The following is a 57,671-nucleotide window of genomic DNA, read 5'->3' on the forward strand; positions in this document are numbered from 1 at the left end:
ACCGGATTCCCTCCATTTACAGAAAAGGGAATAGTATTCTTCGTTGCTTACGTTTTTCATCCTGCAACATTATACAGTCAGGAGGCCTTTAGCAATATGGGGTTGATCGGATGGATACTTTTTAGCAAAATACTGGAATCGAGAACAATTGGAGATTATTAGGAATAGGCTTAACTGAAATCTTTATAATTGAGATAAAAAATTTGGTCCTTCAGGGGGTAGTTTGGGTTTTGATTATTATTACAAGTTAGCGTTTGCAGGATTAATAAAAGACGGGACCTCTGAATTGCTAGACGAAGCGAAGGGATTAATCCCTGAAGGAAGTAGCTGGGCAGATATTAATAAAATTATTGAAAATGAGGCAACAGGAAACTATGAATCTAATGGGGAAAAATGTAAATAGCTTAAACCTTGGTTTTGTAATTCTTTCCTTATTATACTTTGTTTCACAACATTCGTTCGCTCAAGAGGAATTTGGAATTAGCCAGGAAAAATATGAGATTATTTCTGGTGTATGGCCAGATTCAAATGTTAAAAATATAAAACTTAACGAGAAGACTCTCGGATATGAAGTTTGGATGGATTAGGTTTGGGGAGACGAATTTTCCACTACAATTGGGGTTGGGTTTTGCCTCTTTGAAGATCAAAATTTAGCTAAAGCTTTTAAAGACTTAAGGATTCCAGTGAAAAATCTCGAAATTAAAAAGTTCTCAAAGAACCTTATTGATGATAGATTTGACCTAAAAAGACGTCCAAAAATTGACAAGGTACTAACCCTTTCAGAACCGATAATTTTGGGAGATTTTGCTTTCTTGTTTTTTAGGTCGAAAAAGGATAAAGGTCTTTACGTTCAAAAGAAAAATTCAGAAGGAAATTGGGATCCTGAATGTGGGGTTACCCTCTATGGAGAACTACATTGATAAATAATCATGATTTAAAGCCATCTTAGAAAATGAGATGACTTTTCTTAACTAGTGATTAAGATATTTGTATCCAAAAAAGGGGATTCAAAAACCACCATGGGCGACTTCGTTCTAGGCATGACCGTATCCCTATACAATTGGGATAAAAAGCATGGTGCTACAGGAGGTAATTTACCCTTTGATTATTACTATAAGATGGCCTTTGGAGGTTTGATAAATCCAGCTAATCCAAATGAGCTAATTTACGAGGCTAAACCTTTGATTCCATCTGGTAGTAGCTGGTCAGAAATCAATCAAATCTTGAATAGAGAAGCAAATGGAACGAATCAAGCCAATGGGACAAAGTGTAATTAATAAAATAGCTATCGGAGCATTGATCATGATACCTTTCTTTACAGAGGCCCAAACTAAAAAGGAGCTGACGAAGGAACAATACAAAGTGATCGAAGACTCATTTAAGAATTCCGGAAAAGAATCAACAAAAATCTTCTATCAGACCATTGATTATAAATCTTGGGTTCATTTATTATATGGAGATTATTATAGGGAGAAAAGAGGAATAGGACTTTGCTCGATTGAAGATCCCCAATTGGAAAGATCCATCGATCAACTTAGTGATCATGTAATGAATATCCAAGTCAAAGATCTAAATCCAAAGAAGCTAAGTAAACGATTTATTCTAATTAAGGATTTCAAGTACGATTCTTATTTGTCGGTTACAGAGCCTATAATTGTCGGAAACTATTCCTTCATGTTATTTAAATATCGATACTCTGAGAGTCTTCGAATTCAAAAAAGAAATCAGAATGGGGATTGGGAGTATGAATGCTCGATTCCACTCTATGTTGTCTTTATCGATTAAAAATAGTTCATTAGCCATCTCACAAAATGAGATGGCTAATTTTTCTTCTTCTGGTAGCAGCTGGTCAGAAATTATTGATAATGGCGCAAAATGAAATTATCAAGTCTATGGTGAAAAGTGTGATTAAAATTAGGTTGGAAATAGGAGTATTCTTCCTCCTTGGGTTATACGCTATTCCTGCCTTAGCTCAAGAGTCAAAGAACTTTGAAAAATTAAGCGATGAGCAGTATGAATTGTTAAACATTCTTTATTCCGACAAAGAAAAGGATAGACTACGACTCTACTATAAAACTATTGGGGATCCATCTTGGATCGATCTTTTACTCGAATATAAATGGGAAGAAGGCATATTGTTTTGCTCTTTCAAAAATTCTGAACTGCCGGCTGAATTGGACGAGCTTCCTGTGCTCAGCGCCCTGCTGTCCACGAAAGTCTTAAATAGAATGAAGCTTTCTTCTAAGGTTAAGTTTCGAAAAAAAAGAAAAGATGAGAGTACCCAATATATCTCTGAGCCTTTAATTAATAAGAACTATGCATTTATTTTAGTTAGAAAACCTAAATCTGAATCAGTATATATCTATTATCGAGATCCTAAAAAAGGGTGGATAAGAGAATGCATCGTTCCTATTTCTGCTGTAATTGAGTGTTATTTCGGATAAGCTCCATAAATCTGAACTAGGCTTACAAAAAATTGCCAATAATGAGAGCTAAACTACTAATTATACTTTTGTATTCTTTCTCCCTTTTCTCCTGTAAAGAAAAAGAAGATAGAATTTTATCCACCCTTTATTTAAATTCTTTGAGTGGAGGAAATAAAGGTGATACTCTCTTGATTATATTGGATGCCAAAAGCGAATTCACCCAAAACCGAATTGAGATTATTTCAAATGAAAAATATATTTATTACAGGAGAGAGTTTGATGAAGACCCCAACCTTATTGTAAATATGGGGAGTTATCCTGATTTAGGAAAATTGAATATTAAAATCAAATCTTTAAACAATTACGATGTGCTTTATGATTCACTTATACCTTTCGAAAAGTGGTTCTATCTAGATTATGAAAAATATTTCCTTATCGAAAAAGAGAATCTTGTTAAGGCAAATCGAGAAGGTCTTGATTCGCTTGTATTCTTGGAAATAGCAATGAATTCACACGGAATAATTTAGTACCCCCCTCTGGGTTGAATGTAGCGTTTGTGCTAGGCGTGATTTGTAATTACGCCTTCCTATCAATTAGAATTCGCAATTCAGATTTGATTATGAGACTATAAGTTTAGACCTTAAACTAATTGAATCCCGACAGCTGTACGGGATGGTAAGGATATATGGGTGGAATTATAAATCCCACCCAGTTAATAGCAATGATTTGACTTCGCCGAGCGGAGCGAACCATCGCAGGAGATGTGCGCTACCGATTTGTGATCGATATGGCTTCGCTAAAGAAGTAAGTTATTGAAAAAACAAAAAAAGCCAGTCTAAAGTAATTTGGACTGGCTTTTTCAATTTCTAAAATTGATTATTACACTCCCTCAAACAACCCACCCAATCCCAAATTTGGCTTAATTTTCAGGTGCTTGTAAGCTTGCTCAGTAGCCATTCGCCCTCTGGCGGTTCGCTTGAGATAGCCCTCTTGAATCAGGAAGGGTTCGTAAACCTCCTCAATCGTCTCTGCTTCCTCACCACAAGCCGTGGCAATGGTACTTAAGCCAACCGGTCCGCCTTTGAATTTTTCGATGATCGTGAGCAAGATTCGATTATCCATTTCATCCAAGCCGTTCACATCCACATCGAGGGCATTCAGGGCAAACTGTGCTATATCCAAGGTGATCGTTCCATTTCCTTTTACTTCCGCAAAGTCCCGGGTTCTCCGCAAAAGCATATTCGCTATTCGTGGCGTACCACGACTTCGGCGGGCGATTTCATAGGAAGCTACTTCATCTATGGGCGTTTGCAGGATTCCTGCAGATCGAGTTACGATATCTGTCAATAATTTCGCATCGTAATATTCGAGTCGAGAATTGATCCCAAATCGGGCACGAAGTGGAGAGGTCAATAGTCCAGAGCGGGTTGTCGCTCCGATCAGGGTGAATGGACTTAAGGAAATCTGCACCGAACGGGCATTTGGACCGGAATCCAGCATGATATCTATTCGGAAATCCTCCATCGCAGAATACAGGTATTCCTCCACAATAGGATTCAGCCGGTGAATCTCATCTATAAAAAGTACATCGCCTTCTTCCAGATTGGTGAGTAAACCTGCAAGATCAGAGGGTTTATCCAATACTGGACCTGAAGTGATTTTCAAGCCAGAACCCAATTCATTTGCAATAATATGGCTCAGAGTAGTTTTTCCCAAGCCTGGAGGCCCATGCAGCAATACGTGATCCAGAGGCTCATTTCGATTTTTGGCTGCAAGCACAAATACCCTCAGATTCTCCACAATTTTAAATTGGCCGGTAAAATCCTCAAAACTCAAGGGCCTCAATGCCTTTTCAAAATCCCGATCTCTTGGACTTAAGCTTTCTTCGTCTCCACTTAGGTAATCTTCTCTCATGATGAACAAATATAGAAAATTAGACTTGCCCTAGATAGTGAATTTCATAAACCCACATTTTGTCCAAAGCGGAAAATAAGCCTTAAATTCGCATTAAATCTCTTGACCTATGGCCTCCAACGCGCAGAAAAATACGATATACTCTCTTGTACTTCTTGTTCTGGTAGTAAGTGTTTATTTCTGGAGGTCTAAGACAAGCTCTCAAGAAACAGAGATCCTGGAAATTTCAAGTCCCGGAAAAGTTACTTTTTCTGGTCAAACAATGGGCACGACTTATTCGCTGACTTACCTTACCGAATCGGGCAAAAACCTACAATCGTCCGTTGATTCCCTGTTGGTGGTTTTCAATAATAGTCTTTCCACTTACATTCCGGATTCCGAGATTTCCCAGTTCAACAGTGCGGATAGCTTACTTTTCAAATTACCCTATTTACCTCAGGTGCTCAATGCATCTAAAAAAGTATTCCAAAACACTAATGGAGCTTTTGACCCGACTATTGGACCTTTGGTGAATGTTTGGGGTTTTGGCCCTGGAGGTCCTGAACTAAAAGACAGTACGGACATCAGTTTACTATTGGATGCAGTAGGTTTTGACAAAATCCAATTTGATGAAAAACTAGTACGAAAGACCAAGCCAGGTATGTATCTGGATTTTTCGGCTATCGCCAAAGGTCAGGGTGTGGATGCCATCGCAGACTTTCTAAACAAAAAGGGAATAGAAAATTATTTAGTGGAAATCGGCGGAGAACTAGTCGCAAAAGGAGTAAATGAAAAAGGAGAGCTTTGGAAAGTCGGGATTAATCGGCCAGATGAAAGTGCTAATGCTTCTGATCTTTATAGCATTATTGCCTTAGAGGATCGGGGAATGGCCACTTCTGGAAATTATCGTAATTACTATGTCAGAGATTCCGTCAAAATCTCTCATACCATCAATCCTGCAACGGGCTATCCTGTAAATCACAGCTTGCTCAGTGCTACTGTTTTGGCAAAAGACTGTATGACTGCAGATGCTTATGCGACGGCTATGATGGTCATGGGACTCGACCGTGCTATTCAGCTTGACTCGACCTTAAGTGAAATTGAAGTTTTCTTGATTTATGATGATGGTAAGGGAGGCTATGGCACTTTTGCCAGCGAAACCCTCAAGCCATTCTTATCTTTCATTCAGGAATAGTAATATAAATGCAACATTATTGAATTTTATTACCTTTGCCTGAGTTATACCTCCAAGCTTTTCTGAAAGACAGCAGAAAGCCTTCTAAGACATGGGAATAAACTTTCTTCTTCTTTTCTTCACAGCAATTGGCGCAGGATCATTAGTTTTTTTCGCGCCAAAATTCAAAGAGAAGTATTTCAAATTGATCTTGGTTTTCGCAGGATCTTATTTATTCTCTATCACTGTACTACACCTTTTACCTGAACTCTTTTCCAGCGGATTTGACGGAGGAAAGATGGGTTTATTTATCCTAATCGGCTTTTTGCTTCAGCAGATTCTTGAGTTTCTTTCCAGCGGAATCGAACATGGGCATATCCATAATCATCATGGGGAAAGCAAAAGTGGGGTAATCACGGTGATGCTGGGACTGTTTATTCATGCATTTTTAGAAGGCACTTTACTGTCTCATGGTAATTTGGTCGGGGTTGATTCCGCGGGTCATTTGCATAGTGGAAAATCAGTTTTGATAGGAATTATCATGCATAAAGGTCCCGCAGCTTTTGCGCTTGCTGCTGTCCTGAGCAGTTCGCTATCGAGAAAATGGACTTTGATTTTATTAACACTATTTGCCTTGGCGTCGCCACTGGGCATGTTTTCGAGTGCATTTCTCTTCGAGAATGGGATTCTTCAAAAAGAAGGAATCGGGATGCTCTATGGTTTGGTCGTAGGTGGTTTTCTCCATATTTCCACTACCATATTTTTTGAAAGTAGTCCTCATCACACCTTCCACTGGAACAAATTACTGGTAAGCTTCTTAGCAGCTGGATTGGCGATAGCCTCGGAGTATTTTATTTGAAAAGAAAAAGGCTCCACCATTAATTTGATTTTTATTTAACCTTAGAAGATGATATTAATCATCTTTTATCTTTATTTTTTTTAAAATATTATTCTTCTATTGTCAACTTTTACAAAACATTATAAATTTATTGCTAAAAAAATATATTTACGCTAAATAGCTATAGCAACGCTATTGAGAAAACTATGCAGGAAATTCAATGCCCCAAATGTTCTAATGAAAATATTTCAAAAAGCGGAATAATATCAGGTAGACAACGCTATAAATGCAAGAATTGCAACTATCACTTCTCAGTAGCCAAGCTTGGGAAAAGCATAGATAAGTACTATGTCATTAAGGCGTTACAGCTCTATCTGGAAGGAATTTCGCTCCGGGAGATCGAACGAATCATTGGTGTCAGTCATGTATAGGTGATGAATTGGGTAAAAGAATACGGAATCAAAGCCCCTGAAAACTCAGATTACAGACCAACTTATAAAATCTTCAATCATGAGGAATTAGTCAAATTCATGGCTAAAAAGTCTGAAATAGCTGGATCAGGAATGATTATCACTGAATTAGGAGATAAATTCATGGTGATCAAATGGGAACGGTTTAAGAATCGCTAAATCCTCCTTTTAAATAACCTATATCATTTTTACAAAAGTATAGCTCTGTTTTTTATTTTTTCTCGAAAGCCACCAACTTGATCACAGTTATTGTCAGGGCCCGACTTTACTAGTCAACTAGCAATAAACCCAAGATCATGTATTTAAAAACCCATTTTCTGACTCTGGTCTTTTTGGCATTCTTGTGCCAACTGACCTATGCCCAAGGGCCCACGACTGAAAAACCGCCAATTGATCATTCTTATAAGCCCTTGACATTAAACTTATCCTCGGATGGGTCAAAGTATGTTCGATTTATTATCTGGAATCAAATGTGGGCCAGCATCACCCAAAATAACCCAGGAACATTGGGAATCGATGGGCAGCCTAAGAAGACTACTGCTGACATTGGAATCCGAAGAGCTAGAATTTTGGCAGTTGCTGAAGTTTCCCCAAGATTTCTAATCCTATCTCATTTCGGAATCAACAATCAAACCTTTGCCAATGGTGGAGCTCCTGCCGGCGGTGCAACAGGCAATGCAGGAAACTTACCTGTCACCGTTAATCCTGAGACTGGTTTAGGAAGTGCAATTGGTACCTCTGCAAAAAAACCTCAATTATTTTTTCACGATATCTGGACCGAATATAAAATCACAGACTGGCTTTATGCCGGAGCAGGACTACATTATTGGAATGGAATCTCCCGATTCACCAGTCACTCTACCCTCAATTTTATGGCAATTGATGCTCCAATCTTCAACTGGCCAAATATTGAACTCACTGATCAATTTGCCAGACAACTGGGGATGTATACCAAAGGCACTGTCGGCAAAATCAATTATCGATTCGCGCTCAACAAACCTTTTGCTGTAGGCAGTGGGGGAAGATACGATGAGGCCACTCAACGCCCCATTGCAGCAAATACCTTGACGGACAACTGGGCCACCCAAGGCTATGCAGCCTACCAATTTCTTGAAAAAGAAAATAACAAACTGCCCTATTTCGTAGGAAGCTACCTTGGCACAAAAAAAGTCTTTAACATCGGAGCAGGCTGGTATCATCACGCCGGAGCCACAAGTTCAAAATTGGCCGATGGCAACACTCAAACCCACGACATGAAACTCTTTGGCTTTGATGCTTTTTTGGACATTCCCTTGAGTTCTGCCTCTGGAACAGCTTTGACCTCCTATGCTGTACTTTATTCCTATGATTTTGGACCCAATTACATGCGGAATATCGGCATCATGAATGTAGGTTTTGGTCCGGGAACCACTCAAAATGGCAGTGGAAACTCCCAGCCAACCATCGGAACGGGCACTATTTTCTACACTTTGCACGGCTTTCTTCTACCAAACTCTATATTGAAAGATAAAGGACGGCTACAGGCTTTTGGTGCCTTGACACATAAAAACTTTGAGCATTTCGATGACAGTAGCTGGCAGTATGATCTCGGAATGAACTATTACATCAATGGGCACCAAGCCAAAATAACATTTCAATACAGCCAAAGACCGCTTTTTGAAAACTTTAAAAAATCCGGCGCAGCTGGGGAATTCTTCTTACAAACACAAATATTTCTCTAACCCAAAATACTATGCCTAACCAAGACCCAAAAATGAAAGCCTACTGGAAGAAAAACCTCCAGACGCTATTCGTATTACTGATTATCTGGTTTACCGTCTCCTTCGGATTCGGGATCCTTCTGGTAGAGCCACTCAATACAATTCAAATCGGAGGCTATAAACTCGGATTCTGGTTTGCCCAACAAGGATCCATTTTCGCTTTCGTCATTCTGATCTTCATCTATGTGGTCCGAATGAACAAGCTCGATAAGGAATTTGATGTCAACGAAGATTAACTCACCCAAAAAAGAAAAATCATGGAAATTTTAACCTGGACTTATATACTGGTGGGCCTTTCGTTCGCCTTATACATCGGCATCGCGATCTATACTCGTGCCGGATCTACAAAAGAATTTTATACCGCAGGAGGTGGCGTTTCTCCTCTTGCAAATGGAATGGCTACTGCGGCAGACTGGATGTCAGCAGCATCATTTATCTCTATGGCGGGGATTATCTCCTTTTCCGGATATGACGGATCAGTTTACCTGATGGGTTGGACCGGTGGCTATGTATTGCTTGCCTTACTATTAGCTCCCTACCTTCGGAAATTTGGAAAGTTCACGGTTCCTGATTTTGTCGGTGATCGTTATTATTCCAATAAGGCCCGAGTTGTAGCTGTCATCTGTGCGCTTTTTATCTCCTTTACTTATGTTGCAGGTCAAATGCGTGGTGTAGGAATTGTTTTCTCCCGTTACTTAGAAGTTCCAATTGAATGGGGCGTAGTGATAGGAATGTGTATCGTATTTTTCTATGCTGTTTTAGGCGGAATGAAGGGAATTACCTACACACAGGTTGCTCAATATTGCGTGCTAATTTTTGCCTTTATGGTTCCAGCAATTTTTGTGTCTATGCAGTTAACAGGGAATCCTATTCCGCAATTGGGATTGGGAAGCACGGTTGCTGATGGCACTTATTTGCTTGATAAGCTGGATGGAGTATTGACTGAATTGGGATTTGCAGCCTACACTGAAGGACGAAAAGGAATGGTGGACATATTTATGATCACGCTAGCCCTGATGGTCGGCACTGCAGGATTGCCTCACGTAATTGTTCGTTTTTTCACCGTACCACGAGTGAAAGATGCACGATTATCTGCTGGCTATGCATTGGTTTTTATTATGATTCTTTACACAACGGCACCAGCTGTCGCAGCTTTTGGAATCTATAATGCCATCGAATCTGTCAATGAAAAGCCTGTGGAAAACCTTCCAACTTGGGTAGGCACATGGCAAAAAACGAATCTAATTACTGTAGATGATAAAAATGGTGATGGCTTGGTTCAATACCGTGCAGACAAAACCGTCAATGAATTAACGATCGACAAGGACATCATGGTACTGGCATCACCTGAGATCGCCAAGCTTCCTAATTGGGTGGTAGGTTTGGTTGCTGCCGGTGCAATGGCAGCAGCACTTTCCACAGCAGCAGGTTTATTGTTGGTGATTTCGACTTCAGTTTCAAGAGACCTTTTCCGCACATTCAACCCGAATATGTCTGAGAAAAAAGAGCTTCGGATCGCTCGTATTGCTGCTGCAGGTGCGGTGGTAATAGCAGGTTATTTCGGGATAAACCCTCCTGGATTTGTCGCCGAAGTTGTAGCCTTTGCCTTTGGTTTGGCGGCAGCCTCATTCTTCCCGGTGATCATCATGGGTATTTTCTCCAGCCGTATCAATAAAGAAGGTGCAATTGCTGGAATGATCTCAGGCCTAGTTTTTACGCTGAGCTACATCATATTCTTCAAATTCATCAGTCCAGAATTGAATTCGGCAGATAATTGGTGGTTTGGGATCTCTCCAGAAGGAATTGGTTCTGTTGGCATGTTTCTAAATTTCATAGTCTGCGTAGCGGTTTCTAAAATGACTCCTGCTCCCCCTCAGGATGTCCAGGATATGATTCAGGAGATTCGTGTTCCACGTGGTGCAGGTGCTGCTCAGGAACATTAAATCAGTTAAAGGGAATTTCGGGTATCTAAATCCGGAGTTCCCTTTTTTTAAAATTTCAAAACTGGTAATTTCCAATTTACCTCAAAACCTAAAATACCTTGAAAAGTCAACGTCTCTGGGGAGTGTTTTTGCTAGGATTTTTCCTGCTGAATTACCCCTTTCTGATGCTTTACAATAAGGATCTAATGATCTGGGGTATTCCAATACTTTATTTTTTCATCTTCATTTTCCTTTTCATCATTTTGCTTTTGACCCGATTGGTGATCAAAAAATCCAATAATGATTCTGATGCTTAGTACAGAGGTAATCATATCGGTCACTTTTGGATATTTAATCCTACTCTTTGCCATAACTTGGTTTACCGAGCGCAAAGGCTCAATGCTCAAAAAATGGGCGGCTCACCCTTATGTCTATTCTCTCTCTTTGGCGGTTTATTGTACTGCCTGGACCTTTTACGGTTCAGTAGGCAGGGCTGCAGAAAGTGGGCTAGATTTCCTTACTATTTATATTGGGCCTTGCTTGATTGCTCCCCTGTGGTGGCTGGTGATGCGCAAGATCATCCGGATCTCCAAGCTGATGAATATCTCTTCGATTGCGGATTTTATCAGTTCTAGATATGGCAAATCTGCCAATCTTGGAGCTTTGGTTACGATTTTTTGTCTTTTTGGGATTCTGCCTTACATCTCAATCCAAATCAAAGGAATTTCCAGCTCGCTCGATATCATGCAATTCACTGATCCTTTAGAGCAAGTTGGGGCCTTCTCGGTATTCGGTGACTCGGGCTTATATTTAGCTTTAGGCCTCGCGCTATTCACGGTAATTTTTGGAACCCGAGCTATTGAAGCTACAGCCAGACATGAAGGTTTAGTCATGGCAGTTGCCTTTGAATCCATCGTCAAGCTTATTTCTTTTCTTGCCATCGGGGTCTTCGTTAGTTTTTTCCTTTTTGATGGGCTTCCAGACATTTTCGCCAAAGCAAAAGAGGCTGATCTTTCACATCTTTTCGTGCTTTCCGGAGAAAATGGAATCTCCGATTGGTTTTGGATGGGATTGCTATCCATGATGGCTGTACTTTTTTTACCCCGTCAATTTCAGATGGGAATCATCGAAAACACTTCAGAAAAACATTTGGACACTGCCATGTGGCTCTTCCCGCTTTACTTGGTTTTGATCAACTTGTTTGTATTGCCGATTGCACTTTCTGGCTTGATGATTTTCCAAAATCAAGGCGTCATCGCAGATACATTCGTTCTTGCTATACCTTTGGAATATGGCTATGAAGGATTAGCGATTTTCGGGTATTTGGGTGGTTTTGCGGCAGCCACAAGTATGATCATTGTTTCGACCATCTCACTCAGCACCATGGTCAGCAATAATTTGCTGATGCCTATTTTAGTTGCCAATACCAGTTTTTCGCAGAGGTTCCAATCCAACTTGCCCCGAATTTTGATCTGGGGGAGACGACTTACCATTTTCGCGATCATTTTACTTTCCTATTTCTACTTTAGGGTTTTGGGTTCCGGCAGCTCATTAGTTTCCACCGGTCTGATTTCTTTTGTGGCTATTGCTCAATTAAGCCCCTCTATAATTGGAGGGATTTTTTGGAAAAAAGGATCCAAATCCGGTGCAATCTGGGGTCTTTTGGCAGGAATGTTCATTTGGGCCTTTACGCTGATTCTACCAACATTCGCAATTAATGGATTGATTCCGATCGAAATTTTGAATGAGGGATTATTTGGATTGGCCTGGCTAAAGCCCTACAATCTGTTTGGAATGGAAGGAATGAGTATCATTTCACATTCACTCTTTTTCAGCTTGTTTGCTAATCTTCTACTTTATGTTTCTATCTCTCTTTTTTCGAAGCAAAACTCTAAAGAACTGAATCAGGCTGTATTATTCGTGGATATTTTCAGTTATGACAAAAATCTCGATACCAATATTTTCTGGAAAGGTCAAGCTCAATTCCCCGCACTTCAGGGACTTCTACAGACTTTTCTTGGAGAGAAAAAAGCTAGTAATGCACTCCATGATTTTAGCCTCAGTTATGACAAACCTGTGCAGCAAAAAGGAATGGCCGATCCGGAGTTTGTAAACTTTGCGCAGCGAATTCTATCAGGAGTGATCGGTGCTGCATCTGCCAGAATCTTGGTGGGCTCAGTGGTCAAAGAAGAGGAGATACCAATGGAAGAGGTGCTACATATCCTCAAGGAAACGCAGGAATTGAAATCCTTGAATCAAGAGCTCAAATCCAAAACCAAAGCACTGAAGAAAGCCTCTGAGAAACTCAGTGAAGCAAATGAAGCCTTAAAATTAAATGACATGCTGAAAGATGAATTTATTTCCACGGTGACGCATGAAATGAAAACGCCAATCACTTCGATCCGGGCATTTTCAGAAATCCTTCAAGACGAAGGTCTGAGCGAAACGGAGAAAAAGCGATTTCTTCAAATCATTATTGATGAGACTGGGCGAATGACTCGACTGATTGATCAAGTATTAGACTTAGAACGATTTGATTCTGGACGGCAAACCTTAAATTGGGAAAAGGTTGAGCTTCGAACACTACTTCTGGAAACTGCAGAAAGCGTGGAAAAAGTGTTTTTGGAAAAAGGCCTAACGTTTCAGATCGACTGCAGCTTTGAGGAGCTTTTCCTAATGGTAGATCCAGACCGAATCAAACAAGTGCTGCTCAATTTGCTGAGCAATGCTTCAAAGTTCGCAAAAACGTCGGTTCAGCTGATAGCGAATCAGGTTGATGAACAACTTTACATATCTGTGATTGACGATGGAATCGGAATTCCAGATGAAGATCTTCCTTTTCTGTTTGAAAAGTTTTTTCAGGCAAAAAATCAAACCGAAAAAAAACCAATTGGGACCGGCTTGGGCTTGGCAATATCAAAGAAAATAATGGACTACCATGGTGGTAAAATCCAAGTTCAAACCAAACATGGTAAAACCGTTTTCCAAATCAGTATTCCTATACAACAGAAAGAATCCCAATTAATAAATACCGCTACACACCATGAATAAAATCCTGATAGTAGATGACGAACCTAATATTTTACTTTCCTTAGAATTCCTATTCAAAAAAGAAGGATACCAAGTTCTTATTGCCCGAGATGGTGAGGAAGCTATGCAGCTGATCGAAAATCAAGTTCCAGAATTAATTATTCTGGACATCATGATGCCAAAAGTAGATGGATACGAGGTCTGTGCATATGTCAAAAAAAACTATCCAAAAACGCAAGTCATCTTCCTTTCTGCGAAAAGCAAAGAAAAAGACCTTCAAAAAGGTTTGGCATTAGGTGCCGACCGATATCTCACCAAGCCTTTTTCTACCAAAGAAATTGTGGCTGAAGTCAAAAATTTACTGAATTAAATAATCTTTTAACAATAAACGAACCCATCATGAGTGATCGAATTCATACCCTCAGCGGATACCTCTACGAATACCAAAAAAGTGTAACTCAGCCCGAAGAGTTTTGGGCTAGGATTGCAGATTCTTTTCACTGGCGAAAGCGTTGGAAAAATGTCCTCAAGTGGAATTTCAAAGATCCGGATGTAAAATGGTTTGTCGATGGCAAGCTGAATATCACCGAAAATATTTTCGAGCGACATCTATACACTATTGGAGACCGACCTGCAATTATTTGGGAAGCAAATGATCCCAATGAAGCTGGAAGAACACTTACCTACCGCCAACTTTTTCATGAAGTAAATCGCTTTGCCAATGCACTCAAATCCAAAGGAATCAGCAAAGGCGATAAAGTTATCATCTACATGCCAATGGTGCCGGAAGCAGCGATTGCCATGCTTGCCTGTGCACGAATCGGAGCGATTCATTCGGTAGTTTTTGCAGGATTTTCAAGTAACGCTCTGGCGGATCGAATCGAAGATTGCGGTGCCAAAGCTGTTTTAACTTCTGATGGAAACTATAGAGGAAATAAGAAAATCGGGGTGAAATCTGTGGTCGACGAGGCTTTGGAAAAATCACCTGTAGATACAGTCATTGTCTATCAGCGAACCAATCAGGAAGTCACCATGAAAGAGGGGAGAGATTTCTGGTGGCATGAGGTCATTGCTAGCGAGTCTGATCAAAATGTAGCAGCCGAAATGGACAGCGAGGATATGCTTTTCATTCTTTACACCTCAGGATCCACAGGAAAGCCAAAGGGAGTCGTACACACTACGGGTGGCTACATGGTCTATACCCAATATTCCTTTGAGAATGTATTTCAATATTCCGCAGGAGATGTGTACTGGTGTACAGCTGATATCGGCTGGATTACAGGTCACTCGTATATCGTTTATGGACCATTATTAGCTGGAGCGACTACTTTGATGTTTGAGGGTGTTCCGACTTTCCCAGATGCGGGAAGATTCTGGGCAGTCTGCGAAAAGCATAAAGTGAATGTATTTTATACCGCTCCAACAGCCATTCGAGCTTTGCAGGCTTATGGCACTGAGCCAATCGAAGGTTATGATCTAAGTTCGCTGAAAGTCCTTGGCTCCGTAGGAGAGCCGATTAATGAAGAGGCTTGGCATTGGTACCACACTCACATTGGCAAGTCCAAATGTCCGATTGTCGATACCTGGTGGCAGACTGAAACAGGAGGAATCTTGATTTCCCCTATTGCAGGTATCACGCCAACCAAACCTGCTTTCGCCACACTTCCGCTTCCGGGAATACAGCTCTGCATCGTAGATCCGGAGGGAAATGAATTGACGGGGAATTCCGTAGAAGGAAACCTTTGCATCAAATTCCCTTGGCCATCCATGATCCGAACAACTTACGGCGATCATGAGCGATGCAAGCAAACCTATTTCTCTACCTACCCGGGAATGTATTTCACAGGAGATGGTGTGAAGCGAGACCATGATGGATATTACAGAATCCTCGGAAGAGTGGATGATGTAATCAATGTATCCGGACACCGAATGGGTACTGCCGAAGTGGAAAATGCAATCAATGAACATCCGCTAGTCATCGAATCTGCTGTAGTAGGATACCCACACGAGGTCAAAGGTCAAGGTATCTATGCTTATGTAATTTGCGATATGACCCATCGAACAGAGGAAAATCTGATCAATGAGATCAAAGACATGGTTTCCAAAATCATTGGACCAATCGCGAAGCCGGATAAAATTCAGATTGTCCCTGGACTTCCTAAAACTCGCTCTGGTAAAATCATGCGCAGAATCCTCCGAAAAGTGGCAGAAAACAGCCTTGATAGCATGGGAGATACTTCGACATTATTGGATCCAGAAGTTGTGAATCAAATTATTGAAGGAAGGAAATAACCAAAAAAGAGTAGAAAATTTCGACTCTTTTTTGGTTAATCTTTTGGAGCGGAATCTTCATCCTCAGCATCTATTTCAATGGAACTTACAATCGAGTCAGGTGAATCCATCTCTTGCTTATAAAAATTATGGACACCTACCATGAAGGCTACAATAAGAGCCCAGAGCAATTGTCGAATTGGACGGAATATTTTGAAAAATGCCTTCATTTACAATTGTTTGATAACAAATTAAGTCAATTAATGTACCAATAATTTTCTAGCCAAACTGTCAGGTAATGAGCAATGTCATCGTCCATCGGGTAGCGGAGTTTCTTAAACGGTTTCCACCATTTTCATTTCTTTCAAAAGAAGTTTTGGAAAAGGTCGCGGCGTCGGTGCAGGTACGCTATTTGGAAAAAGGTGACATTTTATTTCGACAGGGACAGCCTGCCGAACCCCATTTTTACATTCTCAAGGAGGGAGCCATCGTATTGACGGAGTCACTTCAAAACCATGAAGAAATTCGAGATCAATGTGATGAGGGCGATGTCTTTGGAGTACTGGCTTTGCTGGGAAAGAGACCTTATGTGCTCTCTGCAAAAGTAGATGAAAACAGTTTGGTCTATGCCATTCCAGTTGCCATTTTCGAAGAGATTTTAGAGCATAATAGTAGAGTGGCCTTATATTTTGCGGCGGGCTTCGCTTCAGGTCAAGTGGTCATTCGCCAGGACCTTTCCGAAGGACAAAAAGCTCGTGGGGCTTTCAAAAATGAATCTCGTGACCATTCCTTGATGATTTTTTCGGATAAGTCAGAAATCAAATTTTCAGAAAAAGTTCTCACTTGCAGCCCAGAACAATCCATTCAGCAAGCTGCTGCCTTGATGGCTGAAAAGCAAGTCAGCAGTATCGTAGTTTGCCGCGAGGATCTGAAACCATTGGGAATCATCACAGATAAAGATTTGCGATCAAAAGTCGTAGCCAAAGGAATTCCTTTGGAAACCCCCAGCTCAGAAATTATGTCTGCGCCGGTTTTGACGATGAGAAAGGATGCTTCTTTTTCGGATCTCTATCTGACGATGATCAAGAATCGATTGCACCATCTTATTCTCACTGAGGATGGGACGGATCAAAGTCAGGTCTGCGGGATTCTTTCCGATCACGATGTCCTTCTTTCCATGGGAAACAGTCCAGCGGTGCTGATCCATGGCCTGATGAATACGCTTGATTTGAAAGAGATGCGACTGATTCGGGATCAGGCGGAGCAGATGCTAGGTTATTATCTGGAAAATGAGTTGACCATGGATTTCGTGGCCTCAGTCATGACTGAAGTGAATGATATCATCATCAAGCAGGCGTTGAGAATCGCAGAAAACTCGCTTTCCGATGAGGATCCGGCCTTGAAGAAAATTCCTTTTTGCTTTCTCTCGCTAGGTTCAGAAGGAAGAGAAGAGCAACTTCTGCGAACTGACCAAGACAATGCTTTGGTGTACGAAGATGTGCCAGAAGCTTTGGCAGAACAGGCTCATGCCTACTTTCTCAAACTAGGAACAGCAATGGTCGAAGTTTTACTTGCTTGTGGCTTTGCTTCCTGTCCTGGAGATATCATGGCCAGCAATCCAAAATGGGTACAACCGATGAGTAAATGGAAAGGCTATTTCAGTGAGTGGATCATCCGACCAACTGAAGAAGCCATCCTCAGCGCCACGATTTTCTTCGACTTCAGGCCTATTGCAGGGAATCTCGGACTGGGAGAAACGCTGAGTCTTCACATCTATGAAGAAATCCAGAAGAAGAAGATCTTCCTTAATTTCTTGGCAAAAAATGCTCTAATGAATCCACCTCCACTTGGTTTTTTCAAGGGTTTTGTGGTGGAAAAGTCAGGTGAACACGAAAATGAATTTGATATCAAATCCCGGGCAATGATGCCTTTGGCTGATTTGGCCAGACTGCTGGTCCTCAGCCATGGTGTGATCGGGGTGAATAATACGTTTAAGCGATTTGATCGACTGGCAGAGTTGGAGCCAAACTATGAAGCATTATTCAAGCAGGCTGCCAAAGCTTATGAAATTCTGATGCGAACCCGGGCTTTGGAAGGCTTGGGAAATGAATCCAGTGGCCGATTTATCAAGCCCGAAAGTTTGGGGAAATTGGAACGTCAACTGTTGAAAAACACCTTTTCACCGATCACTGAGCTTCAAAGTATCGTAAAAGTCCGATTTCAATTAGACTATTTTCAGCAATGAGTTGGTGGAATTTTGGGCGGAAAAAGATTGATCATGCTGACTTTGTGGATGCTTTTCTCCTTAAAAATCAAAAGCCTATCCCTGCGATCCGAAGTATAGCTCAACTTGAATTTACAGTATTTGATACCGAAACCACGGGGCTTTCGACAAAGGATGATTACATCCTGTCCTTTGGGGCAATCAAGATTAGAAATCAAGCAATACAGATTGAAACTGCTTTGGAACTTTACCCCAATTCCCCAAACTCCGGACAAAACACTGCCGCGATCCATGGACTGATCCAGCGTGAAAATCAGCTTTCCATTCGGCAGTTTGCGGAGCAAAGCTTGTCCTATTTCGGAAACTCAGTCTTGGTGGCACATCATATAGGTTTTGATACGGAGATGATGCAAAAGGCTTGTAAACCATTTGGATTGGAAAGACTGCCAAATCCAATGATCGACACCATGAGCTTTGCGATACGTCTGGAGCATGGACCTCATGCTGACCGTAGCCAATACAACCCGGAACACTATGGGCTTGACGAGCTTTGTGCACGCTATAATATAATTACTGAAGATCGACATACTGCCGCGGGAGATGCCTTCCTAACAGCACAGCTTTTTCTCAAACTTTTAAAATTGGCAGCTGCCAAAGGAATCCAAAACTTCGGACAACTGATTCGATAAGAATTTTTCACTTATTCGAAATTTTCTATTTTTTATTGGTATGATCATAAACCTAAAAACATAATAGCTTTGTTTTCAGGTATTTATGTCTATATTAGATTATTACTTTTTTCCTCACATAAACTTTTAACATTATGTCAAAATTTAGAATTGATCCTAATATTGTTTTAGAGAAGGATTTGAATCTCAAAGCGATTGAGGCGATCAGAGTTTTCCAGTTGCACCCAATTACCCAAAAATACTGGGCTTTGGGAGGCACTTCAGGTTGGCTGGGCACCAACACCACTACCATCAAAAAATGTCCTGATGGAGTCGGTGAATACCAGCATTATGTCAATGGTTCCATCTACTATCATCCTTCCACAGGAGCGCATGAAGTACATGGATTAATTCGAGCCAGATGGTCTTCTTTAGGCTGGGAGCGAAGTTTTTTAGGATATCCAAAAACAGATGAAACCAAAACTCTAGATGGGATTGGGAGATACAATCATTTTCAGGGAGGCAGTATCTTTTGGAGTCCGAGCACAGGAGCTTGGGAAGTGCATGGATCCATCCGCAACAAGTACTCCAGCTTGGGCTGGGAGCGGAGTTTTCTCCGCTATCCACTGACAAATGAAACCACATGCCCCGATGGAGTAGGTAGATTCAATCATTTCCAAGGAGGAAGTATTTATTGGAGTCCAAGTACCGGAGCTCATGAAGTACATGGACTAATCCGATCTCACTGGGCATCTTTGGGCTGGGAGCGCAGCTTCTTAGGCTATCCCATCTCGGATGAGTTGGTGGTTTTTGATGGTGCAGCAAGAATCTCACATTTCCAACATGGTAGTATCTATTGGTCTTCTACAGCTGGGGTCCGAGTGCTTCGAGAGCGAGTTAGAGTTCATGTTAAAATCCTTGAGACTCCCGTAAGCTTTACGATCAATGAGCAATTTGCGGCCATGCAGGAAGTTTATGCAGTAGCTGGTATTCGAGTGGATTGTGCTTCTACAGAAAACCTCAATATTCCTTCGCTAAATGATGTAGACGTCGGAGGTTGTACAATGGGCTCTGTTACCATCGAGCAAAATATGCTCTTCAACCAGCGGAATTTCGTAGGTTCTAATGACGTGGTGGTATATTTTGTCCGAAGTACTGTACCAGGTTATAACGGATGTGCAGCTCATCCCTCAGGAAAGCCTGGTTGTGTAGTAGTACGATCAGCCAGTCGTTGGACTTTGGGTCATGAATTTGGTCACGTCTTAGGGATTCATCATGTGAATAATAACAACAGACTGATGACTGGAAATGGTACGTTTAATATTACCAATCCTCCACCTGATTTGACTTCCGGAGAGTCATCCACTATGCGAAGTTCAAATCTTACCATTCCACTATAAACTCAAAAAATCATGGCACAAGCAAAAAAGAAAACGTCGGAATTTGATCCACAGGAACTGCTCGCTTTTTTGAGACAGGATGAGTTGGACTATCCGGCTGGCGCAAAGAAATTCGGAGAGGCCGCATTACCGCTACTCGCTGAATTGATTGAAGGGAATGATGAAAATCTATCCATCAAAGCCGCCTACCTAGTGGGCTATATCTCCGGTACCGGAGCTGATGAAATCCTTAAGGGAGCTGCTGATCGGGGTATTGCCCCTGTTCGGATTGCGGCGGCATATGGCGCTCAAAAGCGGGAACCTAAAATCGCCGAAGCGATTCTACAGCGATCCTTAGACGACAATGACCCCTCTGTGGTGAAGTTTGCGATGCGCTCAGCATCCGCATTGAATATGGAGAAAAACTTCAAAAGCAAAATAGACCACATCTCCAAAACCTTCTTGAATGACAGCATCAAAGCAGATGCATTGAATCTTATGAAGAAGATGAAGTAATTAACCTGTTGAACCCGATTGAAGAGCCGTCCTTTGGACGGCTTTTTTGATTTCGATCTAGTAGCAGTTTATTGAATTTCAGGCTTTGATTTTAAGTTATAGGCCAAGGCACTTAGACAACCTTTTCTTATCAATCCAGCGAGTTTACACTCCCAATCACAATAAGTTTTTACGTTTTCACTCAGGCCTATTCTCCCAAAAGCTTCCTCGTGGTACATATGGAACAGCAAGGAAAAGTAGGTGACTTTATTAAAAGGATCTCAAAGCAGTTTAGGGCAAATTCGAACCTTAATAACTTTTATAGTAAACTTTTAAAATGTATTTTAATTTGTTATCCACAATCCAACAAAAGAATTATGCACGTAATCTTGAGTATAGGGATATTAATATTCGTTGGATATATAGCTGGAGAATTGGCAGAAAAAATAAAACTGCCCAAAATCTCAGGATATATCCTAGCCGGAATCCTTCTTAATCCCGACTTATCGGGAATTATGTCATCCGAGTTTGTGGATCATACAGACCCATTACTTTCCATATCCCTTTCTGTCATAACCTTTTCAATAGGTGGTTCATTATCAATACAAAAACTCAGGACCACAGGAAGCAAAATCCTAATATTAACAGTCATGGAATGTGTCTTTGCATTCATTTCTGTCTTTTTGTTTATGTTTTTAACCCTTTATTTTTTCATTCACATTTTCGCTTCAGTCCATGTGATAATCGCTATTAGTCTGGTTCTTGCATCTTTGGCAGCACCAACGGATCCATCAGCTACACTTGCCGTAATCCATGAATATAAAGCAAAGGGTGAGGTGAGTTCCACAATGATGGGAATCGCAGCATTTGATGATATCGTGGGCATTATTATTTACACCTTAGTGACTGCGTTTGCAGCCTCTTTTTTGGGGAAATCGAATATTGAATACAACGAAACGCTATTGGAGCTGGGCTTAAGTATTGGAGGAGCATTACTTGTGGGCGGATTAATTGGCTTACTGTTTTATTTGATCATCAAGATTTTTAAAAAACAAGAGGAAGGAGCCTTAATCGTTATAACCATAAGCTTGATACTATTAAGCTACGGAGTTGCAGATTACTTCGGTTTTGAATCCCTGCTAGCTACAATAGCGCTCGGAGCTTTTGTAGTTAATTTAAATCCGGTTTCAGAGGAGATATTCAAGCTTATTGAACGGTATACCGATGAATTGATTTTCGTGATATTTTTTACTTTATCCGGTATGCAACTGGATCTAGGCTCTATATCAGGAAGCTATGTACTCATCCTTATCTATATCATTGCCAGGGTAATCGGGAAATTTTCAGGTATATACGTAGGGGGGAAAATAGCCAGGTCCGATTCAAAAGTTATGAAATACACTGCAGGCGGACTACTTCCCCAAGGTGGGATTGTAATTGGTCTTGCTCTGTTACTCGCAAAAGATCCTGTTTTTGAAGAAACTGGGTCAATTGTTATAGGAGTAGTAATCGGTGCAGCATTGATTCATGAAATCATAGGTCCCATTTCATCCAGATTTTCGCTCTCTAAAGCTGGGGAGCTGGGTTAGGTTAATCTTAAACCCTGTCCCACTTTGAGAGAATTAGCTTGTCTTGAAGTAGATCTGTTGCAAAAACTGATAGTCCAAAAGATCACTTTTTTATTTCCAATCTATCCCAACTTTCCCGGTCGCTTTGATCTGGATCAGAAGGCCATTTTTCATGGGGTAAAATCCAGCCGGCAAGATGTTTAAATTTTGAATTTCCAAATCAGCAATCGGAGTGGACAATCCCAGTCTATCCTGGATACTTCCCAAGCTTCCATCCAACAATTCACCTATTGGAAACACCGCACGCCTTTCAATATTCTTGATGATTTTTCGCTTTTTCAGTCCTATCCCAGTTTGCGCTCCGAGATTTCCAGTTTCCAGTTTGAAATTCACATCCTCAAAAATCAGCTGACGCACTTGTGTATCATAGGCAGGTTTTCCCACAGCGAAAATGGTCCCTTCAAGCGACTTACCATTACTTTTCTCTGCAAAAAAATCCATACTCACAGCGACCAATTCACCAAAAGCTTGAGTCTTGATATTGGAGGGAATCATCGTGGTTTTCTTGTCTATTCGGAATAATTTATCCGCCAGATTTTCCGCTAAAAGCTGATCCAACTCCAAATAGCTAACGCTTAATGGCATCAGGATTTCCAGTTCATTTTTGGAGTTTTCATTTGGACTTAGTTTTGGTAAAGGAAAAGCTCGTGAAGGAGCAGCTGTAGCAGGATGTGAATTCACTTTACCGGAAAGCCCAAGCCAGACATTAAAATTTTGGTCGGCATCAAAAAACTCTCGGAATCGAACTTCCTGAGGCTGGATTGAAAAAGCAGTCTTCACTCCTTCCAATTCCACCTCAAAGGGCTTACCTACCTGAGCCCAGGTCAAATCTATCAAAGGTTTTAGGCTAACAATCGATTCTTCACCGACTAGATTTTGTTCGCTCCATTTTCGGATCTCCCTAGCAATCAAGCTGCTCAAATCCACTTGCATCCCGAGGATATCAAGCGTCAGCGAACCTCCCAAATCGACTAATTCAAGAGCTTTGATTCCTAAATCCCAGTTGGAATTGATTTCCGGATCAACCACAAATACAGGATTAAGTTGCTCATTAATCGGAACTTTAGATTTGAAAAGACTTCCTAAACCACCTTTTTTGAGCCCTACTTGACCTTGAACTGAAATCGGAACCCGTAACTCAATAAGCTGACTATCCAGTGCGGCCCAAGTAATCCTTCCATTTCTACTTAGCTTCAAATCCCCGTTTATTCCCGAACCCATATCTACATCCTTTTCATCGAAGAGCACCCCGGGAATCTGAGAATTGAAAATTTTATCCAAAGTCGCCTTTGGAATTTGCAAGGGCACATTCACTGAAGAAAGTGCTGGCGGAGGTACTGGAATAGGACCAGGATCGCTGGTTGGACTTAGGGTTTTACAAGCAGAAAAAACTATTGCTAGAAAACCGAATAAAAGGAAGCTTTTAAGTAAAGAATAAAAAGAAGGCATTTTCATGTATGATAGCTGCTTAGAAGGGAACTATTTCATCCCTGCAAGTATTGTCCCAAAAGTAAAGAATAAACAAATGAACTGGAATAAACTGACTCAACCCGGCCAAATCGCAGAAATTAAAGTACTGAGCGAATCTACACCTGTGATGATCTTCAAACATAGCACCCGCTGCTCGGTAAGTGGTATGTCTCTTGACAGACTGCTCCGCAATTGGAAGCATGGGGATGAAGAAAAAGTGGTTCCTTATTTTTTGGACCTCATTGCTTATCGGGAATTATCAAACTTAGTGGCTCAGGAATTCGGAGTACCACACCAGTCACCTCAGGTGATCGTAATCAAAAATGGTTCGGCAATCTTTGATAACAGCCATTTTGGAATTTCATATCCCGAAATCATAAGCAAAGTTTAATTTTTTTAAACTTCTAAACGCATTAAAAACCACTTATCCAATCCTGTATCCATTCTTATTTTAGTTTGACGTTCCAGTAAACCTTTCGTATTGTCAATCAGTCAAAGTATCAGAACTTTGTAACAATATGAAAAACAAATACGCGTTTATTTTACTGATTTTTAGCAGTTTAATTGCTTTTTCTGCCTTTGGTCAGCGGCCAACTGGTGAGGCTCGACAGGCTAGAGTATTCACTGGGACTGTATTCGACGGAGTCACCAATACTCCAATGGCTGGGGCCAACGTACTCATTAAAACTGTAACTGATTCACTTTTGGTCGGAACGGTGACGGATGGACAGGGTAAATTTTCTATCGCAAGACCTCAAATTCCTGACGTCAAAATCGAAATTAAATTTATCGGTTATGTGACCATCACAAAGAATCACAATTTTAGAGATCCTGTAGAATTAGGAAATTTGATCCTTTTGGAAGATTCCAAGGTACTCGATGAGGTAGTAATCGAAGGACTCAATCCGGTTGGAGAGCAAAGAGGAGACACCACTTCTTTCAACGCCAAGGCTTTCAAAACACAAGAAAATGCACAAGCGGAAGATTTGATCCGAAAGATGCCTGGCATCACCATGCAAGGTGGGCAACTTCAGGCACAGGGTGAAGCGGTCCAAAAAGTATTAGTTGACGGAAGAGAGTTCTTTGGATCGGATCCAAGTATCGCGCTTCGAAACTTACCAGCTGACGCAATTGAGCGGGTGGAAGTATTGGATCAGCGCTCGGATCAAAGCCGATTAACTGGATTTGACGACGGAACTTATACCAAAACCATCAACATTATTCTCCGGGAAGACCGAAAAAATGGCCAGTTCGGCCGAGCTTATGCAGGTTATGGTACGGATGATCGATATTCCGCAGGTGGAAGCGTCAATTTGTTCAAAGGAGACCAACGAATTTCGATACTGGGATTATTTAACAATATCAATCAGCAAAACTTCTCCAGTCAAGATCTAGCTGGGGTAAATGCCAATGCTTCTGCTGGTGGAGGTGGAGGAAGAGGACGCTGGGGAGGCGGAGGAAATAATGCATTCTCTGGTGGAAATGATATCGGTATTATCACAACCAATGCCGTAGGTTTAAACTACAGTGATAAATGGGGTAAGAAGGTGAATTTCACTGGAAATTACTTCTTCAACAATACTGCAAATACGCTCAGCCAGATCACCAATCGTGAAACTGTAATCAATGAGAGCTTGAGCCAGATTTATCAAGAAAATCTGATCAACACTGTCGATAATTACAATCATCGTGCAAGCGGTAGAATCGAGGCGGATTTGAATGATAAAAATTCTTTGGTAATCACGCCATCATTTTCATATCAAAATAATAAGACTTTCAGCGATCGAGATGCCTTGACGTTGGCGAGCACCGGAGACTCACTGAGTGCACTTCGTTCTATTTCAAACACAGAAACGAAAGCGCTGAATATTTCAAATAATATTACCTATCGATACAAGTTTGATAAGAAGGGAAGAACACTTTCTACAGATATCAATACCACTTGGTCTAACCGCGATCAGTTGTCCAGTTTGTTGGCAGCAAGCTTAGACTACAATCGAGATCGACTAGACACTACTGAACAGCGGACAGACGCATTGAACGATGGTTTCAATTATCGAATCAATGCTACATTAACTGAGCCGCTTGGCGAAAAGTCAATTGGAACTATTGGATATCAAATCAGCAACAATGATACCCGTGCTGATCAAAAGACCAGAGTGCTGGATAGCGAAAACCAATTTGTACTAGACAGTGCCTTGAGTAACGAGTTTGACAATAAATTCATCACGCAGCGACTCCGAACAGGCTATGCCTACAACAACAGTGGCTACAGCATCAATTTGAATTTGGATTATCAAAATGCTCAATTAAACAACGAAGCCTTCTTCCCTACTCCTGGCGTATTTAAGCGTAGTTTTAACAATATCCTTCCAAGTGCCAATGTCAACTTCCGAAATCGAGAGACTGGTTTTTCCTGGAGAATTAGATATCGAACTGACACGGATGAGCCAAGTGTAAATCAGCTTCAGAATGTGGTAAATAACCAAAATCCACTCAATCTAAGTGTGGGTAATCCTAACTTGGGACAAAGCTTTAACCACAATATTTTCGCAAATATCAGCAAGGTGAATCTGGAAAAGTCTAAGACACTCTTCATGTTTATCAACTATTCATCTACTGCAAATTTCATCGGAAACAGCACCTTTATCACCGCTCAGGATACCCTGATCAACGGAGAAATTCTGCTTCGTCCAGGTGGGCAAATCTCCAGACCGGAAAACTTGGATGGTAACTTCAGAACCCGATTCTTCCTGACCTATGGCATGCCAGTGAAGAAAATCAAATCTAATTTGAATTTGAATACCCGATTAGGATTCAACAGAACTCCGGGATTGATCAATGGAGATCTGAATCTGAATGACAATATCGACCTGAGTCAAGGATTTACCCTGAGCAGTAATATCTCCAAGAATGTGGACTTCACGATCAGCACCACGGGTACTTATACTATCGTGAATTCAAGCTTGCAGTCGAATTTGGATCAAAACTATTACATCCAAGAGTCAAACTTGAGACTGTATTATTCCCCTAACAACGGAAAAACCTTTATCGGAAATAATATCAACAACACCTTCTACAGAGGATTGTCAGAGGGCTTGGATCAGTCGGTTTGGCTCTGGAATATCGAGGCAGGTCAGCGATTTGCGAAGAATAACAAGGCAGAACTGAAAGTAGTGATCTTTGACTTACTGAATCAAAACAATAGCATCAGCCGAACCATCTCCGATGTAGCGGTAACCGATGTATTCACCAATGTCCTGACACGCTATGGCATGCTGACTTTCACTTACATCATTGGTAACTTTAAAGAGCCAGAGCCATCCAACAATCCTTGGGAAAGAGGCAGACCAAGCGGAGGAAGAACTTGGTAAGATTTGATTTACGGAACTAAAGAATATCAAACCGACTGGAACAATTCAGTCGGTTTTTTATTTTCCTACTACTAAATTATGGTAATTTACTATATTGTCCGTGATATGAAGTTGTTATACTTAATTCCTCTACTCATCTTTCTCTCTTCTTGTGCAGCAGAACCAGAGAAAGAATCTATAATATCAATAGAGCTCATAGATTTTGAGGAGATCAATCTTAGTTCTGAAAAACACTTTTTTGAAGAGGTAATCAATGCTTCCAGTATGACACTTCAGGGTGATAAGATATTGATAAGTGAATATCACAATGTGCCTGATGAATTTCCTCGAATACATATCATAAATACCAGTGATTGGACTTATGACAAACCCAAAGGGAGATTTGGCCAAGGTCCGCGGGAGATTAATATACCCGAATTTATAGTTTCGCAAGACTCAGATAATTTTTGGGTATATGATTACAATAACAGAAAGATCTCAACTTTTTCATTTAATGACTCTACTCTTTTGGCCAGTAGTGATAGGAAAATCACAGATCCAAATTTGGGGCCCATGAGACTAATTTTAACTCCAAGTGGAAATTACTTGGGGGTTCCAAGGGAGAATGAAAATAAAATACTGGAGTTTGACCCTGAGGGAAACCTGATTGATGCTTATGGGGAATTTGAAGTTCCAGAAGAAAGGCCAGATCTACCGAAGCTTCAGGTTAGTCTTCTAAACAATGGGCGATTTCATGGCAATCAAAACAATGGAATTTATGTGAGAGCCAGTATGTACCGAGACCTAATGGAAATATTCAACTATAAAACGAAAAAATTTATCTCAGTTATTGGGCCGGATCTTAAGTTACCTGAATTTGAATATCATGACAGTAAATTTGGAGGAATGATCAGTTTTGAACCTGATGTCCCTAAGAAATACCAAGATATTGCGGTATCCGAACGATACATTTTTGTACTCTATTCAGGATATTCTCATTTAGACTATGTTAATTCTGGATTATCTGCACAAGAAATCCGGGTGTTTGATCTGAAAGGAAAACCTAAATGGAGGTTTGCACTGGATAGGTCAGTTTCTCAAATTTCCATAAACGAAAAGAACAACAAAATTTACGGATTGACTACGGACGAAGATCCGGGTATTGCTGTTTTTAAAATCCCAGATGAGCTTTTATAAAAACAAAAAAACCGGCTCCATACGGAACCGGCTTAGCAATTGGGTGACTAGCAACAATTACATTTTAGGAAGAACCACAGTATCCACTGAGTGAATCACTCCATTAGCCTGGAATACATCAGCAATTGTTACTTTAGACTGGCCACCATTTGCGTCAGTGAGGTACAGATCTTTACCTTTCATCCAAGCCGTTAATGTTCCACCTTGAACCGTTGTCAAAGTCGCTTTACCATTTCCTTTTTTGATGGCTTCCGCGATTTCTTTGGATCCCATTTTTCCGGCCACGACGTGGTAAGTCAATACTGCTTGTAATTGCGCTTTGTTTTCAGGCTTTAGAAGTGTCTCAACGGTTCCTTCTGGAAGTTTGTCAAAAGCAGAATTCTCTGGAGCAAAAACTGTAAATGGACCTTTTGACTGAAGCGTCTCTACCAAACCTGCTGCTTTTACTGCTGCTACAAGTGTAGTGTGATTAGCAGAGTTCACTGCATTCTCTACGATGTTTTTAGAAGGATACATTTCTGCTCCGCCTACCATTTTGGTTTTTTCCATTTGTCCAAATGCAAGGTTTGCTGTTAAAAACGCGAAGGCAACTAATGCCCCTTTGAAATAATTTTGAATTTTCATATGATAATTTGTTTTTTAAAGGCCATATGGAATCTCGCAGATTATAATCATCCCAGTGTGTGACTTTTTAGTCATGCTCGATTTCATGATGTTGTTTGTTAAGATTGATTTTTGTTAGTTTTTGTATTTGGAAGGAGATACGAGGGGGACTGGATGATTGGATTGAGGGGAGGTGAAAAAATATAAGAAATATGATTTCCGATTTATGATATTGTTGAAAATCCAATCTTTCCAAATTCAAATGCCGAATATCGAATGATGAATTTCAACTTTCGAAATAAGCAAACCTTATAACTTTATAACCTTTCAACTTTACAACCCGCGTACCTTTCCAAAAAACCCTAAAAGCCTTAGCTTTGTCATTCGAATAAAATGAATCCCATGTACCAAGAGAAAATAGAAGCCATCAAAGCAGCCATTGCTGCCGCAGATGCAAATACCCCCGACCAACTGGAAGCTTACCGAATGGAGTTTATCTCCAAGAAAAGTGTCGTGGGTGAACTCTTTGGGGCCATGGGCCAAATCCCAAATGAGGAGAAAAAAGCCTACGGGCAACTCGTCAATAGCGTAAAGCAACTTGCAGAAGAACGTTTTCAGGAATTGATCGAGAAGGTAAATTCTGCTAACAAAAAATCAAAGTCTGCAGGAATCGACCTGACGCTCCCTCCTTCTAATCTTGCAATGGGTGGTATTCATCCACTTACCGCTACAAGACAGCGAATGATTGAGATCTTTGAGCGGATCGGCTTCAACCTCTCCGAAGGACCGGAAATTGAAGATGATTGGCATAATTTCACCGCGCTGAATTTCCCTGAAAATCATCCAGCTCGTGAGATGCAGGATACTTTTTTCATTGAAAAAAATCCAGATATCGCTTTACGAACCCATACATCATCGGTACAGGTGAGGGTCATGGAAAATCAAAAACCACCAATTCGTACACTTTCCCCAGGCAGAGTTTATCGAAATGAAGCCATTTCTGCTCGTGCGCATTGTATTTTCCACCAAGTAGAAGGACTTTATGTGGATGAGAATGTAGGTTTCGCCGACTTGAAAAATACGCTCTATCACTTCGCGAAGGAAATGTTTGGCAAGGAAACCAAAGTTCGATTCCGGCCTTCTTTTTTCCCTTTCACCGAGCCAAGTGCAGAGATTGATATCACTTGCCTGATCTGCGGAGGAAAAGGCTGTAACGTCTGCAAGGGAAGTGGCTGGGTAGAAATCGGAGGTTCGGGGATGGTGGATCCTAACGTGCTGGAAAACTGTGGTATCGATTCTAAAAAATATACTGGCTTTGCCTTCGGTATGGGCATAGAGCGAATAGCCATGCTGAAATATCAGATCAAAGATTTGAGACTATTCACTGAGAATGATTCCAGATTCCTGAAGCAATTCCGAACGGTGCTTTAGGAAGAGAAATGACAAATAAAAAGGGAGGCAATTATAAAATTGCCTCCCTTTTTTTGCCTTTGTGAAACCTTTGTGCCTTGTTGAGGTAAAAAATAAATCCCTTTCCATCCTCCCGCACAATCATCCTATTTCCAAACAATAATCCTGCGCGGGAGCCGGATAATTGCAGCGATCCAGATTTCTACCAATATATCACCCCTCTGGGGTGTTTTAGACTTAGAAGTTTAGCAATAGTTAAAAGAACCTTTTTGTCCCCAAAAGTCAATAATTTTTAGCCTTCTGATTTAAATCTTCTGATTTAAATCTTCTGATTTAAAACCTTTGTGGCCTCCGTGAAAACCTTTGTGTCTTTTGTGGTTAAAACACGTTTTTGGTTAAAAGATCCTTAAACCGCTTTGGATGTTTCCATCTTATAAATGATATCCTCGTAATCTAGCTTATTCCAATTTTCGGTGATAAGTGGATCTGCCATCACCCGATTCATAATAGTTTCCTGCAATTTCCCCTGAGCGTATGCCTCCGCATATCCCATATCCGAGAAAGTCACCATGGAATACAATGGAATCCAATCATTCGGATAGAGTTCGTGAAGCTTCGCTTCAATCTTCATGCGGATAATAAACTTAGGATCAGAGACAGAATCCCGCATTTCCACAAAGTTTTCCATCGCCAATTGGCAAATCGCATCTGTATCTGGCTTTCGTTTCTTTTGAAACTTTTCAAAAACCAAACTCCAGGAATTTGTCCCCAACTTATCAATTAAACCATTTAAGATCGAGCAATCCTCAAAGCCGCAATTCATACCCTGTCCATAAAAAGGCACCATTGCATGCGAGGCATCACCTAGCAATATACTTGTTCCTTGCACCCAAGGGTAGCACTCAACATTGATCAAGGCCGCAGTAGGGTTTTTGAAGAATTCAGTTTTCAAATCCGGCATGAGCTGATAGGCGTCATCAAAATAGGTTTTGAATACAGATTCTAAATCCTGATCATCATTGATCTTTTCGAAACAAACTTTTGTCCCTTCAAAAGGTAAAAAGAGGGTGCAGGTAAATGATTTATCAGGGTTAGGCAATGCAATCAGCATAAACTTACCACGTGGCCAGATATGCAAAGCATTCGGATCCATGGCGAATTCGCCTTCAGCGGTAGCAGGAATCGTCAACTCTTTGTAGCCGTGGGATATGTATTCCTGCTTGTAATTGAAACGGATCTGCTTCTGCATCGACATACGAAGCGCAGAATAAGCACCGTCAGCACCTATAATTGCAGAAGCGATTATTTTAGATTCTCCTTGCTCAGTCTCAAAAGTGATTTCCTGATTTCGAAAATCTACATTAACACATTTGTGCTCGAAATTGAAATTCACTCCCAGTCGCTCACCTTCCTCGGCAAGCAGCTGATTGAATTTTCCTCTGGAAATAGAATAAATGGCTTGATTGACCTTTCCATAAGGAATAAATGAAGTCCCTCCATGTTCATCATGAATCTTCCGACCATACATTGGGATCGCAATAGGGAGCACTTTATCCTTTAGCCCAACTTCCTCAAGGGCTTTCCAACCCCGATGGCTCAATGCCATATTGATGGATCTGCCACCTTCATCGTAAGGTTTTTGACGCTTGTCAGGACGCTTGTCGTAGACAGAAACTTCCAGACCTTGACGTTTGAGATATATTGCCATCAGTGTACCGATAAGACCAGCACCCAGAATAGTTATTTCGTTCTTTTTCATTCGGATAGTTTATCCATGCTTCTCTTTAAGCGAATTTTTCCAAGGATTGTTCCAAAACCTGAGCAAAACGGAAAACATCCAAGAAGCTGTTATATAGCGGAGTAGGTGCCAATCGGATGACATTTGGATTTCTCCAGTCCCCCACCACGCCATGTTTATAAAACTCATCAAAGACTGCTTTGCCTCCCTGATGAATCAGTAAAGATAATTGACAGCCTCTTTCGGCAGGGTTTTCTGGAGTAATTATTTCCAAAACCCCTGATTTTCCGCTGATTTGGCGGATTAAGTATTCCAGATAACCAGTGAGTTTTTCACTTTTTGCACGCAAATTCTTCATCCCAGCTTCCTGAAAAATATCCAAAGAAGCCTGATGTGCTGCCAAAGCCAAAATATTTGAGTTCGCCAACTGCCATCCGTCTGCTCCATGCATGGGGATAAATCCCTTTTCCATCAGAAATCGCTTTCCTTCATCATGTCCCCACCAACCTGCAAACCGTGGTAAATCAGGTCGATCCGCATATTTTTCATGGACATAGATTCCTGAAACATTCCCAGGACCGGAATTCATGTATTTATAACTGCACCAGGTGGCAAAGTCAACGTCCCAGTCATGAAGACTTAAAGGAGCATTACCTGCTGCATGTGCCAAGTCAAACCCAGCTACCGCGCCGACAGCATGAGCTGCTGCAGTGATTGCTTTCATATCAAAAAGCTGCCCGGTGTAATATTGGATTCCAGCCATATTTACCATGGCCAGCGCACCTCCCTGATTATGAATTTCCGACAGAATGTCCTCGGTTCGTAGCGTATGCTCGCCAACTCTTGGCTTGAGTTCTACAATCACTTCTTCGGGGTTCAAGCCATGCCATTTCACCTGAGATTCAAGCATGTATTGATCCGAAGGAAAAGCTCCGGCTTCAATGATAATTTTAAAGCGATCCTTGGTAGGCCTGTAAAAAGACACCATCAGTAGGTGAAGGTTTACAGTAAGGTTATTCATTGCTACGACTTCATGGGGATGCGTGCCAAGAATTTCAGCTAGGGCTGGTTTGGATTTCTGACGAACAAACATCCAGGCATCCTCTCCTTCAAAATGTCCATCCACAGCCAAATCAGCCCAATTCCCTAACTCTTTTTCCAAATAATCTTTAACGGATTTTGGCTGAAGCCCCAAAGAATTGCCACAGAAATAAATGGCTTCTTTTCCATTAACTTTTGGAAAAAGGAATCGGTCACGGAAGCTTTCCAAGGGATCATTTTGATCCATCTTTTGAGCAAAAGCTTCAGAATATTCGTAGTTCATTTTTTTCAGGTTGAAAGGTGTTAAAGTTGAAAGGTGTTAAAGTTAGAAGACGTAAATATGTTTATTCGTCCTGTCTAACTGCAAACTGCTCACTGGAAAACTGCCAGCTGCCCACTGCACTTATTTCTCCATAACTGTTCCACAGTTTTTGCAGGTACAATGCTCCGGATTATTCCAGAATCTATCCATAATTGGAGGAAGTTGGTTGACGATGTCAGTCAGCTCTACATACTCCTCATAAAGCAGTTCCCCACAGTTTTCGCAGTGCCAAATAAATCCATCCTTTTCCCCTTCTCTGCGGTATCGTTCGATTACCAAACCGATCGTATTGGCTGGCCTTCTTGGAGAATGGGGGACTCTGGGAGGTAGAAGGAAAATTTCACCTTCTTTGATTTCGATATCTTTGGGCTTGCCATCCTCAATGATTTTTAAAATAATATCCCCTTCCAATTGATAGAAAAACTCCTCCCCTTCATCGTAATGGTAATCCTTCCTTGAATTTGGACCACCCACAACCATCACAATGAAATCGTCATTTCCCTTGAAAACCTGCTGATTACCAACCGGAGGCTTCAACAGGGGCCTGTTTTCATCGATCCATTTTTTGAAATTGAAAGGTTTTGTTATTGCCATAATCTTTTTTTGTTGGAAAATCCTCGATTTGAATCAGTCTTAAAAGTATTAAAAAACCCCCGTTTTTTGGTTTACTTTGTTCAAAAGCCCAAAATCCATGCGTCTGCCTATTATTGACATGCACTGCGACATGCTTTCCTACCTCTGCAGCGTCCCAAGTGCCAACCCCTATTCCAAAGATGATATCGCCTGCGCTATTCCCTGGCTAATTGCCGGAGGAGTGAGAATGCAGGTTATGGCAATCTATACCGATGTCAGGCCGGAAAGCATGAAACTGGCAAGCAGACAAGCGAGTATTTTTTCCAAACTTCTTCAAGATAATCCAATCGATATGGCCTTTGTGGACCCTTCCTTTCTTTCAGATTGGGCCAAACAAAAGCGGGTTGGGGTGATCGCTTCAGTAGAAAATGCAGCTGGATTGGGAAATGAAACCGCTTCCTGGCCGGAAATCTATGCTCAGTTTGATTCGATCGTCAGCCAAGTGGGAAAATTAGCATACATCAGCCTCACCCACCATACCGAAAACCGCTTTGGCGGCGGGAATTATACAGATGGAATCGGTCTGAAAGATGATGGCAAAAAGCTGCTGGATTACATGTCCGGAAAGCAAATCCCCATTGATCTCTCTCATACTTCTGATCTTTTGGCAGAAGGAATTCTTACCCATATTGATAGCCAGAAACTTGACATTCGGGTAATTGCCAGTCACTCAAATTTTAGAGCCATCTGGAATCATCGACGAAACTTGACTGATGAGTTTGCCAAAGAAATCATCCATCGAGGTGGAATCATAGGAGTGAATTTCCTACGGGCATTTTTGGACACGGATGTTCCGGAGCGATTATTCGAACATATTTTACATGGATTTGCCATCGGAGCTGAAAAGAACATCTGCTTTGGAGCTGACTTTTTCTATACCAAAAACTTTGGCGACCCAAGCCGAATCCCTTTCTATTTCCCCTTGGCGGAAAATGCAGGAAAATACCCTTCGCTTTTGGACAGCTTGGAGCTTGACTTAACCGAAAAGCAGCTCAAAGGCTTGGCCTTTGAAAATGCACTCAATTTCTATCAAAAACTCTGGAGCTAATGTCATCTCATCATTTTGTAAAAGAGCAACAAGAGCCCGCGGTATTTATTCTGGATGCTGAGCATATTCATTTTGATCGGATTTCGGGACTTTTGGAATGGGTACCAACAATTTTAGTCAGTGAAAAGGCATTGGATCAGGTCTTAAGCTGGGGGATCAAAATCGATGTGATTTTGGCCTCTGCTGCTTTTCAAAAAGAAAACCTTCAGCTTCTGGAGGAACAATATCCCGTGAAATTCCTGACCGTGGAAAATGAGGATTTTTTAAATGAGGGATTACAGTACCTCCTGGCTAGCAAGCATGAAGCAGTTCATTTGGTGGGAATTTCGCATCAAAGTGCTTTTGCCTTACAGGAAAAATTGGACCTGATGAACTTGACTTTAGTAGACGGAAACTGGAAATATTATCCAGTCAAGTCCGGTAAATTCAAAAAATGGTTTGCGGAGTCTTCAATTCATATCCATGGAAAAGAAGGAATGCCAATAGAGATCAAGAATTCGGAAGGGGAAATTCTTCTTCCAATCACTTATGCTACGATGATTGAAGTACCTGAAGGAATTACGGAGATCAATGCGCCGGGAATTTTTTGGATTGGGGAGGAGATCTCCTGATTAACTCCGGGCAGTGACCATCCTATCTTTCCCATTCAGATCTTTCAGTAATCTTCGCTCAGAATATCCTTTTTCCTCCAACAAGGAAAGCACTTCAGTGCCGAACTCTTCATGAATTTCGAAATAGAGTTTACTCCTAGGTTTCAATAGTTTTTTGCCCTTTTCGGCAATGGTTCTATAGAAAAGCAGCGGGTCTTCATCGGGCACAAAAAGTGCCAAACCGGGCTCAAAATCCAGTACATTACGATGCATTTCAGCTTTTCCCTTTTCCGGAATATAGGGTGGGTTACTGACTAAAATATCCAGCTCTTCAACATGCGGTAGCTCTTCCAAAATATTACATTTCAGGAAGGTTACAGGCGCATGGAGGAGTTTGGCATTTTTCCGAGCCACTTCAAGGGCTTTTTCAGAAATATCCAAACCATAAACTTCAGCCTGATCCAGCTCCAAAGCCAATGTGATTGGGATACAACCGGTCCCCGTCCCGATATCCAGAACTTTCAAGCCAGGCAATTTATTTTCCTTGAGAATCAGATGAACCAACTCTTCGGTTTCGTTTCTGGGAATCAACGTGGATGAATTCACCAGAAATTCATACCCATAAAAAGGAGCTTTCCCAAGAATGTATTGAATAGGTTCTCCTTTCTTGAGTCGATCAAAATCCTTCCAAAGCTTTTGGGGTAAATCCTTTTCTTCCAAAAAATGCATCATATCGACCCGTCGAAGTCCAAGGTGATGCTCCAAAAGCCAGTTGACCAAACTGGTAGCCTCCTGATTATCATAGATTTCGAGTTGAGAGGAAAGCTTTTGGACTAATTCTGAATAGTTTGACATTTGAAGAACCTTGATATATACTAAAGCCGTAAAAGTAGCAAACTCAATCCTCCAAATATGAAAAAAATACTTTTACTCCTTTTAGCATCGGGTCTATTTTTTGAATCCTTTGCCCAATCAGATTCTAAAATTTGGATCGGAATAGATGGCTCTTATTGGCAAAAATCAGTTAAATCTTCAGGTTTGGTAAGTTTAAAAAATGAGAATTTTGGAAGCTTACGCCCTATGGTCGGCTTGAGCCTCAATCAAAAATGGGACTTAGGAGTAATGGTAAGTTTCAATTCATACGTCGAAGAGATTTCACCATTGAGTTTGACTACTTTTTCCTCCAATTTCAACGAGGATGGAATTTTGATTTCCCAAGATGCTCAGACTACCGTTTACCAGACTAGCATTGATAATCAGCTTTTTGGAGTTGGAATTTTCGCAAGAAGGCACTTCAGGTTGAATCAAAAATTTTCTTTTAATCTAAGCCCTTACATTTTAAGAGAATCTGGTGACTCCGGCACGATGGATTTTTATTTTCCTTATAACCTGACTTTCTATGACTATTGTTTAAACTGCCTTTCCATTTTTCCGGGACCGATTGAGGTCCCAATCAGTGAGGAAAATTGGAGATTTGGTGTAGATGCAGCTTTTGCCTACCAAGCCTCTAATTGGCTGAAGCTAGAAATACGGGCAAATCTGCTCGAATTGAGAAAACAAACCCTAAGTGATGAGCGAAATAACCTTACTAATGGATTGTCAGTTTTCGATCCTTTTCTTTCTGCCACACAAGGTTATTTTGGTAATTATTCAGACTTTGGCTCGGCAGTCACTCGTGAAGGAATCCGCTTTGGGCTAGTCTTTACTCCCTTTTAAACTTTGCAATCGGTACACTCCGAAAGAAAAACTACCTTTGTGGAGAATTTTATTTCCATGAAGCTACATAACAATACCATCCGCGGAGTTCATACCGCATTAAAAGCAATATTCGAAGAAGGACAATACGCTGACAAAGTCATCGAGCGTACCCTAAAATCCAACCCTAAATGGGGAGCGAGAGATCGTTCTTTCATCGCGGAGACGACTTACGAGATGGTGCGCTGGTGGAGATTGATCAATTACTTGAGTCCGTCAAAGGATTATTACGATCTATTTGGTACTTATTGGTTGATGCAGGGACATTCTCTTCCACCATGGGAGGAGTTTGCACGAATCAATCCCGACAAACTTCAAGACAAATACGAAAAGCTGGACGACCCAGCGAAACTGGAGTCTGTTCCAGATTGGCTTTTTGAAATGGGCAAAAAAGAATTGGGAGAAAAATGGGAGGCAGAAATCCATTCTTTGAATCAAGAAGCCCAGGTAGTTTTGAGAGTAAACACCTTAAAAACCACACGTGAGCGATTGAAAAATCGTTTGGCCGAGGATAATATTTCAACTCACATCATCAAAGGCTATCCAGATGCATTGATCTTGGACGAGCGAGCGAATGTATTCCGTCATCCAACTTTCAAAGAAGGACTATTCGAAGTGCAAGATGCTTCTTCACAATTGGTAGCCGCAGCTTTGGCTGTAGAGCCAGGAATGCGTGTGATTGATGCCTGTGCTGGCGCCGGTGGAAAATCCCTTCACATTGCCGCTTTGATGCAGAATAAAGGGAAAGTCTTGTCCATGGATGTGGAAGAGTGGAAACTCCAGCAAACTAAGCTTCGCGCTAGAAGAGATGGTGTATCCATCATCGAGCGGAAAGTAATAGAGGGTTCGAAAACAATCAAGCGATTAAAGGATACGGCAGACCGTTTATTGCTAGATGTACCTTGTTCAGGACTCGGAGTATTACGAAGAAACCCTGACACAAAATGGAAGCTTAGCGAAGAGTCCATCGAGAAAGTAAGGCAAACGCAGCAGGAAATTCTTCAATCCTATCCATCCATGGTCAAGCCGGGTGGTCAAATGGTCTATGCGACCTGTAGCATTCTTCCTTCCGAAAATCAAGATCAGGTAGCTAAATTCTTGGCTTCAGAAGCAGGAAAAGATTTTGAATTAATTGAAGATCAAAAAGTACTGGCCCAAGAAAGTGGGTTTGACGGATTCTATATTGCTCGACTTCAAAAGAAAAAATAATCATTTAAGTTTCTGATTTTCAAAAGGATATTTTTAACTTAGGTCTAAATTTTCTTAAAATGGACTTAGAAATAATTTTTTCCATCGCAAATTCTCTTGCATTACTGAGTTGGATATTACTTTTTGTTTTGTACCAAAAACGATGGGTATATACTTTTCTTTTCTCTTTTGTATTTGTCTTTATGGCTTGTCTTTACCTATTCTTTATTCTTCAAGGGATTGGTGGAGATTCGCAGGGTGGCTTTGACACCTTAGCGAATGTGAAACTACTTTTTGGAAAAGATGAGGCAGTTTTGGCAGGCTGGATCCACTATCTGGTATTTGATTTATTCACCGGTATGTGGATTTGTAATGATGGGGATAAGCGAGGAATAAATCGCTGGATTCTGCTTCCTTGTTTGGTCTTCACCTTTATGCTAGGTCCCGCAGGGCTTCTGATCTATATTTTGATACGTGTCATTCACTTAAAAAAATACCCTCAGCATCCTTATGATCCGAAAATGGTTTCTTGAATTAAGGCGAAGAAATCGCTTATTGGCAGATACTGGCTTATTTTACCTTTTCGTTTTTATTGGATTAGCGATTCTCACTCTTTTTGATCCCAGAGAATTATTGGGTGTGAGTGTATGGAATAAACCCTTAAAATTCTTTGTCTCCACAACTGTTTTATTTTGGACAATCGGTTGGATCATGGTGGATATTCCCAATCAAAAAGCAGTAAAGTTTATTTCCAGAAGTGTATTTCTACTTCTGACAGGTGAACTTATCTTGATTTTTTACCAAGCTGTTCAGGGAAAACAATCTCATTTCAACATTTCCAGTCCGATTGACAGTGCAATTTTTGGCACGATGGGAATCCTGATTTTTTTGAATTCACTTTGCTTCATTTACCTCCTTTTTTTGATTTCAAAAGTAGAAACCCTTCCTGAAGGCTATAAAAGGGGAATTCAATTGGGATTGATAATATTTTTAATTGGGGGATATGAGGGTTATTTGATGGCCGGGAGGCTTAGTCATACCATTGGCGCAGCAGATGGGCAGGATGGCTATTTTTTCTTAGGTTGGACAAAAGCTTATGGAGATCTTCGGGTTTTTCACTTCTTGGGATTACACGCTTTGCAAGTTTTATCCCTGACGGGCTGGTATTTCTTTAAAAACAAGCCTTGGAAAATTACACTTTTTGGCATTGTATATTTTTTGATGAGCTCGGGTATCTTATGGAAAAGTTTGCAGGGAAATAGTCTATTTTAAGGCTGCAATCAAAATTTTTGTCTACTATCTTCAAGAAAAAGCCACTCATTCAAAATAAATTTTTGAATGGACTACGCCAGCTTCGGATTTTGTCTTTAACTTTGACGGGCAAATAGGGTTACCTATAACCAATATTTGCCATGAACAGAAACTCCGATAAGTTCCTCTACGAAGCCCTCACCTATGATGATGTGCTTCTAGTCCCAGGTTATTCAGAAGTCCTTCCCCGAGACACGAATACCTCCACCCAACTCACTAAGAAAATCAGATTGAATATTCCTTTGGTCTCCGCCGCTATGGATACGGTGACTGAAGCTGAATTAGCAATCGCAATTGCCTTGGAAGGTGGTCTGGGTTTTATTCATAAAAACATGTCTATCGATCAGCAAGCCGCTCAGGTGAGAAAAGTAAAACGATCTCAAGCTGGGATGATCCTAGATCCGATAACGCTTCATATTGATTCTTTTGTACGAGACGCTGAAGCAATCATGCGCGAATTCTCAATTGGAGGTATTCCCGTGGTTGATAAAGACAAGGTGCTGAAAGGCATTATTACAAATCGGGATCTGAGATTTATAAAAGATCAAAGTCGCCCGATCAGAGAGATTATGACCACCAGCAATCTGATCACTGCTAAGTCTGGAGTCTCTTTGGAAGAAGCCGAAGAAATACTTCAGGAATATAAAATCGAAAAATTGCCCATCGTCGACGATGAGTATAAATTGACAGGTCTAATCACCTATAAAGATATTTTAAAGCGAAAGGATAAGCCTCACGCTTGTAAAGATGAATACGGAAGATTACGCGTAGGTGCTGCTGTAGGTGTGACTGCAGACATCGTGGCACGAGTGGAAGCCTTGAAAAATGCCGGTGTGGATGTTGTATCAATTGATACCGCGCACGGTCACTCCAGAGGGGTAATTGATACCTGTAGAAAAATAAAAGATGCATTTCCCGACCTTGAAGTCATCGTAGGGAATATTGCTACACCTGAAGCAGCAATCGCTTTGGCTGATGCCGGAGCAGATGCTGTTAAAGTCGGAGTTGGGCCTGGATCTATCTGTACCACCAGGGTCATCGCCGGGGTAGGTGTACCTCAGCTTTCTGCTGTTTTTGAATGTGCGGAAGTTCTGAAGCATCGAGGAGTACCAGTAATCGCTGACGGTGGAATCAGATATTCCGGTGATTTGGTAAAAGCAATTGCAGCAGGCGGAAGCTCAATTATGATCGGTTCGTTACTTGCAGGAACTGAAGAAGCTCCGGGTGAGATGATTATTTTTGAAGGAAGAAAATTCAAATCTTACCGAGGCATGGGTTCACTTGAAGCCATGGAATCGGGCTCAAAAGACCGTTACTTCCAAGATGCTGAAGATAATATTAAGAAGCTTGTTCCTGAAGGAATCGTTGGCCGCGTACCTTACAAAGGCTTGGTAGCCGAAGTCTTATATCAGCTGGTAGGTGGACTTCAAGCTGGAATGGGCTATTGCGGTACCAAAACCATAGAAGACCTTCAGAAAAACGGCAAGTTTGTCAAGATCACAGCAGCCGGTGTGAAAGAATCTCACCCACATGATGTAAGTGTGACTAGAGAGGCACCAAATTATTCGGTGAAGTCATAAGTTGAAAATTGCTTTCAACCAAAAAGACCAGTCTCGGCTGGTCTTTTTTTATTTCTATTTTAATAAAGTCTTGATCTCGTAATCCTGAAGGTGGGCGTTCAACCATCCAGCTTCCAAAGTCGCATTGTAGTATTTTTTATAAAAATTGATCGCTGGCTCATTCCAATCCAGTACTTGCCACATCATCCCGGTACAGCCTTCTTCCAGACCTTTCTCCATGATGCGATCAAACAATAATTTACCAGCTCCTTGGGCTCTTTCAGATTCAGTGACGATCAAATCTTCAAGGTAAATACGTTTCCCTTTCCAAGTTGAATAGCGGTAGTAATAAATTGCTGTACCAATTATTTCACCAGAATCTTCTTTTTCACAAACAAAGAATCTAAAGACCGGATTGGGACCGAAACCATCTTTTTCCATCATCTCGACGGTGTTAATGACTTGTTCAGGCGCTTTTTCATACACTGCGAGTTCGTAGATCAACTCTAAAACACGAGGCAAGTCCTCGATTTTTCCAGCTCGAATTAAAAACATTTGATAAGGGGTTGAATTGAATTTTGGATTTTATATGAAGGAAAGGCTAAATTTAGCGAAAACCAAGGTATATGTTTTTAGCGATTGACGCGGGGAATTCCAATGTAGTTTTTGCTCTTTATGACAGAAGAGAAAACCGATGGAAAAATCAATTCCGCCTCGAAACAAATTTTGAAACGCTAGGAATTCAGCTCAGCAAAAAAGTCCCGCTCTATTTTTTAGAGCATGGAATTGGACCACAGGATATTTCCCAAATAGGTTATAGCTCAGTAGTCCCTGAAATCAATAAGATCATCACTGACTTTTGCGTAAACTTTTTAGGCAAAAAACCCTACCTCATTTCTGCAAAAAGCTATTCGAAGCTTCCAGTCAAAACAAGCAGGCCACAAGAAATGGGAACTGACCTGATGTGTAATGTGATGGCAGGATTTAAAAGATTTCAAAGACCTGTAATTATCGTCGATTTTGGAACGGCGCTTACCTTTACTGTAATCAATGAAAACGGCGAAGTGCTTGGGGTCAATATCGTTCCTGGGATCAAAACAGCTATTAAATCACTTTTTTCCAATACTTCCAAACTCCCGGAAGTTGCTCTGAAAGTCCCCGAATCGGCCATCGGGAAAAATACGATACACGCAATTCAGGCAGGGATTTTTTATGGCTATAGTAGCTTGATCAAAGGTATGCTGGAAACCATCAGTCAGGAAGCAAAGCTGGAATTCAAAGTAATCGCAACCGGAGGATTATCCGCAGTCTTGACACCATTGGAGAAAATTTTCGATGAGGTGGATCGAAATCTTACACTGGAAGGATTAAGACTAATCACCGAAGCAAATACTTAATCCAAAACTTCACAGTTCAAGACCAGATTGGGATTAGGACAATTTTCAGAATAATAGTCTAACTCCCGCTTGGCACAGACGCCTGGATAATCACCAAATTTCTCGCCCAATTCCCACATCAATTGAAAGTGTAAATGTGGTGGCCAATCTCCATTTTCTGGGAATGGACCGACATGGCAGAGAACTGTTCCTGCTTTGACTTCTTGGCCCTTTTCAAAAAGCTGCAAATCTGTTTTGGTCAAATGCCCATAAAGTGAATACAGTGTCTTACCATTCAGACTATGCTTCAAGATGATAGTTGGGCCATAATCACCAAAACCTTCATTATCCTGAATCGAAAAAATCTTCCCATCCAAAGGTGCATAAACTGCTGCGCCAGCAGTCGTCCAAATATCCACTCCCAAATGAATATTACGAAAGTCAGCATCCGAAGTCTCAAATCGCTCACTTCTACGATAAATAGCCCGATGCTCGAGATAACCACCTACTCCGTAAGTCTTACTAGACCCTTTCAACTGGTCAAAAACAAACTCATTGAATACTGCAGTATTCCCCAAATCCACATTTTCCAATTCCTTATTTGCAGGACTGAAATCCAGTTTCATCGTATTCTTGCTATTCAGCGACTCTCCCATGATCGGGTAAAAATCAATCTCATTCCAATTCATGCCCGAAGATTTAAAAAATAATTGAAAGCCCTAAATCATCTGACGAGAATCTATCCCTTAACATTTCATAGGCAAAAAGAAATTCCTACTTTTCGACATGGAAAACACCCACTTCCCTTCACTGAACGACATTCGATTTGCCGCAGTTCGGATCAAATCATTTATTCATAAAACTCCAATCTTGACCAATTCCACCATCAATGAGATGGCAGGTTGTGAGATTTATTTCAAATGTGAAAACTTCCAGAAGGTTGGAGCTTTCAAAGCTCGTGGCGCTGCAAACGCGGTCATGAAACTAACTGATGAGCAAAAGAAAAAGGGTGTAGCCACGCATAGTAGCGGAAATCATGCTGCTGCACTTGCCCGTGCTGCAACTGTGGCTGGAATACCTTCTTACATCGTGATGCCTTCCAATGCACCGGAGATTAAGAAAAAAGCAGTGAAGGGCTATGGTGGAGAAATTATTGAGTGTGAACCTAATCTCAAAGCACGTGAGACTACGCTTGAAGCGGTCGTAAAACGTACCGGAGCGACATTTATTCCTCCTTATGATTTTATGGATGTGATCGAAGGGCAAGCAACTTGCGCATTGGAATTTCATGAGGAACAGGATGACCTGGAAATTATCATGGCTCCTGTGGGCGGGGGTGGCCTTTTGGGTGGAACAGCCTTACTTACCCATCATTGGGATCCTGAAATAGAGGTGATCGGTGCGGAACCTGCAGGTGCAGATGATGCCTATCGCTCCTTCCATGCAGGTAAAATTATTCCACAAACAGGCCCAAACACCATTGCCGATGGATTACTCACTTCTCTTGGAGTTCTGAATTTTGAACTGATCCAGAAGTATGTGTCTGATATCCTTTTAGCGACAGATCCACAGATTATCGCCGCTATGCGCCTGATCTATGAACGAATGAAGATTATCATCGAACCTTCCTGCGCAGTACCGCTTGCTGCCTTGTTGGCAAATAAAGAGCGCTTCAAAGGAAAAAAAGTAGGAATTATCCTATCCGGTGGAAATGTGGATTTAGGGAAATTACCTTTTTGATAAAGACTAAAGAGCAATTTGACAAAATCACTTTTTCACCTTCTTTTCCAAATAAGCCAATAAGGATTTGAGATTACTGGTTTTTCCATAGTCCTCTTCAGGGATATCTACATTCAGTTTCTCGCTAATTGACACGATAAACTGAAGAGCATCAAAAGAATCGATATTTAGTGCTTCTCGGATATTCTCTTCGGGCATCAGCTGCGAGGGGTCTGTCTCTGGGGCAATCCTTTGCAATAATTGAAAAACTGTTTTCTTGATTTCTTCCTCGGTCATAATTCTTCGGGATTTTGTAAGTGTCTATTGAGTGCTGCTAAAAACTTGCTTCCTATTAATCCATCCGTAGCACGATGATCTGCTGCCAAAGTCACGTCTACAACTGGCCGAATTCCCAACATGCCTTCGTCGGCAAATGGCTGCTCGCTGATTTCTCCAAAACCGACAATCCCAACCTGTGGCGGATAAATCAGTCCAAAGACTTTATCCGCTCCTCCTTCTCCGATGCTAGTGATGGTAAATGTGGACTGACTGAGCTCTGAGCTTCTCAATTTGAAGGCTCGTGCTCTAGGGATAAGATCGTTGAGGTTTTCCATGATTTCGTCCACAGATTTCGAATCTGTCTGAAGGATAGCCGGAACGACAATCCCACCAGATCTCAAGGAAACCACAAAACCTATATTGATTTCGTTTTTCCGCTGAAGCCCATTTTCCCATGTTGCATTGAGATCCGGAACTTCATCCAATGCTTTTGCTACTGCTTTGATCAAAAGAGCAACAGGTAATAGACGCTTTTGAATCGGCAGCTCTTTGTTGGCTTCCTTCACCCAATCCATGGCTTTGGACATGTCCATCCTTTTTTCCAGATAGTAATGAGGAATCTCGCGGTTGGACTTACTCATGGCAGCAGCCACAGCCATCCGCACAGCATTGGCATTTGCCGTAACAGGTTTTGCTGAAATTTCTTTTATTTCCTCTGTTTTCTTTTCAACTTCTTGAGTTGGCTTTTCCCCTTCGGAAATAGCCTCTTCAACGTCTTTTTTCACAATCGACCCCTCGGGACCTGTTCCTTTCAACAAGGAAATATCAACCTGATTAGCCTCAGCAATTTTCCTTGCCAAAGGGGAAATCTTTATTCTCTCTCCTTCTTCAGTTTTCTCATGAGGTGTTTCTGTCTTTTCCTCAATAGGATGAATTTCCGGTTTTTGAGCTTCCTCAGCAGGAATAACAGATTCGGAAACTTCAGCTTTTCCGTCATTGATCAAAGCCAAAACGGTACCGACAGGAACCTTTTCTCCTTCTTTCACCAGAAGCTTTTCTAAGGTTCCTTCCTCAAAAACCTCTATTTCTATCAAGCCTTTTTGCGTTTCCACATCAGCAATAATATCACCTCGATGGAGGACTTCGCCAGTTTGTTTTCTCCATTCAACCAACGTACCGGCTTCCATATCTGCACCCAAATTGGGCATTTGAAACTTGATCATGGCTTTAGCATTTTTTTAACCTTTTCTAAAATATCCGATACTTGAGGAACAGAAGCATCTTCCAAATGCTTGGGATACGGAATTGGCACCTCCACACCGCAGAGTCTTTCTACAGGCCCATCCAAATCAAAAAAGGCTTTTTCCATAATTCTGGAAATCACTTCAGATGAAATACTGACCGATTTCCATGCTTCTTCTACAACTAGCGCTCGATGTGTCTTTTTCACGGAATTCAGGAAAGTCTCCTCATCCATCGGCCTCAACACTCTCAAATCAATCACTTCGGCATCAATTCCTTCTTCTCCCAGCGCTTCGGCCGCTTCCAAGCATTTGTAAACTCCCGCACCGTAGGTGATCAGCGAAATATCTTTTCCTTCGCGAAGGACCTTGGCTTTTTTGATCTCGACAGCTCCTGCATCTGCTGGGATTTCTTTCTCCAGATTCAGCATGAAGGTATATTCAAAAATGACTACCGGATCAGGACTTTGCATGGCAGAAAGCAACATCCCTCTTGCATCTTCATGGGTACCTACGGAAAGCACAATCAATCCCGGCACATGGGCAAAAAACGGTTCCCAACTATGGGAATGCTGCGCCGCCAACTGACGACCTATGCCACAACCCATTCGAATCACCACTGGAACATTCAACTGTCCGCCAGACATATGGAGAAGAGTCGAAGCATTGTTGACTATTTGATCCATAGCGAGAAGACTGAAATTGACCGTCATCACTTCCACTATTGGCTTCATCCCGGCAAGGGCAGCCCCAATTCCCGCACCGGTAAATCCGGATTCTGACAGCGGCACATCCATAATCCGATCTGCTCCAAATTCCTTCAACAATCCTTTACTCACGGCGAATGCTCCACCATAATTCCCCACATCCTCACCCATTAGGAAAACCCGTTCATCTTTTTGCATGACTTCTCGAATAGCTTGTTTGATAGCCTCTCGGTAAGTTATTTTGATCATGTCGCTCATATCGATTCTGTTTCAGAGTATACAAATCGCGTCAGGTTTTCAGTATCTTCCCAAGTTCCGTTTTCTGCAAACTCAATCGCTTCTTGAATCTGTGCATCCGCAGCTTTTTCGATTTCGGTTATTTTCTTAGCCGTAATGAGTTTTCCCTTCAGTAAAAATTCCTGAAACTTTGGAATCGGATCTTTCTTTTTCCACTCCTCTACCTCCGATTTTTCCCGATATAATTCAGCATCAAACATGGAATGCGCTCGAAATCGATAGGTATTACAAACCAAAAAATAGGGCTTCCCTTTTTCCTTGATCGTCTTCACCGCTTTTGCTGTGGCTTCCATCACTGCCAAAAGATCCATCCCGTCTACTGCTGCTGATTCAATGCCATAAGCAGGACCCTTTTTCTCCAATTGCTGTACAGAATGGGTTAATTTGATTGCAGTACCCATCGCGTAAAGGTTATTTTCACAAACAAAAAGCACAGGAACTTCCCATAATGCGGCTAAATTCATTGACTCATGAAACTCACCTTCTGCTGCAGCTCCCTCGCCAAAAAAGCAACAAGTCACATTATTTTTCTTTTGCTTTTTTGCTGCCAAAGCCATTCCCACCGCCAATGGCAAATGCCCGCAGACGATTGCATTTCCTCCAAAAAAATTCTTGGTCGCGTCAAAAAGATGCATGGATCCTCCACGGCCTTTGCTGCAACCTTCTTGCTTTCCATACATCTCCGCCATAATTGCATTAGGATCGACTCCTCTCGCTAGCGCATGTCCATGCTCCCGATAAGTACAAAGAAGATTATCCTCTTCAGTTAATGCTTGAATAACGCCAACAGCAACTGCCTCCTCACCCGTATAGAGATGCAAGAATCCCCGTATTTTGGACTTGGTATATTCTTCAGCAGATTTCTCTTCAAACCTGCGAATGAGTATCATTTGCTGCAAAAGCCTTTGGCCTTCTTTAGCATCTAATTTTTGCTTCTTCTCCATGATTTTAGCCTTTTTCAAGTGTAGATAAATCTCCTTCCGGTAATCCCAATTCACGGGCTTTCAACAGCCTTCTCAAGATCTTTCCGCTTTTGGTTTTAGGAAGACTTTCGATAAAGGAAATTTCTTTGGGAGCTACCGCCGGACCCATCGTCTTTCGGGCGAAGCCAATCAATTCTTGGCTCATTTCGTCAGTAGGTTCAAAGCCTTCTTTCAGGACTACAAATGCCTTGACCAATTCTCCGATAGATGGTTCAGGTTTTCCGATTACTGCGGCTTCCACCACTGCCGGATGCTTCATAAGTGTACTTTCCACTTCAAATGGACCAACCATATGGCCAGAAGTTTTGATGATGTCATCCGCCCTTCCAATAAACCAGAAGTAACCCTCCTTATCAATTTTCGCCAGATCCCCAGAGATATACCAGTCTCCTTTAAAGCATTTTTGGTAGCGTTCTTCCTCATGGAGATAACCCCTGAAAAGAGAAGGAAACCCTTTTTTCAAAACCAAATGACCTTGATTATCCGGCTGATCATAGATCTTGATATCTTCACCTTCTATATCAGCAATCGCTGCGATTATTCCGGGAAGTGGCTTTCCCATGGAACCTGGTTTTACCTCCATCGAACGATAATTGGCAATCATTATCCCCCCAGTTTCTGTTTGCCACCAATTATCCAGCACGGGAACTCCAAAAGCTTTTTGTCCCCAGGTCACAGCTCCGGGGTGAAGTGGCTCGCCTACACTTAGTACCAATCTCAAATTAGAAAGGTCATATTTTTCTTTGGGCACCAGTTCCATTCGCATCAATCTTCGGATGGCCGTTGGCGCAGTATACCACACATTGACTTTCTGCTTTTCCAAAATGGAATACCAGCGCAAGGCATCAAATTCCTCTTCATCTATGATGCTGGTTACGCCGTTGACCAGAGGAGCCATGATCCCATAAGAAGTGCCGGTCACCCAACCTGGATCTGCAGTACACCAAAAAACATCCCCCTCATGAAAATCCAATACGTATTTCCCGGTGGTATAATGCGTAAGTACGGCCTGGTGAACGTGTAAAGCACCTTTCGGCATTCCTGTGGTTCCGCTTGTAAAATGCAACAAAGCCGGGTCTTCCGAATCGGTGGGAGGAATAGTGAATTCTTCAGAAGCTTCCCCCATGAGTTTGGTCAATGAAAGAGCTTTCTTATCCACATGCTCATCTGAGTCCGTCAGTAAGATGACTTCTAAGGAAGGAAGCCGATCGAGAAGTCCCTTTATCTTTTTCTCGTAAAAGCTTGTATTGGTGACCAACACTTTTGCATCACCCTTACTCAATCGTTGAAAAATGGGTTCTGGTCCAAAAACCGAGAACAAGGGACAAAAAACAGCTTTGAATTTCAGCGTCCCTAAAGCCGCGATATACAAGTCCGGTACTCGACCCAATAATGAAAAAACCCGTTCTCCTTTTTTCAATCGTAATCCAGCCAGTACATTGGCAAACTTGGAAGTTTGGGTTTTTAAATCTCCATAAGAGTAATCATTAGTCTTTTCCTCCTTTCCGATAAAGCGAAGCGCAACCGTATTTTTCAAGTGGCCAGAAGCATGCCTATCCACCGCTTCATGTGCGATATTCAGTCCTTTTCCGTCGGGTAATCCTGATAATTGATTTCGCTCCTTTTGCCAGTCAAAATCTTGATAAAGCTTGGCATAATCGGTTAAATTTGGCTTTTTCATACGCAGATCTTTTATTCCAAAAATTTTTTGAAAGCCTGTTTTTTTAACAGAATTCCAACTTCTAATCCCTCAAAAACCAGATGAGGTATTGATCCTTTCCTAATTTACCATTTTATAAAAATGAAATTAAATTTTTGGACAATCATTTAGCCCTTAATGACTTAAATCATATTCTTCGGCATTGAAATGAGATGTTTTAAAGACTAAAGGAACAGATAACTCCTAAAAAATGACAGAATCATCCTCTCCGGCGGAAATGTGGATTTAGGGAAATTGCCTTTTTGAGTTCGTCACCAAGTCAACAAAGGCTATTGCCAAGTACCCAAAGGGTTTTAACCACATAGGAGTAAAGCATAGTCAAAAATCGTTAAAGAATGAAAGCAATCTATTTTCCATAAGATTGGTCAATTAATATAACCAGAGAATCAAGTTGCCTTTTTGATTAAGAAAACAGCCCAAATCTTTCGACTTGGGCTGTTTTTGTATTTTTAAGATCGCATCGCACACTATCTTCGGCAGGTAAATCTAATTTATTGTCATAATTGTTCTTTTTGTAGTAGAAACAAGTACCTAAATTTCTTCTTTACACTCATTTTAATTTCCACAAAATCTACCATCTCATCTTTGTTGTTGAATAATTGATCCTTTTCAATCGAGAAACAGCAAGTCTTTCCTAGATACTTCTATCCATTCATTATTTTCCCATAGAAACATAAATGCCGTTAAGGGAGTAAGTTCACTATGATTACTATTTGATTTTATAATTAGAAATCCGATAGTTCTGGCTTTAGTATTGATTATTAAAGGACTAGAAATCTTTAGACTCCAATATTTATTGGATTTTTTTGGCCATTGTTTGATTGACTTTAAATTACACTCATCACTTATTGTCGTTTCGTAAGATGAATCAATTAATGTATCTAAAATATTCATATCAATTTTTTCACCAATAAGCGTAGATAAACTATCAGAAATTAATTGTCCACCTTTGATTAAAGGAAAGAAGACTGATTCAAGTTCTGAACCATTCCCTATTTCTTCAGAAAAGGCAAAGGTCTTATTCAAAATTTTATATTTCCCTTCGCCTTTCTCTAATAATACACAGACTTTATTCATTAGTTTTTCACTTTTTGTTTGTGCAGATAAGTAAATAGAGTTAGTCAAGACTATTAGTACAGCTAGAATAAGAGCACTTTTGGCCTTTTGCATTAGGGTCACCGAGAGTTTCATGTGTTTGTTATTCATTTTTAGCGGACACATATACTCTTGAAGGGTTGAAAAAAAGAATTACACATCCCAAACTATTATTCAATCTCTGACAATATTTTGCTCAATCCACCCATTCCATGGTCAATCACAAAATGAAGCGTTTTATTGTCTGGCGCATCAACCATCTCCAGAATATCTAAGAAGTATCCTTTTGCATCCTCGCCTGAACCCATAGTACCTATTTCTTTTTCATAGTATTTGGTGATCAACACATAACCATCAATAGGAGAAATCACAAAATAAGGGCGCTCTTTGGAGCCGTCGCCGGTAGACAAAATAGATTCCGCGATTAACTTAAATCTTGCTTCATACTTCTTCGTTTCCTGTTCATTTATAATCTTGGAATTTGCCTTCCAGAGGCCATAGTTAACCGACAAATCAACAGGGTTCATTTCGTAAACTAACTTCCCGTATTTCAAAAGTGTATCCGGTGAAACCTGATCTGTAGCTAAAAAAGATCTTTCCAAACCAACCATTCCATAGGCATTGTAGCTTTCTTGGGCAGTTTGTCCGATCAACAATCGAATTACTTCTTTCTTCGTGAAATTCTCTCCCTCTTCATTAAACCTGGATCTAAGACTTTCATAAAAATTGGGGTCGTCTTGAATTTTAGATAGTTTGTAATATTTAGGGTAGTCCTCTGAGTAAGTGAAGTTTTGAGAAAATACTCCAAAACTAATGACACTTAGCAGGAAGGTTGCAATCAGATTTTTCATGCTTTTTTTTGAAAGATAAACTATCTTTTAATTAATCAAAACGATTTTCTTTTTCCTTGATGATCTTAGAAATAAAAAAGCCCAAATCTTTCGATTTGGGCTGTATTTTTCATACTTATAACCTTAGCTTTCTGAATTACTTTTTGCTTTCTGCAACCGCATGATGCGCTGCTCTCGCCGCAAAAGCCATATAGGTCAAGGATGGATTCTGAGTAGACGTTGAAGTCATAGAAGCCCCATCTGTCACATAAACATTCGGAACAGCATGAAGCTGATGGTTAGCATTAAGCAGAGAAGTCTTCGGATCTCTACCCATTCGTATACCACCCATCTCATGGATATCTAATCCCGGTGCTTGCTTGCTGTCACTGGATTGAATATTCGTAAAACCAGCCTTTTCAAACATCTCGGTCATCTGCTCGATGTAATCCTTCGTCATCTTCTCATCATTGTCATCATAGTCAATGTTGATCTTCAACTGAGGCATTCCGTATGGATCTTTTAGATTTTCGTCCAAAGCCACATAATTAGTTTCTTTTGGGATAGTTTCTCCCATCATATGAGAACCTACACGCCAAGGCCCATATTGATCTGGATTGAGCAAGCTTTCTTTCAGCTCCATACCTATTCCACTATTATCCGATCTCACACCTCTTCCTCCAGAGAAGCCTGCAGCGTATCCACGAAGAAAATCTGTCTCCTGCTTATAGACATTTCGGAATCTTGGGAAATAGCCACTCGTTGGTCTTCCGCCGGAAGTGGCATATTCAGAAAGCCCCTCGTATTCTCCCGAAACACGTGCTCGGTAATTATGGAAAGCCACATATTTACCCATTAACCCATTGTCATTTCCAAGGCCATTCGGGAAGCGATTGGAAGTGGAATTCAATAAAATCAAATTGGTATTCAAGGCGGCTGCATTGATGAAAAGTACCGGAGCATAAAACTCCTCCATTTCTTTGGTATGCGCATCGATGATCCGTACACCTGTGGCTTTACCTAATTCCTCATCGTAGATCACCGAATGCACAATAGCGTCCGGTCTCAAGGTGAGATTTCCAGTTTTCAAAGCCCAAGGAATGGTCGATGAGTTGGAAGAAAAATAGCCTCCAAAAGGACATCCTCGCTGACAAAGGTTTCTATTTTGGCACATTGCCCGCCCTTGCTGGGCATAATAATCTGCATTTCCGTGAATATGCGCACAGCGTGAGGATATCATGTGACGGTCATTGCCGTAGTGTTTTTTGAGTTGCTCCGCAAAATATTTCTCCACCACATTCAACTCATAACCCGGCAAAAACTCCCCATCCGGTAAATTAGGTAACCCATCTTTGTTCCCAGATACCCCGGCAAACTTCTCCACATGGCTGTACCAGGAAGCAATATCCTTGTATCGAATCGGCCAATCCACCGCAAAACCATCCCGAGCAGGGCCTTCAAAATCAAATTCCGACCAGCGCTGTACTTGTCTTGCCCATAGCAAAGATTTACCTCCTACTTGATAGCCCCGGATCCAATCAAAAGGCTTTTCTTGTACATAAGGATGCTCTGCATCTTTTACGAAAAAATGAGCGGCGTCTTCATTGAAAGCATAGCACTTACTTACCACCGGATTGGCATCTTTCACTTCCTGAGGCATTTGTCCGCGATGCGGAAATTCGTAAGGAAGTAGGTTGGTGGTGGGATAATCTTTGATGTGTTCCACATTGCGACCACGCTCGATCATCAGGGTTTTCACGCCCAAGTCACAGAGTTCTTTTGCAGCCCAGCTTCCACTGATTCCCGAACCGACCACAATCGCTTCATAAGTTCGTTCTTGTTTACTTCTAATATTCAGATTAGCCATTGATGCGAGGTTTTTGAAGGTCAGTAATCAACACAGCACCATTGTATTCGCCAGGAATCAATGAGTATGGGATTACTTCGGTTTGAATGTATTCAGAGGCCATGTAGCCTTGGATAGTAAATCGCTTGGTTGTATTCAGGAAATAAGAAATTGCCTTGTTGGTCTGTCCCTCTTCGGTTTCTCCTCCTTCCAGTTTGGTGCCAGCTTGGATGATTTCCTCCTTCTTTTTTGTATCCAGTTTTTCAAAATTACTCCCACCTGTTTTCTTCACATAGTCAGGAAAAGCTGCAAACCCTTTGGTAAAAAGAGCCTGGTTTTCAGCGGTGTAACAATCGTTGATCATCACAAGGATAAAATCCGGAACCTCTAAATCCAAGGCTCCTTTGATTTCCCCTGCAGGAATAATCGTATTGGAAATATCACCGAGTAGCGTTTTTTGAGAAGCGGTGACTTTGAGTTTGTCGTATGCTGCGAGTATATCATCCGAACTGAAATCGCAGGAAGGAATCAGGGCGAGTCCTCCGGAGATTAGTGCCAGATGTCGCAGAGCAATGCGTCTGTTCATAGGTTTTCGGTTAATTTGAGTTTTGGGTTTGGGTGAATTCTCGCAAATAAGGTAAGGAAAATGTGACGTAAATGCCATTAAAAAACAGCTATCGGTCCAAAATCCCTTTTAGCCAATCTTCATGAAGTTTCAGCAGTTCGGCTAACACCTCGGAGTTTTCAGTTGCCAAATTCTTCGCTTCAGTACTATCTCGTTCCAAATTGACCAGATAGAGTTGATCGGCTTCGCCAAAAGTGAGTTTGTTCGTTGGGTCAGTGGGATTTCCCAAGAGCTTCCAAGGTCCTTTTCGCACAGCCCAAGAAGCTTTTGGATTCTCAGGATTTCCAGTCCCCCAGTGCATCAGATCATGTGGAGAAGACGCATTCTCAGAGATTACTTTTCGCAGACTTAGTCCGTCCAACTCAGTGGGGTTGGGGATTTCCACTTCGGCATAATCCGCTAAAGTCGGCAGCCAATCCACCGCTCCGGCCCATTGATGGCGAACTTCACCTTCAGGAATTTGCCCAGGCCAGGAAATAATCGCCGGAACTCGGATGCCTCCCTCGAGCATGCTGAATTTAGCTCCGGCAAAAGGTCCTGCATTTCCTCCACCGAAATAGGCTCGCTCTTCGGTACTGTGTCCGTGATCAGATTGAAAGACGATAATGGTATTTTCCAACTGGCCCGTTTGCTCCAAATGATCCAGCACATTGCCTACCAATTCATCTAGTGTGGAAAGGAATGCAGCATATTCACGGCGAGGGCTTGGCAGATTTTCATAATGCTTTAGCCAAGATTCGCGACCTTGATAAGGATAGTGTGGCATATTGATCGCCCAATAAATAAAGAAGGGATCAGCCGAAGGTTGGGTGAATTGCTTCACTTCCTCCACCATCAAGTCACCAAAGAATTGCCCTTCTCGATAGATTTCCTGCTCATTTTGGTAGAGATCATGAAGATTTGGCCCATTCCAATAAAAGAAGTGGGAATAGTTATCGATGCATCCCCGCTGGTGTCCAAAGAAATAATCGAAGCCCTGACCATTGGGTAATTTCTCTGGGTTATGTCCCAAATGCCACTTCCCAATAGCTGCTGTTCGATAACCTGCAGGTCGGAAAACCTCCGCCATCGTGATCTCCTCTGTTGGCAATCCAGACAATCCTTCCGGATCATTGTTTGGCGTATCGACATTCCCAAAAAGTCCAGCGTTGAAATTGTATTTGCCTGTCAACAAACTGGCTCGAGAAGGGGAACAAACAGGTGCCGCCGCATAGAACTGAGTAAATCGAACCCCCCGACTAGCCATTCGATCCAAATTTGGCGTAGCCAAATCCGTCGAACCGTAGCTATTCAAGTCTAAAGTCCCCTGATCGTCCGAAAGGATAATCAGGATATTTGGCTTGGCCGGTTTGGGGATTTCTTGGGCCTTTTTTCCACAGGAGAAAAGGAGAAAGGATCCTGCAAGGAGGATGTTGCCTAAATATTTCATGCGTTTTATTTATTTCTTATAATCCAAACTAGATCAAAAACCTTCAAAAAATACCCAATACTGGTTATTGTTTTTTAAAAATATTCTTTTTCATAAAAATTTAGTTTGGATAATAATAATAATAATAATAATAATATGTTGCCAGTGTCCTTAGTTCAGAAGAAGGTCTTATGAATAATGGATAGCCTTGGCCAAGGTTTCATTTTACTTAAAAATAAGTATGAAACCAAAAGGAAGATTTTCCCATTTAAAATGGGTAGTTGCTTTAGGGTTAATTGCCCTAATCGGAAGCTGTATTGAGCAAGAACTTGAGTTAGATCCTACCTCAAAAATTGATGAAACCCTAATTTCAAATGCTCAAAACTGGTACAGGACTAGTCCTGTCACGTCTGGAAACCAGAATTTCAGAATTAATAATTTGATAGCTGGGGAGCCGGATTGGAAAAAGTCCATAGAGTATATCCATAAGGGAAGAAAAGTGCTGGAAATCCCCGTGAACCTTTCTGTAAAAAACCTCTTTGCACAAGGAAATAAAAATTTTAAAAAAAATTCTGGCGATTATCGAATTCTACTTTTCCAACTGCAAGAGAATCAATTCAAACCTTATTTATTTAAGATCGAAAATGGCGAAGATTCATTTGATTCAAAAAACAAAAATTTGAAGCATCTCAATCTGAACCAGATTCCAAAAGATTTCAGCGGCAAATATATGTTTTTCAATTTGGATGGAGGATTCGTTGGTTCTTGGATTATAGAATCAGGGGAAAGAACCAGAGCAGAATCGTATCGAAAACCAGCTCCTGCTGAATCAGGAAAAAACAACGCAAGAACATCCGATTGGAACTACACCTGTGAGGTGACTACTATTACCACCTATGTCCAGGCGGGAGATGGCGAACCCGAGGTCGTGGCACAAATTGAACTTTGGGATTGTGAATTTACACAGGTTCCAGAAAAAATAGCCCCACCGGATAGTGGTCCTGGTACAGGAGGAGAAGATCCAGGCTGCTACGAGCCTAATCCGTTTATGGAGGGTCAAGTGGTGCCTTGTGGATCTTTAGATCTGGACTGCCCTTGCTGCAAAGCTCCTCTTAGTGAACGGGTACTATGTGAACAACTATCTCCACCTTGTGATGATATACCAACATATTCAATTGCTATACAGAATACTACTGCTTGGACAGGTAAAAATAGTGGAAGATATTCTGCAACAGCAAGGAAATATGATGATGGATCTCCAAAGCCACATTGGGGCCTAGATATTGCTACTACTCCAGGCACACCTGTATTTAGCGTTCATCCTGGAGTTGTGGATGAAGTAGTCTCTCATATTACTCCAAATAAATATATAAGCAGAAGTTTAGGAAACTATGTGAAAATAAAATCAATAGATTCAAACGGGGAAGTGTTTTATCTTTCATATAATCACTTGAATTATGTTTGGGTTGGTAAGGGTGATGTTATTGAAAAAGGGCAGGCAGTAGGTTTGTCTGGAGCCACAGGCAATGCTGGAGATCAATACGTAAAGAAACATGTCCACATTGAGGCAACAAAACTTAACTCAAATAGCAAACAAATAAGAGTTAACCCAGAAAACTACATGAAATTTCGGTATGATTCCCAAGGGAATGTTTCTTTTAATCCTTGTAATAATTAAAATATTTAAAAAATGAAAAACATATTCTTCACAGTTATATTGACAATGGTTGCTGCTTTTAGCTCTCACGCCCAATTAATTCCTAAAACTCCAAAAACCACCTCACTTGATGTCAATAATTTGACTATCAAAAAAATATCAAATTCAAATACTATTGATATTTTTGATGGAATTGAAAAGGTTATTCAAATGTTTGGTTCTCCTACTTCATCACAACCCTATGTTTTTGAAATGGATGAAAAGGTTGGTACACTGTACAAGTATTCTGGAAATGAGTTCTATTTTACTGATAGGCTGTATGGGTTTGAATTGAACTCAAGTGCATTTGCTATTGGAAACAACAATGTTTATCTTAAAGTAGGGGATAAAACAAGTATGATAAGTAATTTTTTACCAAGCTACTCCGCAGGTAGTGTGGATAACGTTATTTATTTAAAAAATGGAGCAGAATATGTGAGTTCTGCAATAAGT

At 41.2% G+C, this 57,671-nt stretch carries 55 protein-coding genes (1 of these 55 running past the window's edge); 35 read left to right on the top strand and 20 right to left on the bottom strand.

What is annotated here, in order from left to right; all coding sequences use genetic code 11:
• The first annotated feature begins 356 nt into the window (after nucleotides 1-356).
• From P8O16_RS06980 to P8O16_RS07000, 5 genes are all read left to right on the top strand, one after another.
• Nucleotides 357-587 (top strand): hypothetical protein, encoded by a 231-nt coding sequence (locus P8O16_RS06980; protein WP_300312463.1) that lies wholly within the window; start codon nucleotides 357-359, stop codon nucleotides 585-587.
• A 387-nt stretch (nucleotides 588-974) separates the two neighbouring features.
• Nucleotides 975-1,277: a hypothetical protein gene (locus tag P8O16_RS06985; protein WP_300312465.1), complete on the top strand. Its 303-nt coding sequence runs from the start codon at nucleotides 975-977 to the stop codon at nucleotides 1,275-1,277.
• Nucleotides 1,240-1,785 (top strand): hypothetical protein, encoded by a 546-nt coding sequence (locus P8O16_RS06990; protein ID WP_300312468.1) that lies wholly within the window; start codon nucleotides 1,240-1,242, stop codon nucleotides 1,783-1,785. The genes P8O16_RS06985 and P8O16_RS06990 overlap by 38 nt, the downstream gene beginning before the upstream one ends.
• 26 nt (nucleotides 1,786-1,811) lie before the next feature.
• On the top strand, nucleotides 1,812-2,444 hold the full coding sequence (locus P8O16_RS06995) for a hypothetical protein (protein WP_300312471.1): 633 nt from the start codon (nucleotides 1,812-1,814) through the stop codon (nucleotides 2,442-2,444).
• A 41-nt stretch (nucleotides 2,445-2,485) separates the two neighbouring features.
• Nucleotides 2,486-2,953: a hypothetical protein gene (locus tag P8O16_RS07000; RefSeq protein WP_300312474.1), complete on the top strand. Its 468-nt coding sequence runs from the start codon at nucleotides 2,486-2,488 to the stop codon at nucleotides 2,951-2,953.
• A gap of 352 nt (nucleotides 2,954-3,305) precedes the next feature.
• On the opposite strand, the gene ruvB is transcribed toward P8O16_RS07000, so the two are convergent.
• Nucleotides 3,306-4,340, bottom strand: a complete 1,035-nt coding sequence (gene ruvB, locus P8O16_RS07005; RefSeq protein ID WP_300312476.1) for a Holliday junction branch migration DNA helicase RuvB — start codon at nucleotides 4,338-4,340, stop codon at nucleotides 3,306-3,308.
• A gap of 109 nt (nucleotides 4,341-4,449) precedes the next feature.
• On the opposite strand from ruvB, the gene P8O16_RS07010 reads away from it, so the two are divergent.
• From P8O16_RS07010 to acs, 10 genes are all read left to right on the top strand, one after another.
• Complete coding sequence (locus P8O16_RS07010) at nucleotides 4,450-5,514, top strand: FAD:protein FMN transferase (RefSeq protein ID WP_300312479.1); 1,065 nt, start codon at nucleotides 4,450-4,452, stop codon at nucleotides 5,512-5,514.
• Between the two features lie 91 nt (nucleotides 5,515-5,605).
• Nucleotides 5,606-6,352: a ZIP family metal transporter gene (locus tag P8O16_RS07015; RefSeq protein ID WP_300312481.1), complete on the top strand. Its 747-nt coding sequence runs from the start codon at nucleotides 5,606-5,608 to the stop codon at nucleotides 6,350-6,352.
• Nucleotides 6,353-6,537: 185 nt separating this feature from the next.
• Entirely contained in the window at nucleotides 6,538-6,762 is a 225-nt protein-coding gene (locus P8O16_RS07020; protein ID WP_300312484.1) for a hypothetical protein, read from the top strand.
• A gap of 3 nt (nucleotides 6,763-6,765) precedes the next feature.
• A complete protein-coding gene (locus P8O16_RS07025; RefSeq protein WP_300312487.1) occupies nucleotides 6,766-6,960 on the top strand; it encodes a hypothetical protein in 195 nt (64 codons plus the stop codon).
• Between the two features lie 137 nt (nucleotides 6,961-7,097).
• Nucleotides 7,098-8,522 (top strand): porin, encoded by a 1,425-nt coding sequence (locus tag P8O16_RS07030; RefSeq protein ID WP_300312490.1) that lies wholly within the window; start codon nucleotides 7,098-7,100, stop codon nucleotides 8,520-8,522.
• 11 nt (nucleotides 8,523-8,533) lie between these two features.
• Entirely contained in the window at nucleotides 8,534-8,797 is a 264-nt protein-coding gene (locus P8O16_RS07035; RefSeq protein ID WP_300312492.1) for a DUF4212 domain-containing protein, read from the top strand.
• A gap of 21 nt (nucleotides 8,798-8,818) precedes the next feature.
• The gene (locus tag P8O16_RS07040) at nucleotides 8,819-10,504 is read left to right on the top strand and encodes a sodium:solute symporter family protein (protein ID WP_300312495.1); all 1,686 of its coding nucleotides are present in this window, start codon (nucleotides 8,819-8,821) and stop codon (nucleotides 10,502-10,504) included.
• 288 nt (nucleotides 10,505-10,792) lie between these two features.
• Nucleotides 10,793-13,534, top strand: a complete 2,742-nt coding sequence (locus P8O16_RS07045) for a sensor histidine kinase (protein WP_300312498.1) — start codon at nucleotides 10,793-10,795, stop codon at nucleotides 13,532-13,534.
• Nucleotides 13,527-13,883 carry a response regulator gene (locus tag P8O16_RS07050; protein ID WP_300312500.1) on the top strand — a complete coding sequence of 119 codons (357 nt, stop codon included), beginning with the start codon at nucleotides 13,527-13,529 and terminating at the stop codon, nucleotides 13,881-13,883. Before P8O16_RS07045 ends, P8O16_RS07050 begins: the two co-directional genes overlap by 8 nt.
• 26 nt (nucleotides 13,884-13,909) lie before the next feature.
• Complete coding sequence (gene acs / locus P8O16_RS07055) at nucleotides 13,910-15,805, top strand: acetate--CoA ligase (RefSeq protein WP_300312765.1); 1,896 nt, start codon at nucleotides 13,910-13,912, stop codon at nucleotides 15,803-15,805.
• Between the two features lie 35 nt (nucleotides 15,806-15,840).
• On the opposite strand, the gene P8O16_RS07060 is transcribed toward acs, so the two are convergent.
• A complete protein-coding gene (locus P8O16_RS07060) occupies nucleotides 15,841-16,014 on the bottom strand; it encodes a hypothetical protein (RefSeq protein ID WP_300312503.1) in 174 nt (57 codons plus the stop codon).
• Nucleotides 16,015-16,082: 68 nt separating this feature from the next.
• Between P8O16_RS07060 and P8O16_RS07065 the strand changes: the two genes are divergently transcribed.
• From P8O16_RS07065 to P8O16_RS07085, 5 genes are all read left to right on the top strand, one after another.
• Nucleotides 16,083-18,029, top strand: coding sequence for a DUF294 nucleotidyltransferase-like domain-containing protein (locus tag P8O16_RS07065; RefSeq protein WP_300312505.1), 1,947 nt, complete (start codon nucleotides 16,083-16,085; stop codon nucleotides 18,027-18,029).
• The gene (locus P8O16_RS07070; protein ID WP_300312508.1) at nucleotides 18,026-18,697 is read left to right on the top strand and encodes a 3'-5' exonuclease; all 672 of its coding nucleotides are present in this window, start codon (nucleotides 18,026-18,028) and stop codon (nucleotides 18,695-18,697) included. The genes P8O16_RS07065 and P8O16_RS07070 overlap by 4 nt, the downstream gene beginning before the upstream one ends.
• A gap of 134 nt (nucleotides 18,698-18,831) precedes the next feature.
• Nucleotides 18,832-20,076: a hypothetical protein gene (locus P8O16_RS07075; protein ID WP_300312511.1), complete on the top strand. Its 1,245-nt coding sequence runs from the start codon at nucleotides 18,832-18,834 to the stop codon at nucleotides 20,074-20,076.
• 12 nt (nucleotides 20,077-20,088) lie between these two features.
• Nucleotides 20,089-20,571 carry a hypothetical protein gene (locus P8O16_RS07080; RefSeq protein WP_300312514.1) on the top strand — a complete coding sequence of 161 codons (483 nt, stop codon included), beginning with the start codon at nucleotides 20,089-20,091 and terminating at the stop codon, nucleotides 20,569-20,571.
• Nucleotides 20,572-20,789: 218 nt separating this feature from the next.
• Entirely contained in the window at nucleotides 20,790-22,139 is a 1,350-nt protein-coding gene (locus P8O16_RS07085) for a cation:proton antiporter (RefSeq protein WP_300312517.1), read from the top strand.
• A gap of 90 nt (nucleotides 22,140-22,229) precedes the next feature.
• Here P8O16_RS07085 and P8O16_RS07090 read toward each other — a convergent pair whose 3' ends face one another.
• Nucleotides 22,230-23,633 carry a DUF4403 family protein gene (locus P8O16_RS07090; RefSeq protein WP_300312520.1) on the bottom strand — a complete coding sequence of 468 codons (1,404 nt, stop codon included), beginning with the start codon at nucleotides 23,631-23,633 and terminating at the stop codon, nucleotides 22,230-22,232.
• A gap of 70 nt (nucleotides 23,634-23,703) precedes the next feature.
• On the opposite strand from P8O16_RS07090, the gene ytxJ reads away from it, so the two are divergent.
• The 3 genes from ytxJ (at nucleotide 23,704) to P8O16_RS07105 (ending at nucleotide 28,198) form a co-directional block, all read left to right on the top strand.
• Nucleotides 23,704-24,039 (top strand): bacillithiol system redox-active protein YtxJ, encoded by a 336-nt coding sequence (gene ytxJ, locus P8O16_RS07095; protein ID WP_300312523.1) that lies wholly within the window; start codon nucleotides 23,704-23,706, stop codon nucleotides 24,037-24,039.
• A gap of 127 nt (nucleotides 24,040-24,166) precedes the next feature.
• Nucleotides 24,167-27,022, top strand: coding sequence for a TonB-dependent receptor (locus P8O16_RS07100; protein WP_300312527.1), 2,856 nt, complete (start codon nucleotides 24,167-24,169; stop codon nucleotides 27,020-27,022).
• A 78-nt stretch (nucleotides 27,023-27,100) separates the two neighbouring features.
• Nucleotides 27,101-28,198: a BF3164 family lipoprotein gene (locus P8O16_RS07105; RefSeq protein WP_300312530.1), complete on the top strand. Its 1,098-nt coding sequence runs from the start codon at nucleotides 27,101-27,103 to the stop codon at nucleotides 28,196-28,198.
• Between the two features lie 57 nt (nucleotides 28,199-28,255).
• Here P8O16_RS07105 and P8O16_RS07110 read toward each other — a convergent pair whose 3' ends face one another.
• Nucleotides 28,256-28,822 carry a fasciclin domain-containing protein gene (locus P8O16_RS07110; protein ID WP_300312533.1) on the bottom strand — a complete coding sequence of 189 codons (567 nt, stop codon included), beginning with the start codon at nucleotides 28,820-28,822 and terminating at the stop codon, nucleotides 28,256-28,258.
• Between the two features lie 381 nt (nucleotides 28,823-29,203).
• Here P8O16_RS07110 and pheS point away from each other — a divergent pair, with 381 nt between their 5' ends.
• Nucleotides 29,204-30,232 carry a phenylalanine--tRNA ligase subunit alpha gene (gene pheS, locus P8O16_RS07115; RefSeq protein WP_300312536.1) on the top strand — a complete coding sequence of 343 codons (1,029 nt, stop codon included), beginning with the start codon at nucleotides 29,204-29,206 and terminating at the stop codon, nucleotides 30,230-30,232.
• A 385-nt stretch (nucleotides 30,233-30,617) separates the two neighbouring features.
• Here the strand turns inward: pheS and P8O16_RS07120 are convergent, their stop codons facing one another.
• The 3 genes from P8O16_RS07120 to P8O16_RS07130 all read right to left on the bottom strand — a co-directional run bounded on the left by P8O16_RS07120 (nucleotide 30,618) and on the right by P8O16_RS07130 (nucleotide 33,906).
• Nucleotides 30,618-31,970: an NAD(P)/FAD-dependent oxidoreductase gene (locus P8O16_RS07120; RefSeq protein ID WP_300312539.1), complete on the bottom strand. Its 1,353-nt coding sequence runs from the start codon at nucleotides 31,968-31,970 to the stop codon at nucleotides 30,618-30,620.
• Nucleotides 31,971-31,995: 25 nt separating this feature from the next.
• A complete protein-coding gene (gene kynU / locus P8O16_RS07125) occupies nucleotides 31,996-33,273 on the bottom strand; it encodes a kynureninase (RefSeq protein ID WP_300312542.1) in 1,278 nt (425 codons plus the stop codon).
• Nucleotides 33,274-33,393: 120 nt separating this feature from the next.
• Nucleotides 33,394-33,906 (bottom strand): 3-hydroxyanthranilate 3,4-dioxygenase, encoded by a 513-nt coding sequence (locus tag P8O16_RS07130; RefSeq protein ID WP_300312544.1) that lies wholly within the window; start codon nucleotides 33,904-33,906, stop codon nucleotides 33,394-33,396.
• Nucleotides 33,907-34,003: 97 nt separating this feature from the next.
• Between P8O16_RS07130 and P8O16_RS07135 the strand changes: the two genes are divergently transcribed.
• Both P8O16_RS07135 and P8O16_RS07140 read left to right on the top strand, forming a co-directional pair.
• Nucleotides 34,004-34,993 (top strand): membrane dipeptidase, encoded by a 990-nt coding sequence (locus P8O16_RS07135; protein WP_300312547.1) that lies wholly within the window; start codon nucleotides 34,004-34,006, stop codon nucleotides 34,991-34,993.
• Entirely contained in the window at nucleotides 34,993-35,604 is a 612-nt protein-coding gene (locus P8O16_RS07140) for a thiamine pyrophosphokinase (protein WP_300312550.1), read from the top strand. Before P8O16_RS07135 ends, P8O16_RS07140 begins: the two co-directional genes overlap by 1 nt.
• On the opposite strand, the gene prmC is transcribed toward P8O16_RS07140, so the two are convergent.
• Complete coding sequence (prmC, locus tag P8O16_RS07145) at nucleotides 35,605-36,438, bottom strand: peptide chain release factor N(5)-glutamine methyltransferase (RefSeq protein WP_300312553.1); 834 nt, start codon at nucleotides 36,436-36,438, stop codon at nucleotides 35,605-35,607.
• Nucleotides 36,439-36,495: 57 nt separating this feature from the next.
• Between prmC and P8O16_RS07150 the strand changes: the two genes are divergently transcribed.
• The 5 genes from P8O16_RS07150 to guaB all read left to right on the top strand — a co-directional run bounded on the left by P8O16_RS07150 (nucleotide 36,496) and on the right by guaB (nucleotide 41,417).
• Nucleotides 36,496-37,299: a hypothetical protein gene (locus P8O16_RS07150; protein WP_300312556.1), complete on the top strand. Its 804-nt coding sequence runs from the start codon at nucleotides 36,496-36,498 to the stop codon at nucleotides 37,297-37,299.
• Between the two features lie 57 nt (nucleotides 37,300-37,356).
• Nucleotides 37,357-38,547, top strand: coding sequence for a class I SAM-dependent methyltransferase (locus tag P8O16_RS07155; protein ID WP_300312559.1), 1,191 nt, complete (start codon nucleotides 37,357-37,359; stop codon nucleotides 38,545-38,547).
• A gap of 59 nt (nucleotides 38,548-38,606) precedes the next feature.
• A complete protein-coding gene (locus P8O16_RS07160; RefSeq protein WP_300312562.1) occupies nucleotides 38,607-39,059 on the top strand; it encodes an ABA4-like family protein in 453 nt (150 codons plus the stop codon).
• Nucleotides 39,037-39,798 carry a hypothetical protein gene (locus P8O16_RS07165; RefSeq protein ID WP_300312565.1) on the top strand — a complete coding sequence of 254 codons (762 nt, stop codon included), beginning with the start codon at nucleotides 39,037-39,039 and terminating at the stop codon, nucleotides 39,796-39,798. The genes P8O16_RS07160 and P8O16_RS07165 overlap by 23 nt, the downstream gene beginning before the upstream one ends.
• A gap of 140 nt (nucleotides 39,799-39,938) precedes the next feature.
• Nucleotides 39,939-41,417: an IMP dehydrogenase gene (gene guaB, locus P8O16_RS07170; protein WP_300312567.1), complete on the top strand. Its 1,479-nt coding sequence runs from the start codon at nucleotides 39,939-39,941 to the stop codon at nucleotides 41,415-41,417.
• Between the two features lie 54 nt (nucleotides 41,418-41,471).
• Here guaB and P8O16_RS07175 read toward each other — a convergent pair whose 3' ends face one another.
• A complete protein-coding gene (locus P8O16_RS07175) occupies nucleotides 41,472-41,951 on the bottom strand; it encodes a GNAT family N-acetyltransferase (RefSeq protein ID WP_300312570.1) in 480 nt (159 codons plus the stop codon).
• A 71-nt stretch (nucleotides 41,952-42,022) separates the two neighbouring features.
• On the opposite strand from P8O16_RS07175, the gene P8O16_RS07180 reads away from it, so the two are divergent.
• Nucleotides 42,023-42,793 carry a type III pantothenate kinase gene (locus P8O16_RS07180; RefSeq protein WP_300312572.1) on the top strand — a complete coding sequence of 257 codons (771 nt, stop codon included), beginning with the start codon at nucleotides 42,023-42,025 and terminating at the stop codon, nucleotides 42,791-42,793.
• Here the strand turns inward: P8O16_RS07180 and P8O16_RS07185 are convergent.
• Nucleotides 42,790-43,461: a peptidoglycan DD-metalloendopeptidase family protein gene (locus P8O16_RS07185; RefSeq protein WP_300312576.1), complete on the bottom strand. Its 672-nt coding sequence runs from the start codon at nucleotides 43,459-43,461 to the stop codon at nucleotides 42,790-42,792. The two genes, P8O16_RS07180 and P8O16_RS07185, sit on opposite strands and share 4 nt — an antisense overlap.
• Nucleotides 43,462-43,558: 97 nt before the next feature.
• Between P8O16_RS07185 and P8O16_RS07190 the strand changes: the two genes are divergently transcribed.
• The gene (locus P8O16_RS07190) at nucleotides 43,559-44,512 is read left to right on the top strand and encodes a pyridoxal-phosphate dependent enzyme (protein WP_300312579.1); all 954 of its coding nucleotides are present in this window, start codon (nucleotides 43,559-43,561) and stop codon (nucleotides 44,510-44,512) included.
• 27 nt (nucleotides 44,513-44,539) lie between these two features.
• On the opposite strand, the gene P8O16_RS07195 is transcribed toward P8O16_RS07190, so the two are convergent.
• The 10 genes from P8O16_RS07195 to P8O16_RS07240 form a co-directional block, all read right to left on the bottom strand.
• Entirely contained in the window at nucleotides 44,540-44,788 is a 249-nt protein-coding gene (locus P8O16_RS07195; protein WP_300312582.1) for an acyl carrier protein, read from the bottom strand.
• The gene (locus P8O16_RS07200) at nucleotides 44,785-45,993 is read right to left on the bottom strand and encodes a dihydrolipoamide acetyltransferase family protein (protein ID WP_300312586.1); all 1,209 of its coding nucleotides are present in this window, start codon (nucleotides 45,991-45,993) and stop codon (nucleotides 44,785-44,787) included. The genes P8O16_RS07195 and P8O16_RS07200 overlap by 4 nt, the downstream gene beginning before the upstream one ends.
• A complete protein-coding gene (locus P8O16_RS07205) occupies nucleotides 45,990-46,976 on the bottom strand; it encodes an alpha-ketoacid dehydrogenase subunit beta (RefSeq protein ID WP_300312589.1) in 987 nt (328 codons plus the stop codon). Before P8O16_RS07205 ends, P8O16_RS07200 begins: the two co-directional genes overlap by 4 nt.
• Complete coding sequence (gene pdhA, locus P8O16_RS07210; protein ID WP_300312591.1) at nucleotides 46,973-47,959, bottom strand: pyruvate dehydrogenase (acetyl-transferring) E1 component subunit alpha; 987 nt, start codon at nucleotides 47,957-47,959, stop codon at nucleotides 46,973-46,975. The genes P8O16_RS07205 and pdhA overlap by 4 nt, the downstream gene beginning before the upstream one ends.
• Before the next feature lie 4 nt (nucleotides 47,960-47,963).
• Nucleotides 47,964-49,679 carry an acetate--CoA ligase gene (acsA, locus tag P8O16_RS07215; protein WP_300312593.1) on the bottom strand — a complete coding sequence of 572 codons (1,716 nt, stop codon included), beginning with the start codon at nucleotides 49,677-49,679 and terminating at the stop codon, nucleotides 47,964-47,966.
• Between the two features lie 648 nt (nucleotides 49,680-50,327).
• The gene (locus P8O16_RS07220) at nucleotides 50,328-50,888 is read right to left on the bottom strand and encodes a hypothetical protein (protein WP_300312596.1); all 561 of its coding nucleotides are present in this window, start codon (nucleotides 50,886-50,888) and stop codon (nucleotides 50,328-50,330) included.
• 95 nt (nucleotides 50,889-50,983) lie between these two features.
• The gene (locus P8O16_RS07225) at nucleotides 50,984-51,664 is read right to left on the bottom strand and encodes a DUF4919 domain-containing protein (RefSeq protein ID WP_300312598.1); all 681 of its coding nucleotides are present in this window, start codon (nucleotides 51,662-51,664) and stop codon (nucleotides 50,984-50,986) included.
• Nucleotides 51,665-51,800: 136 nt separating this feature from the next.
• Nucleotides 51,801-53,510, bottom strand: coding sequence for a GMC family oxidoreductase (locus tag P8O16_RS07230; RefSeq protein WP_300312601.1), 1,710 nt, complete (start codon nucleotides 53,508-53,510; stop codon nucleotides 51,801-51,803).
• The gene (locus tag P8O16_RS07235) at nucleotides 53,503-54,075 is read right to left on the bottom strand and encodes a gluconate 2-dehydrogenase subunit 3 family protein (RefSeq protein ID WP_300312604.1); all 573 of its coding nucleotides are present in this window, start codon (nucleotides 54,073-54,075) and stop codon (nucleotides 53,503-53,505) included. Before P8O16_RS07235 ends, P8O16_RS07230 begins: the two co-directional genes overlap by 8 nt.
• 88 nt (nucleotides 54,076-54,163) lie before the next feature.
• Entirely contained in the window at nucleotides 54,164-55,543 is a 1,380-nt protein-coding gene (locus tag P8O16_RS07240; RefSeq protein ID WP_300312607.1) for a sulfatase-like hydrolase/transferase, read from the bottom strand.
• Between the two features lie 220 nt (nucleotides 55,544-55,763).
• Between P8O16_RS07240 and P8O16_RS07245 the strand changes: the two genes are divergently transcribed.
• Both P8O16_RS07245 and P8O16_RS07250 read left to right on the top strand, forming a co-directional pair.
• The gene (locus tag P8O16_RS07245; RefSeq protein ID WP_300312610.1) at nucleotides 55,764-57,200 is read left to right on the top strand and encodes a M23 family metallopeptidase; all 1,437 of its coding nucleotides are present in this window, start codon (nucleotides 55,764-55,766) and stop codon (nucleotides 57,198-57,200) included.
• A 12-nt stretch (nucleotides 57,201-57,212) separates the two neighbouring features.
• Nucleotides 57,213-57,671: the 5' portion of a hypothetical protein gene (locus P8O16_RS07250; protein ID WP_300312612.1), read on the top strand. 51 nt of this gene lie beyond the right edge of the window; the window shows 459 of its 510 coding nt (coding positions 1-459); its start codon is at nucleotides 57,213-57,215; its stop codon lies beyond the right edge, outside the window.

Origin of the sequence: Algoriphagus sp., from assembly GCF_029254265.1 — a bacterium.
Taxonomy (GTDB): Bacteria; Bacteroidota; Bacteroidia; order Cytophagales; family Cyclobacteriaceae; genus Algoriphagus.

Excerpts from the sequence above, each read along its gene's own strand:
- P8O16_RS06980 (WP_300312463.1), top strand. The coding sequence starts at position 357 with ATGAGGCAACAGGAAACTATGAATCTAATGGGGAAAAATGTAAATAGC.
- P8O16_RS06990 (WP_300312468.1), top strand. The coding sequence starts at position 1,240 with ATGGAACGAATCAAGCCAATGGGACAAAGTGTAATTAATAAAATAGCT.
- P8O16_RS06995 (WP_300312471.1), top strand. The coding sequence starts at position 1,812 with ATGAGATGGCTAATTTTTCTTCTTCTGGTAGCAGCTGGTCAGAAATTA.
- P8O16_RS07000 (WP_300312474.1), top strand. The coding sequence starts at position 2,486 with ATGAGAGCTAAACTACTAATTATACTTTTGTATTCTTTCTCCCTTTTC.
- ruvB (WP_300312476.1), bottom strand. The coding sequence starts at position 4,340 with ATGAGAGAAGATTACCTAAGTGGAGACGAAGAAAGCTTAAGTCCAAGA.
- P8O16_RS07010 (WP_300312479.1), top strand. The coding sequence starts at position 4,450 with ATGGCCTCCAACGCGCAGAAAAATACGATATACTCTCTTGTACTTCTT.
- P8O16_RS07015 (WP_300312481.1), top strand. The coding sequence starts at position 5,606 with ATGGGAATAAACTTTCTTCTTCTTTTCTTCACAGCAATTGGCGCAGGA.
- P8O16_RS07020 (WP_300312484.1), top strand. The coding sequence starts at position 6,538 with ATGCAGGAAATTCAATGCCCCAAATGTTCTAATGAAAATATTTCAAAA.
- P8O16_RS07025 (WP_300312487.1), top strand. The coding sequence starts at position 6,766 with ATGAATTGGGTAAAAGAATACGGAATCAAAGCCCCTGAAAACTCAGAT.
- P8O16_RS07030 (WP_300312490.1), top strand. The coding sequence starts at position 7,098 with ATGTATTTAAAAACCCATTTTCTGACTCTGGTCTTTTTGGCATTCTTG.
- P8O16_RS07035 (WP_300312492.1), top strand. The coding sequence starts at position 8,534 with ATGCCTAACCAAGACCCAAAAATGAAAGCCTACTGGAAGAAAAACCTC.
- P8O16_RS07040 (WP_300312495.1), top strand. The coding sequence starts at position 8,819 with ATGGAAATTTTAACCTGGACTTATATACTGGTGGGCCTTTCGTTCGCC.
- P8O16_RS07045 (WP_300312498.1), top strand. The coding sequence starts at position 10,793 with ATGCTTAGTACAGAGGTAATCATATCGGTCACTTTTGGATATTTAATC.
- P8O16_RS07050 (WP_300312500.1), top strand. The coding sequence starts at position 13,527 with ATGAATAAAATCCTGATAGTAGATGACGAACCTAATATTTTACTTTCC.
- P8O16_RS07060 (WP_300312503.1), bottom strand. The coding sequence starts at position 16,014 with ATGAAGGCATTTTTCAAAATATTCCGTCCAATTCGACAATTGCTCTGG.
- P8O16_RS07065 (WP_300312505.1), top strand. The coding sequence starts at position 16,083 with ATGAGCAATGTCATCGTCCATCGGGTAGCGGAGTTTCTTAAACGGTTT.
- P8O16_RS07070 (WP_300312508.1), top strand. The coding sequence starts at position 18,026 with ATGAGTTGGTGGAATTTTGGGCGGAAAAAGATTGATCATGCTGACTTT.
- P8O16_RS07075 (WP_300312511.1), top strand. The coding sequence starts at position 18,832 with ATGTCAAAATTTAGAATTGATCCTAATATTGTTTTAGAGAAGGATTTG.
- P8O16_RS07080 (WP_300312514.1), top strand. The coding sequence starts at position 20,089 with ATGGCACAAGCAAAAAAGAAAACGTCGGAATTTGATCCACAGGAACTG.
- P8O16_RS07085 (WP_300312517.1), top strand. The coding sequence starts at position 20,790 with ATGGAACAGCAAGGAAAAGTAGGTGACTTTATTAAAAGGATCTCAAAG.
- P8O16_RS07090 (WP_300312520.1), bottom strand. The coding sequence starts at position 23,633 with ATGAAAATGCCTTCTTTTTATTCTTTACTTAAAAGCTTCCTTTTATTC.
- ytxJ (WP_300312523.1), top strand. The coding sequence starts at position 23,704 with ATGAACTGGAATAAACTGACTCAACCCGGCCAAATCGCAGAAATTAAA.
- P8O16_RS07100 (WP_300312527.1), top strand. The coding sequence starts at position 24,167 with ATGAAAAACAAATACGCGTTTATTTTACTGATTTTTAGCAGTTTAATT.
- P8O16_RS07105 (WP_300312530.1), top strand. The coding sequence starts at position 27,101 with ATGGTAATTTACTATATTGTCCGTGATATGAAGTTGTTATACTTAATT.
- P8O16_RS07110 (WP_300312533.1), bottom strand. The coding sequence starts at position 28,822 with ATGAAAATTCAAAATTATTTCAAAGGGGCATTAGTTGCCTTCGCGTTT.
- pheS (WP_300312536.1), top strand. The coding sequence starts at position 29,204 with ATGTACCAAGAGAAAATAGAAGCCATCAAAGCAGCCATTGCTGCCGCA.
- P8O16_RS07120 (WP_300312539.1), bottom strand. The coding sequence starts at position 31,970 with ATGAAAAAGAACGAAATAACTATTCTGGGTGCTGGTCTTATCGGTACA.
- kynU (WP_300312542.1), bottom strand. The coding sequence starts at position 33,273 with ATGAACTACGAATATTCTGAAGCTTTTGCTCAAAAGATGGATCAAAAT.
- P8O16_RS07130 (WP_300312544.1), bottom strand. The coding sequence starts at position 33,906 with ATGGCAATAACAAAACCTTTCAATTTCAAAAAATGGATCGATGAAAAC.
- P8O16_RS07135 (WP_300312547.1), top strand. The coding sequence starts at position 34,004 with ATGCGTCTGCCTATTATTGACATGCACTGCGACATGCTTTCCTACCTC.
- P8O16_RS07140 (WP_300312550.1), top strand. The coding sequence starts at position 34,993 with ATGTCATCTCATCATTTTGTAAAAGAGCAACAAGAGCCCGCGGTATTT.
- prmC (WP_300312553.1), bottom strand. The coding sequence starts at position 36,438 with ATGTCAAACTATTCAGAATTAGTCCAAAAGCTTTCCTCTCAACTCGAA.
- P8O16_RS07150 (WP_300312556.1), top strand. The coding sequence starts at position 36,496 with ATGAAAAAAATACTTTTACTCCTTTTAGCATCGGGTCTATTTTTTGAA.
- P8O16_RS07155 (WP_300312559.1), top strand. The coding sequence starts at position 37,357 with ATGAAGCTACATAACAATACCATCCGCGGAGTTCATACCGCATTAAAA.
- P8O16_RS07160 (WP_300312562.1), top strand. The coding sequence starts at position 38,607 with ATGGACTTAGAAATAATTTTTTCCATCGCAAATTCTCTTGCATTACTG.
- P8O16_RS07165 (WP_300312565.1), top strand. The coding sequence starts at position 39,037 with ATGATCCGAAAATGGTTTCTTGAATTAAGGCGAAGAAATCGCTTATTG.
- guaB (WP_300312567.1), top strand. The coding sequence starts at position 39,939 with ATGAACAGAAACTCCGATAAGTTCCTCTACGAAGCCCTCACCTATGAT.
- P8O16_RS07175 (WP_300312570.1), bottom strand. The coding sequence starts at position 41,951 with ATGTTTTTAATTCGAGCTGGAAAAATCGAGGACTTGCCTCGTGTTTTA.
- P8O16_RS07180 (WP_300312572.1), top strand. The coding sequence starts at position 42,023 with ATGTTTTTAGCGATTGACGCGGGGAATTCCAATGTAGTTTTTGCTCTT.
- P8O16_RS07185 (WP_300312576.1), bottom strand. The coding sequence starts at position 43,461 with ATGAATTGGAATGAGATTGATTTTTACCCGATCATGGGAGAGTCGCTG.
- P8O16_RS07190 (WP_300312579.1), top strand. The coding sequence starts at position 43,559 with ATGGAAAACACCCACTTCCCTTCACTGAACGACATTCGATTTGCCGCA.
- P8O16_RS07195 (WP_300312582.1), bottom strand. The coding sequence starts at position 44,788 with ATGACCGAGGAAGAAATCAAGAAAACAGTTTTTCAATTATTGCAAAGG.
- P8O16_RS07200 (WP_300312586.1), bottom strand. The coding sequence starts at position 45,993 with ATGATCAAGTTTCAAATGCCCAATTTGGGTGCAGATATGGAAGCCGGT.
- P8O16_RS07205 (WP_300312589.1), bottom strand. The coding sequence starts at position 46,976 with ATGAGCGACATGATCAAAATAACTTACCGAGAGGCTATCAAACAAGCT.
- pdhA (WP_300312591.1), bottom strand. The coding sequence starts at position 47,959 with ATGGAGAAGAAGCAAAAATTAGATGCTAAAGAAGGCCAAAGGCTTTTG.
- acsA (WP_300312593.1), bottom strand. The coding sequence starts at position 49,679 with ATGAAAAAGCCAAATTTAACCGATTATGCCAAGCTTTATCAAGATTTT.
- P8O16_RS07220 (WP_300312596.1), bottom strand. The coding sequence starts at position 50,888 with ATGCAAAAGGCCAAAAGTGCTCTTATTCTAGCTGTACTAATAGTCTTG.
- P8O16_RS07225 (WP_300312598.1), bottom strand. The coding sequence starts at position 51,664 with ATGAAAAATCTGATTGCAACCTTCCTGCTAAGTGTCATTAGTTTTGGA.
- P8O16_RS07230 (WP_300312601.1), bottom strand. The coding sequence starts at position 53,510 with ATGGCTAATCTGAATATTAGAAGTAAACAAGAACGAACTTATGAAGCG.
- P8O16_RS07235 (WP_300312604.1), bottom strand. The coding sequence starts at position 54,075 with ATGAACAGACGCATTGCTCTGCGACATCTGGCACTAATCTCCGGAGGA.
- P8O16_RS07240 (WP_300312607.1), bottom strand. The coding sequence starts at position 55,543 with ATGAAATATTTAGGCAACATCCTCCTTGCAGGATCCTTTCTCCTTTTC.
- P8O16_RS07245 (WP_300312610.1), top strand. The coding sequence starts at position 55,764 with ATGAAACCAAAAGGAAGATTTTCCCATTTAAAATGGGTAGTTGCTTTA.